The 57,671-nt window shown below is 64.7% G+C and carries 44 protein-coding genes, 2 other RNA genes and 1 pseudogene (1 of these 47 cut by a window edge); 27 read left to right on the forward strand and 20 right to left on the reverse strand.

Translation table 11 applies throughout. The annotated features are described in order from the left end of the window. Nucleotides 1–452, reverse strand: the beginning of a protein-coding gene (locus tag ACCQ12_RS00500; protein ID WP_166744761.1) for a metallopeptidase TldD-related protein. It extends 1,183 nt beyond the left edge of the window; the window shows 452 of its 1,635 coding nt (coding positions 1–452); its start codon is at nt 450–452; its stop codon lies beyond the left edge, outside the window. A gap of 328 nt (nt 453–780) precedes the next feature. Here ACCQ12_RS00500 and ACCQ12_RS00505 point away from each other — a divergent pair, with 328 nt between their 5' ends. After that, nucleotides 781–1,020 (forward strand): hypothetical protein, encoded by a 240-nt coding sequence (locus ACCQ12_RS00505; RefSeq protein WP_186005709.1) that lies wholly within the window; start codon nt 781–783, stop codon nt 1,018–1,020. Nucleotides 1,021–1,786: 766 nt separating this feature from the next. On the opposite strand, the gene ACCQ12_RS00510 is transcribed toward ACCQ12_RS00505, so the two are convergent. Further along, entirely contained in the window at nt 1,787–3,415 is a 1,629-nt protein-coding gene (locus ACCQ12_RS00510; protein WP_372382663.1) for a TldD/PmbA family protein, read from the reverse strand. A 330-nt stretch (nt 3,416–3,745) separates the two neighbouring features. On the opposite strand from ACCQ12_RS00510, the gene ACCQ12_RS00515 reads away from it, so the two are divergent. Then, nucleotides 3,746–5,020 carry a right-handed parallel beta-helix repeat-containing protein gene (locus tag ACCQ12_RS00515; protein ID WP_372382664.1) on the forward strand — a complete coding sequence of 425 codons (1,275 nt, stop codon included), beginning with the start codon at nt 3,746–3,748 and terminating at the stop codon, nt 5,018–5,020. 114 nt (nt 5,021–5,134) lie between these two features. Here the strand turns inward: ACCQ12_RS00515 and ACCQ12_RS00520 are convergent, their stop codons facing one another. Beyond that, on the reverse strand, nt 5,135–6,091 hold the full coding sequence (locus ACCQ12_RS00520; RefSeq protein WP_372382665.1) for an AraC family transcriptional regulator: 957 nt from the start codon (nt 6,089–6,091) through the stop codon (nt 5,135–5,137). 79 nt (nt 6,092–6,170) lie between these two features. Here ACCQ12_RS00520 and ACCQ12_RS00525 point away from each other — a divergent pair, with 79 nt between their 5' ends. From ACCQ12_RS00525 to ACCQ12_RS00535, 3 genes are all read left to right on the forward strand, one after another. Then, on the forward strand, nt 6,171–6,974 hold the full coding sequence (locus tag ACCQ12_RS00525; protein WP_372382666.1) for an alpha/beta fold hydrolase: 804 nt from the start codon (nt 6,171–6,173) through the stop codon (nt 6,972–6,974). Further along, entirely contained in the window at nt 6,971–7,366 is a 396-nt protein-coding gene (locus ACCQ12_RS00530; protein ID WP_372382667.1) for an MAPEG family protein, read from the forward strand. Before ACCQ12_RS00525 ends, ACCQ12_RS00530 begins: the two co-directional genes overlap by 4 nt. Before the next feature lie 71 nt (nt 7,367–7,437). Beyond that, nucleotides 7,438–8,991 carry a hypothetical protein gene (locus tag ACCQ12_RS00535; protein WP_372382668.1) on the forward strand — a complete coding sequence of 518 codons (1,554 nt, stop codon included), beginning with the start codon at nt 7,438–7,440 and terminating at the stop codon, nt 8,989–8,991. A 108-nt stretch (nt 8,992–9,099) separates the two neighbouring features. On the opposite strand, the gene ACCQ12_RS00540 is transcribed toward ACCQ12_RS00535, so the two are convergent. From ACCQ12_RS00540 to ACCQ12_RS00585, 10 genes and pseudogenes are all read right to left on the reverse strand, one after another. Then, nucleotides 9,100–9,354, reverse strand: a complete 255-nt coding sequence (locus tag ACCQ12_RS00540; protein WP_372382669.1) for a DUF2164 domain-containing protein — start codon at nt 9,352–9,354, stop codon at nt 9,100–9,102. Nucleotides 9,355–9,472: 118 nt separating this feature from the next. Beyond that, on the reverse strand, nt 9,473–9,859 hold the full coding sequence (locus tag ACCQ12_RS00545; RefSeq protein ID WP_372382670.1) for a hypothetical protein: 387 nt from the start codon (nt 9,857–9,859) through the stop codon (nt 9,473–9,475). A 79-nt stretch (nt 9,860–9,938) separates the two neighbouring features. Beyond that, nucleotides 9,939–10,405, reverse strand: a pseudogene (locus ACCQ12_RS00550) (LuxR family transcriptional regulator). Nucleotides 10,406–10,566: 161 nt separating this feature from the next. After that, the gene (locus ACCQ12_RS00555; protein WP_372382671.1) at nt 10,567–12,180 is read right to left on the reverse strand and encodes a hypothetical protein; all 1,614 of its coding nucleotides are present in this window, start codon (nt 12,178–12,180) and stop codon (nt 10,567–10,569) included. Nucleotides 12,181–12,182: 2 nt separating this feature from the next. Further along, complete coding sequence (locus ACCQ12_RS00560; RefSeq protein ID WP_372382672.1) at nt 12,183–13,232, reverse strand: RDD family protein; 1,050 nt, start codon at nt 13,230–13,232, stop codon at nt 12,183–12,185. Then, nucleotides 13,229–13,633 (reverse strand): hypothetical protein, encoded by a 405-nt coding sequence (locus ACCQ12_RS00565; protein WP_372382673.1) that lies wholly within the window; start codon nt 13,631–13,633, stop codon nt 13,229–13,231. The genes ACCQ12_RS00560 and ACCQ12_RS00565 overlap by 4 nt, the downstream gene beginning before the upstream one ends. Before the next feature lie 147 nt (nt 13,634–13,780). After that, on the reverse strand, nt 13,781–14,248 hold the full coding sequence (locus ACCQ12_RS00570; RefSeq protein WP_372382674.1) for a DUF4410 domain-containing protein: 468 nt from the start codon (nt 14,246–14,248) through the stop codon (nt 13,781–13,783). Nucleotides 14,249–14,501: 253 nt separating this feature from the next. Continuing rightward, on the reverse strand, nt 14,502–14,954 hold the full coding sequence (locus tag ACCQ12_RS00575) for a hypothetical protein (protein ID WP_372382675.1): 453 nt from the start codon (nt 14,952–14,954) through the stop codon (nt 14,502–14,504). A gap of 311 nt (nt 14,955–15,265) precedes the next feature. Further along, nucleotides 15,266–16,276 (reverse strand): class 1 fructose-bisphosphatase, encoded by a 1,011-nt coding sequence (locus tag ACCQ12_RS00580; RefSeq protein ID WP_047693269.1) that lies wholly within the window; start codon nt 16,274–16,276, stop codon nt 15,266–15,268. 654 nt (nt 16,277–16,930) lie between these two features. Then, entirely contained in the window at nt 16,931–18,133 is a 1,203-nt protein-coding gene (locus tag ACCQ12_RS00585) for an amino acid aminotransferase (RefSeq protein ID WP_372382676.1), read from the reverse strand. Between the two features lie 157 nt (nt 18,134–18,290). Here ACCQ12_RS00585 and ACCQ12_RS00590 point away from each other — a divergent pair, with 157 nt between their 5' ends. The 5 genes from ACCQ12_RS00590 (at nt 18,291) to ACCQ12_RS00610 (ending at nt 24,991) form a co-directional block, all read left to right on the forward strand. Beyond that, on the forward strand, nt 18,291–20,414 hold the full coding sequence (locus ACCQ12_RS00590; RefSeq protein ID WP_372382677.1) for a TonB-dependent receptor family protein: 2,124 nt from the start codon (nt 18,291–18,293) through the stop codon (nt 20,412–20,414). Nucleotides 20,415–21,087: 673 nt separating this feature from the next. After that, the gene (locus tag ACCQ12_RS00595; RefSeq protein WP_372383682.1) at nt 21,088–21,585 is read left to right on the forward strand and encodes a hypothetical protein; all 498 of its coding nucleotides are present in this window, start codon (nt 21,088–21,090) and stop codon (nt 21,583–21,585) included. 248 nt (nt 21,586–21,833) lie between these two features. After that, complete coding sequence (gene adh / locus ACCQ12_RS00600; protein WP_372382678.1) at nt 21,834–23,363, forward strand: aldehyde dehydrogenase; 1,530 nt, start codon at nt 21,834–21,836, stop codon at nt 23,361–23,363. 182 nt (nt 23,364–23,545) lie between these two features. Continuing rightward, on the forward strand, nt 23,546–24,574 hold the full coding sequence (gene adhP / locus ACCQ12_RS00605; RefSeq protein ID WP_047693275.1) for an alcohol dehydrogenase AdhP: 1,029 nt from the start codon (nt 23,546–23,548) through the stop codon (nt 24,572–24,574). A 21-nt stretch (nt 24,575–24,595) separates the two neighbouring features. Continuing rightward, nucleotides 24,596–24,991: a DUF779 domain-containing protein gene (locus tag ACCQ12_RS00610; RefSeq protein WP_039406926.1), complete on the forward strand. Its 396-nt coding sequence runs from the start codon at nt 24,596–24,598 to the stop codon at nt 24,989–24,991. A gap of 273 nt (nt 24,992–25,264) precedes the next feature. On the opposite strand, the gene ACCQ12_RS00615 is transcribed toward ACCQ12_RS00610, so the two are convergent. Then, nucleotides 25,265–25,426, reverse strand: coding sequence for a hypothetical protein (locus ACCQ12_RS00615; protein ID WP_068835635.1), 162 nt, complete (start codon nt 25,424–25,426; stop codon nt 25,265–25,267). Between the two features lie 149 nt (nt 25,427–25,575). On the opposite strand from ACCQ12_RS00615, the gene ACCQ12_RS00620 reads away from it, so the two are divergent. The 3 genes from ACCQ12_RS00620 to ligD are packed head-to-tail and all read left to right on the forward strand — an operon-like array spanning nt 25,576 to nt 29,660. Then, on the forward strand, nt 25,576–25,974 hold the full coding sequence (locus ACCQ12_RS00620) for a hypothetical protein (RefSeq protein ID WP_372383680.1): 399 nt from the start codon (nt 25,576–25,578) through the stop codon (nt 25,972–25,974). Then, a complete protein-coding gene (gene ku / locus ACCQ12_RS00625; protein ID WP_166743439.1) occupies nt 25,974–26,930 on the forward strand; it encodes a non-homologous end joining protein Ku in 957 nt (318 codons plus the stop codon). The genes ACCQ12_RS00620 and ku overlap by 1 nt, the downstream gene beginning before the upstream one ends. Before the next feature lie 3 nt (nt 26,931–26,933). Further along, nucleotides 26,934–29,660 carry a DNA ligase D gene (gene ligD, locus ACCQ12_RS00630; RefSeq protein ID WP_372382679.1) on the forward strand — a complete coding sequence of 909 codons (2,727 nt, stop codon included), beginning with the start codon at nt 26,934–26,936 and terminating at the stop codon, nt 29,658–29,660. 106 nt (nt 29,661–29,766) lie between these two features. Here the strand turns inward: ligD and lldD are convergent, their stop codons facing one another. Together lldD and ACCQ12_RS00640 are read right to left on the reverse strand one after the other, a co-directional pair. Next, nucleotides 29,767–30,927, reverse strand: coding sequence for an FMN-dependent L-lactate dehydrogenase LldD (lldD, locus tag ACCQ12_RS00635; RefSeq protein ID WP_039563665.1), 1,161 nt, complete (start codon nt 30,925–30,927; stop codon nt 29,767–29,769). Nucleotides 30,928–31,075: 148 nt separating this feature from the next. Beyond that, on the reverse strand, nt 31,076–31,642 hold the full coding sequence (locus ACCQ12_RS00640) for a methyltransferase family protein (RefSeq protein WP_047693282.1): 567 nt from the start codon (nt 31,640–31,642) through the stop codon (nt 31,076–31,078). Between the two features lie 33 nt (nt 31,643–31,675). Here ACCQ12_RS00640 and ACCQ12_RS00645 point away from each other — a divergent pair, with 33 nt between their 5' ends. Both ACCQ12_RS00645 and ACCQ12_RS00650 read left to right on the forward strand, forming a co-directional pair. Then, nucleotides 31,676–32,902, forward strand: coding sequence for a sensor histidine kinase (locus ACCQ12_RS00645; RefSeq protein ID WP_372383681.1), 1,227 nt, complete (start codon nt 31,676–31,678; stop codon nt 32,900–32,902). Continuing rightward, entirely contained in the window at nt 32,899–33,531 is a 633-nt protein-coding gene (locus ACCQ12_RS00650) for a response regulator transcription factor (RefSeq protein WP_047693283.1), read from the forward strand. The genes ACCQ12_RS00645 and ACCQ12_RS00650 overlap by 4 nt, the downstream gene beginning before the upstream one ends. A gap of 875 nt (nt 33,532–34,406) precedes the next feature. On the opposite strand, the gene ACCQ12_RS00655 is transcribed toward ACCQ12_RS00650, so the two are convergent. From ACCQ12_RS00655 to ACCQ12_RS00665, 3 genes are all read right to left on the reverse strand, one after another. Then, nucleotides 34,407–34,482: non-coding RNA, sX9 sRNA (locus ACCQ12_RS00655), on the reverse strand. Nucleotides 34,483–34,533: 51 nt separating this feature from the next. Then, a complete protein-coding gene (locus ACCQ12_RS00660; protein ID WP_184442605.1) occupies nt 34,534–34,956 on the reverse strand; it encodes a hypothetical protein in 423 nt (140 codons plus the stop codon). Next, nucleotides 34,953–38,291, reverse strand: a complete 3,339-nt coding sequence (locus ACCQ12_RS00665; protein ID WP_372382680.1) for an nSTAND1 domain-containing NTPase — start codon at nt 38,289–38,291, stop codon at nt 34,953–34,955. The genes ACCQ12_RS00660 and ACCQ12_RS00665 overlap by 4 nt, the downstream gene beginning before the upstream one ends. Nucleotides 38,292–38,603: 312 nt before the next feature. Here ACCQ12_RS00665 and fabV point away from each other — a divergent pair, with 312 nt between their 5' ends. Continuing rightward, a complete protein-coding gene (gene fabV, locus ACCQ12_RS00670) occupies nt 38,604–39,812 on the forward strand; it encodes an enoyl-ACP reductase FabV (protein ID WP_372382681.1) in 1,209 nt (402 codons plus the stop codon). A 444-nt stretch (nt 39,813–40,256) separates the two neighbouring features. Here fabV and ACCQ12_RS00675 read toward each other — a convergent pair whose 3' ends face one another. Continuing rightward, nucleotides 40,257–41,279: a PfkB family carbohydrate kinase gene (locus ACCQ12_RS00675; RefSeq protein WP_372382682.1), complete on the reverse strand. Its 1,023-nt coding sequence runs from the start codon at nt 41,277–41,279 to the stop codon at nt 40,257–40,259. A 285-nt stretch (nt 41,280–41,564) separates the two neighbouring features. Between ACCQ12_RS00675 and ACCQ12_RS00680 the strand changes: the two genes are divergently transcribed. The 11 genes from ACCQ12_RS00680 to ACCQ12_RS00730 all read left to right on the forward strand — a co-directional run bounded on the left by ACCQ12_RS00680 (nt 41,565) and on the right by ACCQ12_RS00730 (nt 57,493). Next, nucleotides 41,565–44,333: a TonB-dependent receptor gene (locus ACCQ12_RS00680; protein WP_372382683.1), complete on the forward strand. Its 2,769-nt coding sequence runs from the start codon at nt 41,565–41,567 to the stop codon at nt 44,331–44,333. A 248-nt stretch (nt 44,334–44,581) separates the two neighbouring features. Beyond that, nucleotides 44,582–47,776, forward strand: a complete 3,195-nt coding sequence (locus tag ACCQ12_RS00685) for a TonB-dependent receptor (RefSeq protein WP_372382684.1) — start codon at nt 44,582–44,584, stop codon at nt 47,774–47,776. Nucleotides 47,777–47,788: 12 nt separating this feature from the next. Continuing rightward, on the forward strand, nt 47,789–48,766 hold the full coding sequence (locus ACCQ12_RS00690; RefSeq protein WP_372382685.1) for a pectinesterase family protein: 978 nt from the start codon (nt 47,789–47,791) through the stop codon (nt 48,764–48,766). Next, complete coding sequence (gene pelA / locus ACCQ12_RS00695; protein ID WP_372382686.1) at nt 48,766–49,794, forward strand: pectate lyase; 1,029 nt, start codon at nt 48,766–48,768, stop codon at nt 49,792–49,794. Before ACCQ12_RS00690 ends, pelA begins: the two co-directional genes overlap by 1 nt. Nucleotides 49,795–49,861: 67 nt before the next feature. Further along, nucleotides 49,862–49,938: non-coding RNA, sX9 sRNA (locus ACCQ12_RS00700), on the forward strand. A 72-nt stretch (nt 49,939–50,010) separates the two neighbouring features. After that, nucleotides 50,011–53,874 carry a LamG-like jellyroll fold domain-containing protein gene (locus tag ACCQ12_RS00705; RefSeq protein ID WP_372383524.1) on the forward strand — a complete coding sequence of 1,288 codons (3,864 nt, stop codon included), beginning with the start codon at nt 50,011–50,013 and terminating at the stop codon, nt 53,872–53,874. A gap of 242 nt (nt 53,875–54,116) precedes the next feature. Then, nucleotides 54,117–54,326 (forward strand): hypothetical protein, encoded by a 210-nt coding sequence (locus ACCQ12_RS00710; protein WP_372382687.1) that lies wholly within the window; start codon nt 54,117–54,119, stop codon nt 54,324–54,326. A 148-nt stretch (nt 54,327–54,474) separates the two neighbouring features. Next, nucleotides 54,475–55,020 (forward strand): RipA family octameric membrane protein, encoded by a 546-nt coding sequence (locus ACCQ12_RS00715; protein WP_506191673.1) that lies wholly within the window; start codon nt 54,475–54,477, stop codon nt 55,018–55,020. 66 nt (nt 55,021–55,086) lie between these two features. Beyond that, complete coding sequence (locus ACCQ12_RS00720; protein ID WP_372382688.1) at nt 55,087–55,650, forward strand: hypothetical protein; 564 nt, start codon at nt 55,087–55,089, stop codon at nt 55,648–55,650. Between the two features lie 260 nt (nt 55,651–55,910). Next, on the forward strand, nt 55,911–56,285 hold the full coding sequence (locus ACCQ12_RS00725) for a hypothetical protein (RefSeq protein ID WP_372382689.1): 375 nt from the start codon (nt 55,911–55,913) through the stop codon (nt 56,283–56,285). Nucleotides 56,286–56,743: 458 nt separating this feature from the next. Further along, entirely contained in the window at nt 56,744–57,493 is a 750-nt protein-coding gene (locus ACCQ12_RS00730) for a hypothetical protein (protein WP_372382690.1), read from the forward strand. Nucleotides 57,494–57,671 lie beyond the last annotated feature (178 nt).

Consider the following 57,671-nt stretch of genomic DNA (forward strand, 5'->3'; position numbering starts at 1 on the left):
GGCGTCTTCCAGCTGACTTCGCCAACGCCCGGCGTCGGCGCCAGCTGCACCGGCGTGCCTTGCACCTTGGCGTTGGCCTTGGCAATCGCCGCCGCCTGCGCCGCGGCCTTGGCCACGCCCTGCTCGGTGAGCTCGTTGGTGGCGGCAAAGCCCCATGCACCGCCCACGATCACACGGACGCCGGCCCCGATGGACTCGGTGTTGACTACATTCTGCACCTTGTCTTCGCGGGTGATCACGAACTGGCGCAGATAGCGGCCAATGCGCACGTCGCAATAGCTCGCTCCGGCCTGACGCGCAGCGTTCAAGCCGGCGTCGGCCAGGCGCTTCTTGCGGCCCACATCGAAGGGTGTCAACAACTGCTCGGCGGCAATCGCCTTGCCGAAATAGGCCGGCACGATCAGCCCGCCCATGGTCAGCCCGGTGAGGGCCAGGAAATCACGTCGCTGCACGGGCAACTCCCCAATAGTCCCGCGCGGCGCGCAGGTGGTGTGGTGATGCGTGGAGCGCTCCACGCGGCATCGCCGATTCTTGCCGGGCGATGATTGCTGCGTCAAATGACTTTCGGCAGGGGTCCGTGAGCAGGTGGAATACCGGCATGCATCGCGTGGTGCGGCTTGGCTGCCTGCGAATGTGGCGAGCGCCGCTGGAGGAACGCAGACCGCGCGATCGTTTTGCCACGCAGGGCAGTCGATTCGTCGCAGGCCGGATCAACTGCAACGTTGCTGCAAGGGCCGCTCACGATGGTCTTGCGCAGAGCCTCAAAAAGAAACCAGCAACATGGCATTTTCGATTTTCAACAAAACCACCAGCCAACTGTCTGGCGTGGTGTGGCGAGAAAAGATCAGTGGAGATGGTCGGTGCGCACGGGTTTCAACAAGCAGCTGGCAAGCTGGCGACGCGGCGTCTTCGTTTTTCAACACACCACGGGCCAACTGTCTGGTGTGGTGTCCTCGCCTCGACAAGGCTTCAATAGAAAAAAATGATCGCGATACGCACGATGCAGTCGTCGCCATCTGATTGCTCGATACTGACAGATCAGGCGGAGAGCGGATCATCTGCGCCTTTGCTGCAGGGCCCTTGCCCGCCCACCGTTGCAGGACACGCCGTGAATCCGTCCCTGGAGGCTCTGGCGCGGCATCCATGCCGCTCAAGGTCCCGCGACGGTGAGCGGGCAAGGACCAGTGGAGTTGGTCGGTACGCAACGTTTTCAACAAGCACCCGGTAGCGGTCTGGCGCGGTGCCATCTGTTCTTCAATAAACCACCAGCCAACTGTCTGGTGCGGTGTCCTTACCGATTGCGGGACCGTGTGGCGGCATGGATGCCGCCACCGAGCCTCCATGGACGGATTCACGGCGTGTCCCGCGAGCGGTGAGGGCACCGCGCCCTCAATCAGGCTTGAAGCTTGAAGATCACCAAGCGCTCGCGATAAGCACGATGCAGGCGTTGCTATCTGATTGCTTGATCCGGGCAGCAACGGCGCAGAGCGTATGGTCTGCGGATTTGCTGCAGGGCCCTTGCCCGCCCACCATCGCAGGACACGCTGCAAGTACGTCCCTGTAAGCTCCGTGGCGGCATCCATGCCGCCAAGGGTCCCGCGACGGTGGGCGGGCAAGGACCAGTGGAGAGGTCGGCGCGCACAGGTTTCAACAAGCAGTCTGCAAGCTGTCGACGCGACATTTTTTTCAACAAAACCACAGCCAACACTCGTTGATGGTAGCGCTCTACCTACTTCCACGTAACACAGCTTTACCAAAGACACTGCCAACCGCTTGCTCGCAGCCCTCACCCCAACGAGCGCGCGGTGTTGATCACGTTGATGCCGTCAAAGCGTGCGGTGGATGACCCATGCGAGACTGCCGAGACCTGACTCGGTTGGCCCTTGCCGTCGAAGAACGAGCCGCCCAGGCGGAAATCGCGTTGGTCGCATACCGCGCTGCAGGCATTCCAGAACTCCGGCGTGCGAATCTGGTAGGCACCGTCTTCCACCAACCGCGTGACCTGGCCATTTTCGATTTCGTAGAACAGTTGCCCGCCGAACTGCGCGTTGTAGCGCTGCTGATCGATCGAGTACGAACCGCGCCCGTGAATGTACAAGCCGCGCTCGACGTTCTTGATCATCTCGGCAACGCCAAGCGGTTGCTTGCCTGCCGCCAGCGAGACATTGGGCATGCGCTGGAATTGCACGTGGGACCACGAGTCGGCGTAACTGCAGCCATCGGAGGCCGTCTTGCCGAGCAGGTGCGCCTGATCGCGCGTGCACTGGTAGTCGAGCAGGATACCGTCGCGCACCAGATCCCACTGTTTGGTCTTGACGCCTTCATCGTCGTACCCCACCGCGCCCAGGCTACCCGGCTGGGTGCGGTCGGCGACGAAGGTCACCGCGTCGCTGCCCCAACGGAACTTGGCATCGCGCTTGTCCAGCGTAGCGAAGCTGGTGCCGGCGTAATTGGCCTCGTAACCCAGCACGCGGTCGAGCTCCAATGGGTGGCCAACCGATTCGTGGATGGTGAGGAACAGATTGCTCGGGTCGATCACCAGATCGTACTTGCCGGCCTTCACCGACGGCGCGGTGAGTTTGGCGCGCGCCTGCTTTGCCGCGGCAATCGCATCTTCGCGCGCGTCGTAGCTGTGGCCGTAGCCGATCAGCCCGCCTGGAAGTTGATGCTTCTGGCTGGCATCGCCATCAAGGTATTCGTAGCCCATGCCCATCGGCGAAGACAGCCCGTCGCGGGTGCGGAACTTGCCGCTGGCCTTGTCCACTGCGGTAACGGTGAAAGGGAGCCACAAACGATGCACGTCCTGGTCGATGTAGGAGCCATCGCTGCTGGCGAAATATTTTTGCTCATTGATGGCGAACAGGCGCGAGGCCACGAAGGTGGCGCCAGCGTTGAGCGCAGCGGCATTGACGTCCATCAACAGCGCCACCTTGTCCTGCAGCGGAACTTCCATGGCGTTCTTCCGGATCGGCGTCTTCCAGCTGACCTGCCCGGCCGGCGTCACCGGCGCCAGTTGCACCGGCGTGCCGCCCAAGCGCGCATTCGCTTTGGCGATGGCCACCGCCTGCCGCGTGGCCGTGGCCACGCCATCGCTGGTCAACGTGTTGGTGGCCGCAAAGCCCCAGGCGCCATCGGCCAGCACGCGCACCCCCACGCCACTGGACTCGGCGTTGACCACGTTCTCCACCTGCGCCTCGCGGGTGATCACGAACTGGCGCAGATAGCGCCCCACGCGCACATCGCAGTAGCTGGCACCGGCGGCCTTGGCGGTGGTGAGCGCGGTGTCGGACAAGCGCCGGTTGCGGGCCGCATCGTTTGGCGCCAGCAGCTGCTCGGCAGCGATCAGGCGCGTATGCGGCAGCAGCAGCCCGGCAGCACCGATGCCGGACAGGGTGAGGAAGGTACGACGGTCCACGGGTGGTCTCTCCGATCGATGCCTGTGGGGGAAATTCCACACGCCACTGCCCGAGACTTACCGCGCACGCCGGATTGGTCAAGTGCCGACTACCGCACGTTTCGTGTCGCGTGCGCGCCTGCGCAAGAACATCGGTCGCCAAAACCGAACCCGAGTGCTGGTGGCAACAGCGCAGCATCGTTAGTCTGCGCGGCTGCAATCGATACGTCGATGCGGCCCTCGCCGCGGCGACCCACCGCGCCGCCGCCACTCACTCACCCAGCTCCAGGGACCCATCCGATGATCACCACCTCCCGCCTTGCCGTCGTGGCAATGGCACTTGCAGTGTGCATGCCTACTTCGCTGGCGCTCGCGGCCGATTGGTATGTCTCGCCTACCGGCTCGGACAGCAATGCCGGCACGCGGGCCGCGCCCTTTGCCAGCGTGATGGCGGCGCAGGCCGCCGCGTCCAGCGGCGACACGGTGTACCTGCGCGGCGGCACCTATCGCCCCACCAACGCGAATGTCAGCGTGAGCGAGCGCACCTACGCCATCGTCAATGACATCACCAAGGATGGCATCCGCTACGTCAATGCCGCCAACGAGCGCCCGGTGTTCGACTTTTCCGCAGTGACGCCGGCAGATCGCCGAGTGGCGGCATTCCGCGTCCGCGCCAGCAACTGCGTGTTTCGCGGCTTCGAGGTGATCGGCGTGCGCATCACCATCGCCGACCGCCTGACCCAGTCCGAAGCCTTTCGCGTGCAGGGCGGCAACGGCAATCGCTTCGAGCGGCTGGCCATCCACGATGGGCAGGCGATCGGCTGGTATCTGGTGGCGGGCAGCAACAACCAGGTGCGCAACGTCGATGCGTACAACAACAAGGGGCTCAACACGTTTTCCTACGGCAACATCGATGGCTTCGGTGTGCATCCCGGCGCCGCCGGCAGCGTGGGCAACCGCATCGAGGGCAGCCGTGCCTGGAACAACAGCGACGACGGGTTCGATCTGATCAATGCCTGGGAAGCGGTCACGCTGGAGCACAACTGGGCGTTCCGCAACGGCCTGGATACCGATGGCACGCCGCTGGGCGACGGCAACGGTTTCAAGGCCGGCGGTTTTGGACGCAACGGCAGTGTCTACCCGCAACCGGTGCCGCGCCACCGCATTGCGTTCAATCTGGCGGTCGGCAACCGCACCAATGGCTTTTATGCCAATCACCAGATCGGTGGGCAGGACTGGATCAGCAACACCGCCATCGGCAATGGGCGCGCCAACTTCGACATGCTGTCCACCCTGGCGGACAATCGCACCGACGTGGCTGGCTACGATCACACCCTGGCCAACAACCTGGGCTACGGCACGCGCACCGAGATCGCCAACCTGGGCGCCGCCACGGCCAACGAGATCGGGCGCAACTCCTTCAGCATTCCGCTGGTGGCGATTGCGCGTGACTTCGTCAGCCTGGATGAGCGCCAACTCACCCGTCCGCGGCAGGCCAACGGCGATCTTCCGGTGATCACCTTCGCCACGCTTGCGCCCGGCAGTGCGTTGATCGATGCCGGTGCCGACAGCGGTGCGGCATTCAACGGGCGTGCGCCGGACCTGGGAGCCTTCGAATCGCTCTAGCGATGGCGCAGGCGATTTCGCGGCGACGATTCGGTCTTCCGGCGCGTCGACGGAACGGAGGGACGGGCCAGCCCGGGCCCTGTCTGCCTGGCAGGCAGGGCCCGGGCGGCGGTGCTAGGGCTTTGCCTGCTTGGGTGCATGCCCGAAATACGCCTTGAATGCGCGGCTGAAACCGGCTTCGGACTGATAGCCCACCCGGCGCGCGGCATCGCCCACGCCGACATTGCCGGAGCGGATCAGATCGTCGGCCACGCTCAACCGCCACAGTGCGATGTAGCGCATCGGCGGCTCGCCGGTGACCTGCACGAACTGCTGCGCCAGCAGCGAACGCGACAGGCCGGCATGCCGGGCGAGCTGCTCCACGCTCCAGCGGCGATACGGATCGGCATGGATGGCGTGCAAGGCCAGACCGACGCGCTCGCCGGCCGCGCTGGTGAGCCAGCGCGATTGCTGTGGATGCAATTCGGCCCAGCTGCGCAGTGCGCGGATCACCAGCAAATCGATGATGCGCGAGACCATCAGCTGCGCACCGGGCCGCACCTCGTGCGCTTCGGCCATCAAGAAATGCGAGAGCAGGCGCAACCATTCGGGCACGCGTCCGGCATCGCCGGGGATATGGATCAGCGTCGGTAGCGCCCGCATGATCGGCGGCAACGGCAGGCGCTCGTAGCGAAAGATGCCGCCGATGACGCTGGCCATCGCCGCGCCCTCGCCGTGACGGATCTTCAGGCGCGCCGGGTCGAACCGGTCGGCTGCGAAAAAATCCTCGGCACTGCGTGCCGGGCGCTGCGCTTGCGACAGCGTGTGGCCACGGCCATGTGGCAGCACGACCAGATCGCCGGTCTGCAGCTGCAGTGATGCACCGTCATCTGCAGTGATCCACAGCGAGCCCGCCTCGACAAAATGCAGATGCGATGGCCCGGCCGGCACCCGTGCGTGCACGCCCGCCGCCAGCTCGGCGCTGTACACGCCATCACCCTGCAGGCGGATCAAGGTGAGCAGTTGCGACAGGATGTCGGCGCGCGCGGGCTGGGCATCGCCCGCCGCCTGCGGCGCTGGAGGATCGGTCATGGAAGGCGGTGTCCGGGTCATGGTGTCGCGCGGTGTGCAAGCGGAACCTTAGTTCATTCCGACAGAGCCGAGGTGCCCCATGAAACGTACGACCTGCATTCCCATCGCCGCGTTGCTGTTGTGCGCGCTGTGCTCCACCGCCGTGCAGGCGCTGCCGGCGCCGCGCCCCACCATCGTGCTGGTGCACGGCGCCTGGGAAACCGCTGCGATCTGGCGCCCGGTCGCCGGCCAGCTGCGTGCGCACGGCTACCGCGTCATCGCGGTGAATCTGCCCGGCCGCCCTGGCGCCTCGCAAGCAGCGGAGGCGATCAGCCTGGCGGCGTATCGCGATACGGTACTGGCCGCGATCAAGGACGAGACGGCACCGGTGGTGCTGGTCGGGCACAGCTTTGGCGGCGTGACCGTCACCAATGTGGCCGAAGCCGCGCCGGCCAGGATCAAGACGCTGGTGTACCTGGCCGCGTTCGTGCCGCAGGACGGCCGCACGCTGCTGGCGCTTGCACAGGCCGACACCGGCAGCCAGTTGCCGCCGCATCTCGCGTTGGACAAGAGCAGGGGCGTCATGTCGGTGGCAACGTCGGCACGCGCGGAGGTGTTCGCCAACGACGCCACGGCCGCGCAACGCGCCGCCGTGCCGGCCATGCTGGTGGACGAGCCCGTGCAGCCGATGATGACGCCGGTGCAGCTGACTTCGGCGCGCTCCGGCAGCGTGGATCGGGTGTACATCCGCACCCTGCAGGACAAGGCGCTCAGCCCTGGTTTTCAGTCGCAGATGATTGCCGCCGCACCGATGCGGATGACCATCGATCTGGACACCGGGCACTCGCCCTTTCTCACTGCACCGGCGGCGCTGGTGGCAGCGATTGAACAGGTGGCGCAATGAGCCCGCAGATCGAATTGAGTGTGGTGGCCGCCCTGGCAGTGCTGTGCCTGTGCCTTCCCTTGGTGTTTTCCTCACTGTATGCGCGTCAGGTCGGTGCCAAGGCGTTGATCGGCAATCGCGAGGGCATTGCCGAACCGGACGGGGCCGCGGGGCGTGCGCAGCGTGCGCATCGCAATCTGCTGGAAAACTTCCTGCCGTTTGCCGCAGTCGCGCTCGCTGCCATGCAGCTGCAGGTGTCCGGAACCATCACCGTCATCGCATCGTTGGTGTTTTTGGGCGCGCGCATCGTGCATGCGGTTTGCTATCTTTTCGGCATTCCCGGTTTGCGCACACTCGCCTATCACCTAGGCCTGTGGGCGACGCTGGCCTACGCATCGCAGTTGTTCTTGTGAGGTTCCTGATGCACGCCAGACACACCGCAGACACGTCGTCGGCAATGTCCCCGCCGGCACGCACCACGGTAGTGACATCCGCTGCAACCGAGCCTGCCGGTGCGCTGCGCAAGGCCGTTGCCGGGCGCGTGCTTGCGCTGTGGCTACTGGTCGGGGCGCTGGCGCATGTGCAGGCCGTCTCCGCTGCCGGGCGCGACAGCTTCAGCGTGACCATCAAGCCGTTGACCGCGCAGGACGGGACCGTCACCGGGCTGGCGGTCACCGAGCAGGTCACGCGTGCAGACGCGCGCAGGCCGCTGAGCTTGGTGCTGCCCTCGGCCTTGCCAGCCGTGCCGCATAACGCAGACGCCATCAGCGAGCTGCATGTCAGCGACGCCGGTGGCGAGGTCGCGCTGTCGATCGCCGAAGGCGCAGCGGTGGATGGCTTCGACATGCGCCGCTGGAGCACCGAGCGGCCGGTCGGTCCGCAGGTGACGGTGCGCTACCGCGCCGCCTTGGTGCCTGCAAATAGCGGTGGTCCGCCCTTTGGCATGAAGGCGGCCGGGCTGGGTGTGGCAGGCAGCTCCAAGAGTTTCGTGCTGCTGCCCGAACAACTGGACAGCGACGCCAGCACGCTGATGTGGGATCTGTCGGAACTGGCGCCCGGCTCCATCGGTGTCGCCAGCGGCGGCGTCGGCACGGTGCGGGTGCTGGGCCCGGCAACGGTCATGGGCGATCTGTGGCTGCTGGCCGGGCCGGCCGTGGTGGCCCAGGTGCAGGACGATGCCGTGTTCAACGCCTACACGATCGGCCAACCGCCCTTCGATGCCGCAGCCACCATGGCGTGGGCACGGCGCGCGTACGACGTGCTGGCAACCGGGTTTGGCTACATCGACGCGCCGCCGCGCTACGACCTGTTGATCCGCGCGTTGCCGGTGGCCTCGTACGAAACCGGCACCGCACGCCTGGCAGGCGGTAGCAGCCTGATCACGGTGGGCAACGTGTTTTCGCCAGGCCAGGATCTGCACAGCGTGCAGAGCACCATCTTTCACGAGATGGGGCACCAATGGGTGGGCCAGCTCACCAATGCCGTGGAGCCCTGGTACGCGGAAGGGGTCAACGTGTTCGTGCAGGCGACCTTGCCATGCGCGGCCGGCCTGCTTCCACACGCGGCCTGCGCCAACGCCATCAACACATGGGCGCAGCAGTACTACGCCAGCCCGGCGCGGCGCTGGTCGCTGCAACGCATCGATGCGGCCGGCTTTGCGCAGGAATCCATCCGGCGTATCCCGTATGCGCGCGGCATGTTGTACTTCGCCAGTGTCGATGCCGCCTTGCGTGCACGCTCGGCCGGCAAACGCGGCTTGCTGGACGCACTGCGACCGCTCTACGTCGCACGGCATGCCGGCAAATCGTTCGAACGCAGCGATATCGAAGCGCTGCTGCGCCGCGAACTGGGCGATGCCGAAGTCACCCGCTTCCGCCAGGTCGTTATCGACGGCACCCAACTGATCGTGCCGCCTTCCAATGCCTTTGGCCCCTGCCTGCAGCGCCAACCACGCCGCCAGATCAGTGAAGGCAAAGCAGTGGAAGGCTATGTGTGGGAGCCGGTATCCAGCGGCGCACGCACAGCCGCGTGCCAATGATGCAGATCGCAAGGGACGCATTCGACCGTTGATCACGCGTGCTGCCTCTGCGCCGAGCACATTCTCCTGCGTGCTCGGCGCGGTAAGGCAGCGACTTAGGGCACCCTATCACTTCTTGAAGTTGGTGGGACGCTCCAGCTGATAGACCGCCTCACCCAGATCTTCCAGCTTGCCGGCGATGATGGCTTGCGCATCATAGACACCGCGGTTGTAGAAGTACGCGCCGACTTCCCCGGCGAAGAAATCGAGCAGGAACTCGGCGTCGAACCGCCCGATCTCCTGCCTGAGTTCTTCGGTGAAATACAGCTGGATCTTGCGGGTGATCGCGGCACGTTCGGCGTCGGTGAATTTGATGTCGGTCATTGGTGCTCTGGTCTGCTCAACTACGTATCCGGGCGATTGACGTTACGACACAGCAAGCTCAGGCTGATCTGTGGCTGTTGAACCCGAACGCTTGCCTGGCAGGCATCGAGATTGAGCGTCAGTTGACAACGGGCCAACAGGAAGGCCTGCCTGCCCGAATGTAGTCAAGGTAGTCGGACTCGGCAGTTCCGACGTTGGTCCAGCGATCGGGATCCGCCGCCAGGTGTGTACGGGCATACGCGACGGCGGCGGCTGCGTCCGGAACAACGGCAGCAGGGGCATGCTGCTCATCCGGCTCGAAATGCGGGAAATCATACAGATCCGAGTAGCCTTCGCTGCCAACGTCCTCAACGTCATGAATCCACAGCTCGATTGAATCGTTTGCTGGTCGTAACTCGATATGGCGAATGTACGTCGGGTCGACTGGACTTCTCCCGAGGAACTGCTCCACTGGCTTGTTGCGCCGTAATGTGGCTTGAATATCAATCGGTAAAAGATGTCGCATACAGGCTCCTTGCCTTCAAGCCGCCGCTGCTCCACAGACACGTCGAGCTACGCCGTAATGTGGCGCGGCTCGAGGTCGCTTACTTGATTTGACTTTGCGCGCGCTTGAAATACGCCGTGCGCATCATCGGGTTACCGTCCTTGAAGTAGGCTTCAATCTCGGTCATGACCTTGCCATCGGCGCTGACCGTATAGGTGCGTGTGGATGCCGGGACGCCTTGATACATCAACTGCATCACCAGCACGCCTGGCTCGGGCATTTTGACAGCGGCACGATCGACCAGGTAAGTGCCCGATGCCTCACCCGGCGTACCGTCCAGCAACAGCGTGGAGTGTGCCTGCAGCGTCTTGTTGTCGTGTTCGGTGATCTCGGCGCTGGTTGCCCACTTGTTGCCTGGAACCTGTTTGAACTCCAAGACGACACGTTTGGGGCGTACCGCCGCCGGCATCGGTAGGCTGGTGGTATCCAGCAGCCAGGTTCCGACCAGTGGCGATGGCGCGGTTGATGCGGAGAAAGCGGGGGGGCCTGCAACAGAACGGCAGTCACCAATGCAGCGCATGCGGTCTTCATGAGAACTCCCTGGTCGATACGTAATCCTTGCGGGCAGTCTGCTGACTGGTGCAAGGCAGTGCGATTGGAAATCAACTCCGCGTAGACCGTCCCACTTCGGCCCGAGGGCGATACAAACGCAGCTTACGATGCGTGCTTCAATTGAAGTGGATGTTCCGCAACGCGCGTAACGAGGCCGCTGCCTGCTCAGGCGGTAACGCAAGCGCTTCTTGATAAAGTTGCGCGGACACCTTGCAGCGCTGTGGTTGCGACCATGTGGCCCACTCGACCGGGCCTGGCTGTGATGCGAGCGCTTTCCAGAACAGGGTGTTGTAGCGCAAGCGCGCGGCCTGCTCTTCTGCGTCGGATACCGTATGTTGCGGTGCCTGCACTGCGGTACGGGCGATCAAATCCGCTAGCAGGTCGCGCACGCGTGCGCGGGTCCCCTCATCCTGCGGGCGCTCACCGTTATCCAACAAGGTGTTGCATTGCGCCTTGTCCTGGGTGCGCACGGCGTCATCCCAGAGCGCCGCGATGCCTCGACCCCAGCGGACCATGTCGGCATCGCTCGAGCTTCCAAAGGCGAATGCCGTCATTTCAGCGTAGAGCCTGCGCAACCAGGCAGTTGCAATGTCGTTGTCCTTGGCAAGCAACGCCTGGCGAATCGACGGTGCGCGCTGTAGGACCTGGTCCGGTTGCTTGGCCGCATACGCCAAGTAGGCGCGCCAGGAGGCGTCGCTGGCGCCCATCTGGTGCAAGGCGCCTGCCATGGCCATGGCGGCACGCGTCGCCGGCTTGCCGTGTGCATCGAGGATGCGCACGCTGACGCCGCTTTCGATCAACTCGGTGGCATCGATCCAGGCCATCGCGCTGGGCGGCGTATGGCTGCGTTTGGACAACAAGCCAGGCCCGAACCCAGCACGCAGCAGGATGGCGCGTGATTGTGAATCCCCTTGCGCCAGCGCTGATTCGCGCCATTCCTTGGGCGCGTTACCCAGCATCCTGTTCCGGTGCAACCCGATGGAGCCTCGTAGGCCGAGCTCACGCTCGGGCGATGCCGCCCAAAGCAAACTGCAGGCGCTGGCGCAATAGTCATCCACACGCACCACCACGTCGCGGGCACGGATGATCTTGGCGACTTCAAGTGCGTCGCCGACCAACCCGCCGCCACTGCGGATATCGATCCGCTGCAGATGCGGCGCACGCGCCATGGCAGCCTTGAAGTCATCGATGAAATTCGCCGCGATATTACCGTCGATGCTTAGCACCCGCTTGTCGGCACTCAGTACCATTTGCGCGTCTGGATCCTCGTGACGTGCACGATCGTTACTCACCACCTGATAGAGCAATGCAGCAATCAATGGCAGTGCCAAAATCAGCAACCACACCGACGTCCACGCGCGCGACGGACCGTAGCCGGGGTCGCGTTTGATCGCGATACCCAGCACCGTTGCAGTCAATAGCAGCGACACAGCAAACAGACTCAGATGCCAGGCCAGCGGCAATGGCAGCCGCCCGGGAATGTGAAAACCCCATAACGGCAGCGCGACGCCAAGGACCAGGCAGCCGAACAGTGCGAGTACCCCCAAGACGGGCAGCCACGGTGTCATGCGCGGGCTCCAGCGGCGTCCGAGCGAGGTCCACGCTGTTTCGCCAGGGCGCCACGACATGGTGTCGGCACGATAGCGGCCACGTCCGAACTCGGCGTGCACCTGTGCCATCTCCCACACACCGAGATAGCCCCGCCTGTCGCGTAAATGCAGGTTTTGCATGCTCATTGCATCCAGCGCATCAGCGCCACCAATGCCATCGCCGAGATGCCGGCTACCACATACAACGTGATCTGCCAGCGGCCTGTCGGCCGGTGCGTGACTACCCAGCCCGCCTTCAAGTCCCAGGAGGTCTTGCCTGCGTTGATCAGTTTCACGAGGGCAAACAACTGCGTCATCATGCTGATCAACGGCACGCATAGGCCCATGCCGAATACGAACACCCGTCCCTCGCGGCGGACTGCGTCTGCAAAGCCCAGCGCATATCCATCCGCACGCAGAACGCGGATGCCGAACAACCACTTGCCGGGCGTCGTGCCGCATAAGCCTATCCAGATGGCAAGCACCGGCATCAGCAACAGGCTTGTCAGGACGCCGGAGAGCAATGCCTTGCTAGAGACCGGTGCCACCAGCGCCGAATACAGCGGCGGGCTGATCGTACCCACGACAATACCGATGGAAAACCACAGCAGCAGGCCGAGTGCGAAGGTGTCGAAGCTGCGCGCAAAACAGCGGCGCCATGGATGCGGACGGATGTCTTGCCAGCCATCGGCATACACGTGCAGCACCGGGGCGTCGGCCGGAAGCGCAAGCTGTGGCCGGCTGATCGTCGCCAGGAAGTCGGTGGAGTCGAAGTTGCGTGCTGCCGGTGTGCTGCCATCGGCTTGCCCGGCTTGCAGCGCCACTAAGCTCACTGCACTATCAGGGATCGGTGGCGGAGTGGCTTGCGACAGCGAGCAGCGCGCGTAGGGCTCCCAGCCCGACATGCCTGCCGTCCACATCAGCGTGTCCGCGTGGATACGCCCTTCGGCAAACCACGCCTGTGCCTGCATCCGGGTCGCCCCGCTGGATGCTCCATTTTCCTGGGCATACCAATACTGCTCCATGTGCAGGGCACTCATTGCGTCGACGCGGTTGGTGCAAGCGATAGCGGCAGGACAGCAGGTAACTTGAGGCACCCAGTGCGCGTCTGCGGCGATCGAAAGCCGGATCGCAGCGGGTAGGCAGCTGTGATCTGCCCGCAATGCTCCACACTCATCTGCATCTTCTATCAAGCATTCGCGCTGCGTAATGGTCCGATGGGCGTAAATAGGTATCCCGCCGCGCGGATCTTCGTCAATGCCTGTACTGCCAGTACCGCGAAACACACATATTTAAGCAGCGGGATGATTGCGCACAGCACCATCGCGCCGGTAACGAATGACGACCACCCCAGCGCGGTCGCAGTGAGGTAACCGCCATACGCGCCACAGCCAACTGCCAGCACGCTCAGTGCGATGCAAACGATGGTGGTAACGGTCCCCACGCCTGCCGTGGCGGTCACCGCGACCGCAGTACCAAAGCTCAACCCGGCCGCCAGGCATGCCAACAGGATCCAGCGCAGCCCACTGACGGCATCCCTGGCATTGGCCTGCTGCTTGTGGGATTTATTGAAAGACAGATTACTGACGTCCATGGTCCTTTCTCTTGAAGGAATGCCTTGCTGCCCCGAGCGGTGACGGCAGCCGGTACGGCGTGCAGATGAGGCAAATGCTGCGCGAAACACGTGGTGCTAAGTGTGCGAGCACCACTGTGCATGAGTGACGTGCGGCTCCCGCAGGCTTTATCGCATCTGCGTCAGGCGTTCGACGATTTCTTCAGCATGCGTTTCGATCAGGCCCTCGGAGGTACCCCACGCCGAAGTATTGGTCGATTCCACGTCGAATGCGGCCACCGTCTTGCCGGCATCTTTGACCTCGATGGATGTCTTAACCTTGTCGCGTCCGGCCATGATGCCGGCCCAGAATCGGGCGCCATTGCTGCGCATGTAGTAATGGGTGACGCTGATGTCCAGTTCACGCGCTCCCGGCGCACCCTGCACCCCGCGCAGTTTGGCCTCACCGAGCTTGGCATCGAGCTGACGTCGAAACATCGCCAGACTCGCAGCATCGGTATCCTCACTGCCCTTGATCTCATACCAATACGTCGCGGCAGCATCGGCCTTGTAGCTCTGGCGCACCACGCTGTTGGTGGAGCAGGCGCACAGCAATGCAGCGCTCGTCATCGCGAGCGCCCAACCCATCTTCTTCATCTATGTCCCCGGTGGAATCCATTCGAGCCAGCCGCTTGCCGGCTGGTAACCCAAGCGTAGCAAAGCAGACGGCCGTCGCATGTCGGGAGAATTCTGACGGCTATCCGCGGACGTTTGAATCCTGACGATGGCGTCGCGCCCGGGAATTGAACGTCGTATCGGTGCCTGTGTTATCCCTGGCGCCGCAGTGCGTCCCGTGGTTGATGCGTCTTATATCGCGCTTGCGCCTCGAATCGCCCTCCGCGTGTTGCAATCACGCGGTAGCCGTCAGTTCTTTGGTGCGCTGATAAATGCAGCTAGCGATTCCTGCCCAAAGCGATGGGCAAGCGACAAATGAGGCCAAGGAAGCCAATGAGTCGAATGGCCTTGAAGAATCGTGCATCAGGCGCAGGAGTAGACAGAGGCTTGCCACAATTGCTGCTCCAGCGACTGCCGCAACATAGGGATGTGCATGCTTCAGGCCAGGAACAAAATTCAGCGTTGGGACGCCCAAAATAAGAAAGAAAGGTGAGCCAATGCCGAATGCGAAAAAACAGTAGTAAAGAAAAAATGTAGGCGCCGCTTCACCGCTGCCCGACATTGCCACACTAAGCGCGATGAGGACACCGCTCAGAATCGTCGCGGCGACGCATGAAAATAGCACCGAACCCAAAATGACCACGCTCACTTTTATCAAGCGTGCGGTTGCGAGCAGGGCGTCTCTCACGCGGGTTTCCTCGAAGAAGAAATGATGTGCGCGCTCAGCAAGCGGGTTCTCCGATGAGGAGGCGATCGGCAGGAGACAGGCGGAAGGTCAGCACTTGCTTGATGCACAGCTGTTCGCCGGCCCTGCGAACCGGGAGATCGCCATGCGTCGCTCCACATCGTGCGCGTGCACCAGGTCCCTGGGGTCTTCGGTTACTTCAGCCGGCATCCCCGCCGATGCAGTCTTGGCGTGCCCGGTAAAAAGACACCCGCAATACGCGGGCGTCTTTGGGTAATACATGACTGCTGGTTTTTCAGGGCAGGCTCGTCGTCTTACGCCTTATCCGCCTCCAGGTGATATCGCGTGGCCTCATTCACCTCGTTCTTCGAGCCCAAAAATACCGGCACGCGCTGATGCAACTGTGTCGGTTGAATATCGAGAATGCGCTCGCGGCCGGTGGTCGCGGCGCCGCCGGCCTGTTCCACCAGCATGCTCATCGGGTTGGCTTCGTACATCAGGCGCAGCTTGCCGGGCTTGGACGCGTCCTTCTTGTCCCACGGGTAGATGAAGATGCCGCCGCGGGTGAGGATGCGGTGCACGTCGGCCACCATGCTGGCGATCCAGCGCATGTTGAAGTCCTTGCCGCGGGCGCCGTCCTTGCCGGCCAGCAGGTCGCCCACATAGGCCTGCATCGCCGGTTCCCAGTGGCGCTGGTTGGACATGTTGATGGCGTATTCGGCGGTGTCGTCGGGCACGCGCATGTTGGCCTGGGTCAGCAGGAAGCTGCCTTCCTCGCGCTCCAGGGTGAAGGCGTGGGTGCCGTGGCCGAGCGTGAGCACCAGCATGGTGCTGGGGCCATAGATGCAATAGCCGGCGGCGACCTGTTGGGTGCCGGGCTGCAGGAAGTGTTCGTCGCCGGGCTTTTCGGTGCCCTTGGGCGCGCGCAGTACCGAGAAGATGGTGCCGACCGAGACGTTGACGTCGATGTTGGAGCTGCCATCGAGCGGGTCGAACAGCAGCAGGAAATCGCCGCTGGGGTACTGGTCGGGCACCGGCTGGCTGTGGTCCATTTCTTCCGACGCGCACGCGGCCAGATGGCCGCCCCAGGCATTGGCTTCGAGCAGGATGTCGTTGCTCAGCACATCGAGCTTTTTCTGTGCCTCGCCCTGCACGTTGCCGGTACCGGCATCGCCGAGCACGCCGCCCAGGGCGCCCTTGCTCACGGCAATGGAGATGCGCTTGCAGGCGCGCGAGACGATGGTGATCAGCTGGCGCAGTTCCGCATCGATACGGCCGGCGTGTTGTTCTTCGATCAGGAAGCGGGTCAGCGAGGGACGCGACATGGAGCGGGCAGCCTGTTGTAGGAAGTGGGCCGCCATTGTCGCCATTGCGCCGTTAGATTTCGATCACTTGCTGCGCGGTTTGTAGCGTGGCTGATCGAATTTGTGCGAATGGGCGGTGGGAGCGGAACGCTTCATGGCGCTGAGGTGCCCCCATCCGCCCTGCGGGCACCTTCCCCCGCAAGCGGGGGAAGGAAGAAGTCGGCGAAGGGGGCGGGTAAGGGAGTCGGGTGGGGATGCGAATCGGGGAAGGGAAAAGGCCGGGAATGAGGTGTGGCGCGAAAGGCGATGTGTGTGGTGGCCGCGCCGGCGGCTTGGAGGCAGGGCTAGAAAACCCCCGCCGAAACGGGGTTTTCAGTATCCAGGCCGGTCGTGACGATCAGAAGCTGTCGCAGAGCGCGCCTGTCTATGGCAGGCGGCGCGCTGGGCGCGACGTGTGGCCGTCGCCTGCCTTCGGGCACCCGGCAGGCGACGTGGACCAAGACCAAGGCGATCGCCAAGTGGGAAAGCGACATCGACCGAAAAGCGTGTCGTCATTGTCGGCGCGTCGCGGCCGATCCGCCAGTTGCTCGGTGGGGTGGGCAAAAAAAGACCGGGAGGCTGGCGCGCTCCCGGTCTGCAGTACGTCGATGCGGCTGCGCGCCGCGTCGGGGCCGCTTACACCCGGCTGACGGTCGCCACGGCCTGGGCCACGTAGTCCAGGTTGCGCTGGCTCAGGGCGGCCACGCAGATGCGGCCAGTGCCCACGGCGTAGATCGCAAACTCGTCGCGCAGGCGGTCCACCTGGGTCTTGGTCAGGCCCGAGTACGAGAACATGCCGGCCTGGCGCTGGATGAAGTCGAACTCCGGCGCGCCCAGCGTGGCGAGTTTGTCCACCAGCCCTGCGCGCAGGGCGTGGATGCGTTCACGCATTTCGGTGAGTTCCTGCTCCCACAGATCGCGCAGCTCCGGGCTGGTCAGCACGCCGGCGACGAGTGCGGCGCCGTGCGTGGACGGGCTGGAGTAGATCGTGCGGATGATGCGCTTGACCTGCGACTGCACGGCCTTGGCTTCGGCGGCGGTAGCCGAGACCACCGACAGCGCGCCCACGCGCTCGCCATACAGCGAGAACGACTTGGAATACGAGCTGGCGACCACATAGCTGTCGATCCCTTCGGCGGCCAGCAGACGTACCGCATACGCATCGGCCTCAATGCCCTTGTCGAAGCCCTGGTAGGCAATGTCGACGAACGGGAACAGGTTGCGTTCCTTCAACAGACCGGCCACCTGCTTCCACTGCTCGCGGGTCAGGTCGGCACCGGTAGGGTTGTGGCAGCACGCGTGCAGCAGCACCACCGTGCCCGGCTCCAGCTTGGCCAGGTCGGCGAGCATGCCGTCGAAGTTCAGGCCATGGCTGGCGGCGTCGAAATAGGTGTAGTCGACAACCTCGAAGCCGGCCGCGCCGAACACTGCACGGTGGTTTTCCCAGCTGGGGTTGCTGATGGCGATGGTGGCCGTGGGCAGCAGCTTCTTGAGCAGGTCTGCGCCAACGCGCAATGCGCCGCTGCCGCCGACGGTCTGCGAGGTCGCCACGCGCCCGGACGCCACCAGCGCCGACTCGGCGCCGAACAGCAGCGCCTGGGTGGCCTTGTCATACGCGGCCAGGCCGTCGATGGGCAGGTAGCCGCGCGGTTTGGCCTCCTGCGCAAGCTGCTGCTCGATCTTGTGCACGGCGCGCAACAGCGGGATGCGCCCGTTTTCGTCGTAATAGATGCCCACGCCCAGGTTGACCTTGTTGGGGCGGCTGTCGGCGTTGTAGGCCTCGGTCAGGCCCAGGATGGGGTCGCCTGGAACCTGTTCTACGTTTGCAAAGAAGGACACGGCATAACTCGCTGAAGGACGAAAGAGTGGGGTACTTCCGGGGTGCTCGGCCGCGGCTGGGCCAAACCACTTCATCCTAGCAGCCCATGGCCGGCGTAGCATGCTTCGTTCCGTACGCAACGATGCGGCCACAGTACGGATAAGGGACACTATCCCCATGCCCAGACTCGCCTTGTTGGCCGCCGCGTGCGGCCTGTTCGCCACGAGCGCCGCGCCGCTCGTCCTGGCCGCCGATCCGGCGCCTTTGCAGGTCCTTCCCGCCGTGCAGGTGGACGCCGCCCGTGTGCACGGGGTGGACGACTTCGACCTGCCGGCCTCGTTCACCGTGGTGTCGGCCGACGACGACAACCGCCGCGGCGTGCAGGTATCCGAGCTGCTGGACGGCATCCCCGGGCTGGTGGCGCGCGACCGCCAGAACTACGCGCAGGACACCCAGCTGTCGATCCGCGGCTTCGGCGCGCGCTCCACCTTCGGCGTGCGCGGCGTGCGGCTGCTGGTGGATGGCATCCCGGCCAGCATGCCCGACGGCCAGGGCCAGCTCTCGCACTTCAACGTGCTGGGCGCGCAGCGGGTGGAAGTGCTGCGCGGGCCGTTTTCGGCGTTGTACGGCAATTCCTCCGGCGGCGTGCTGCAGCTGTGGAGCGCCGATGGCGCCCCCAACGACCCGTGGCGGCTGCGCGCCACCTATGGCAGCAATGCCACCGTCAATGTGGGCGCGCAATTGCTCGGCCAGCAGGGCGCGGTGCACTACAACCTGGCGGCCAATCATTTCGACACCGATGGCTTCCGCGACCATAGCCGCGCCAGGCGCGAATCGGTCAATGCCAAGCTCGGGTTCGATCTGGCCGAGGGCAGCCGGCTGGACCTGGTGCTCAATTATCTGGACGCACCGGATGCGCAGGACCCGCTCGGCCTGACCCGCGCCCAGTTCAACGCCGACCCGGCGCAGGCCACGTCGGTGGCCACCCAGTTCAACACCCGCAAATCGGTGCGTCAGTCGCAGGCCGGGACGATCTTCACCCAGCAATTCGACAACCAGACGCTGCGCCTGATGGCCTATGGCGGGCAGCGCAGCGTGGAGCAGTTCCTGGCGATCCCGGTGACGGTGCAGCGCAACCCGCTGCATTCGGGCGGCGTGATCGATCTGGACAGCAATTACGAAGGCGCCGATGCGCGCTGGGCCTGGCAGGGCGAAGCGCTCGGCCGGCCATTGCAGCTGACTGTCGGCGCCAATGTCGATCGCCAGCGGCAGCACCGCACCGGTTACGAAAACTTCGTCGGCGACACGCTGGGCGTCAAGGGCGCATTGCGCCGCAACCAGCGCGATCAGGTGGAAAACGTCGACCAGTTCGCGCAGCTGTGGTGGCAGTGGAGCGAGCGCTGGTCCGCGCTGCTGGGCGTGCGCCATAGCCAGGTGCGCTTCGATTCGGACGACCACTACATCGTCGGGCGCAATCCCGACGACAGCGGCCAACGCGATTACTCGGCCACCACGCCAGTGGCCGGCATCGTGTTCCGTGCCACCGACGACCTACGGGTTTACGCCTCGGCCGGGCGCGGCTTCGAAACGCCCACCTTCAACGAGCTGGGCTACCGCAACGACGGCGGCGCCGGTCTCGCGCTGGACCTGGGCGCGGCGACCAGCCGCAACTACGAGGTGGGCAGCAAGTGGCGCGCGCAAAGCGGCGCGGCGGTGGAGTTCGCGTTGTTCCGCGCCGACACCGATGACGAACTGGCGGTGGCCAGCAACACCAACGGCCGCAGCACCTTCCGCAACATCGGCGCCACCCGCCGCCAGGGCGCGGAGCTGAGCTGGCAGCAACCGGTGGGCGCCACCCAGCAGCTGCAGCTGGCCTACACCTTTGTCGACGCCACCGTGCGCGATGGTTACCTCACCTGCGCCAGCAGCGGCTGCGCGGTGCCCACCGCGCCGGTGGCCAGCGGGTCGCGCCTGCCCGGCGTGCCGCGTCAGCAGCTGTTTGCGCGCTGGCAATGGCAGCCCATGCAATGGCAGTTCGCCGCCGAAACGGTGGCCTCCGGCGCCACCGTAGTCAACGATCTGGCCACCGAGCGCGCGCCCGGCTATGCCTTGGTCAACCTGGAAGCTTCGCGGCGCTGGACTACCACGTATGGCGCACTGCGAACCTTCGCGCGCATCGACAACGCGCTGGACCGCCAATACGTCGGCTCGGTGATCGTCAACGACGGTAATGGGCGCTACTACGAACCCGGCCCGGACCGCACCTACACGGTGGGGCTGCAGTGGGATTTTGATGGCTGAGCAAGTCACCGACGCCCCCCACGACAACACGCACCCCCTGCCGTTGTAGGAGCGCCCTCGGGCGCGAAGACGCTTTCCCGATAGAGCCACCCCGCTAACGCCCACAGCCTCACCACATCACGCACCGCCGCCGCTGCGCACGTGCCCGCGTAGAAGCGCCCCCGGGCGCGACGAGGCTTGCCCGCTCACGCCCCGCGCCACGCCATACCGCACCACGATGGTCGCCACGCCCGCTGGTGCCTTCTCTGCGAAGGCGACCGCGATCGATTGGATATCACCTGTTCGCGCTCGGCTACCGGCGTTTTCGATCCTGCTGGTGTTGAACGCAATCGAGCCGGCCGCCGTGCAGGCAGAGCGACAGGCTGCCTGCACGGCGGCCGGCGGCCCATGTCCAGGCCCGGCCCCACGACGCCGCCGCACGCGACGGCAGCGCGGCAGCCGGCAAGCATGCTCGCGGCAGTACGCACGGCGGCCGGCGACTGCACTGCGGCGCCGCGCAACGGGTAATCGCCGGAGGCGGGGCTGCCGGCGCGGTCGCCGCGCGCGCGCGCGCATCACTCTGCGCGCTGCTGGCGATCATCCTGTTCCAGTCCAAGTAGATCCGCAGCGAGTCCAGGCACTGCCAGAGCGGCGTGCTAGCCTCTGCCACTCATTCTCGGCATGGAGTGCAATGATGATGAAGACCTGGAAGCGAATGGTGAGCGTGTCGGCAATGGTGGCCGGCCTTCTGCTCTGCAGCGCAGCGTGGGCAGACCACGTGGATATGCGCATCGTGCGCGACTATCCAGCCGGCTCCCCCGCCATCGCAAAAATACACACCTGGCTGCAGCAGCAATCCGGGCTGAGCACGCAGCCCAGGCAGACACCGCCACCGGCCGATGCCGCCGCGTTGGGGCCTGTACGCATCGGCACCGCCCTGTTCGATCGTCCGCTGAACACGCGCGCCGACACCGCAAGTAACGTAGCCCCGCTGCCGGCACGCGGCCAGCTGCGCGACGAGATCACCATCGACGCCTGCAATGGCGATCAGCAGTACCACTGGGTCTATGTGTGGGCAGAGACCGCTGCCACGGCTGCGTGGCAGTTGCGCTCCTATCAGCAAAAAACCGTGGCCGATTGCAAGGCATCGCCGAATGCAGCGCCGGCCACAGCACATGCCGCTGCACCGTGATCGCGCCCCGTCACCGCCGCGTACCGGCGGTGACGTGCTCGGATCGATCGCGTCATAGCCATCGCATCGTTGCGGCGTCGTCGCGTTGCCCACCCATCGGCGCAATGACGCGCTGCAGCGCATTCGGGTGACCGCACCCCGTCCTGCGCCGGCTGCGTGGTGACGCAGCGCAACAGCCCGCGCGCGGAGATTGCACTGGCACCTGGCTGGGTATACACGTGGCTTCGCCTTTCCTGCCGGAGACCATGATGAACGCGCAACCTGCCACCAAGCCGCTCAACACCGACCCGCAATCGATCTTCAAGCCGCGTTACGACAACTTCATCGGTGGCAAGTGGGTGGCGCCGGACAACGGCCAGTACTTCGACAACACCACGCCGATCAACGGCAAGGTGTTCACGTCGATCGCGCGCTCCACCGCGCCGGATATCGAAGCCGCACTCGACGCCGCGCACGCGGCCAAGGACGCCTGGGGCAAGACCTCCACCACCGAGCGTTCCAACGTATTGCTCAAGATCGCCGACCGCATCGAGCAGAATCTGGAACTGCTCGCCTATGCCGAGACCTGGGACAACGGCAAGCCGGTGCGCGAAACGCTCAATGCCGACGTGCCGCTGTGCGTGGACCACTTCCGTTATTTCGCAGGCGCCATTCGTGCGCAGGAAGGCGGCATTTCCGAGATCGACAGCGACACCATCGCCTATCACTTCCACGAGCCGCTGGGCGTGGTGGGGCAGATCATTCCGTGGAACTTCCCGCTGTTGATGGCCTGCTGGAAACTCGCACCGGCGCTGGCCGCCGGCAACTGCGTGGTGATGAAACCGGCCGAGCAGACACCCGCCTCGATCCTGGTGTGGATGGAAGTCATCGGCGACCTGCTGCCGCCCGGCGTGCTCAACGTGGTCAACGGTTTTGGACTGGAAGCCGGCAAGCCGCTGGCCAGCAACCCGCGCATCGCCAAGATCGCCTTCACCGGCGAAACCACCACCGGCCGGCTGATCATGCAATACGCCAGCCAGAACCTGATTCCGGTGACGCTGGAGCTGGGCGGCAAGTCGCCCAACATCTTCTTTGCCGATGTCATGGCCGAAGACGACGATTTTCTCGACAAGGCGGTGGAAGGCTTTGTCATGTTCGCCTTCAACCAGGGCGAAGTGTGCACCTGCCCGTCGCGCGCGCTGATCCAGGAATCCATCTACGACAAGTTCATGGACAAGGCGCTCAAGCGAGTGGCGGCGATCAAGCAGGGCAACCCGCTCGACCCCAACACCATGGTGGGTGCGCAGGCCTCCAGCGAGCAGCTGGAAAAGATCCTGTCCTACATCGACATCGGCAAGCAGGAAGGTGCCGACGTGTTGATCGGTGGCGAACGCAATACGCTCGATGGCGAGCTGGCCGAGGGCTTCTACGTGAAGCCGACCGTGTTCAAAGGCCACAACGCGATGCGCGTTTTCCAGGAAGAGATCTTCGGCCCGGTGGTGTCGGTGACCACCTTCAAGGATGAAGCCGAAGCGCTGGCGATCGCCAACGACACGCTGTACGGCCTGGGCGCCGGCGTGTGGAGCCGCGACGCCTCGCGGCTGTACCGCATGGGCCGCGCAATCCAGGCCGGCCGCGTGTGGACCAACTGCTATCACGCCTATCCGGCGCACGCTGCGTTCGGCGGCTACAAGCAGTCGGGCATCGGGCGCGAGAATCACAAGATGATGCTCGACCATTACCAGCAGACCAAGAACCTGCTGGTGAGTTATTCGCCAAAGGCGCTGGGGTTCTTCTGATCGCATCCCGCCGCGTCGTCCGGCAAGGGCCGGTGCGGTAGCGGCGGTCCGTGCACATTGCCTGCGTGGGGGGCGCTTACGCCCTCGATGGAGGGCGTGCGGGTCGGGCCATTTGACTTCGATCAAGGCCACGCCTGGGCAAGGCGCCTAAGGTGGCTGCAATCTCGGTGCGGAGCGTGGCGATGGACATGACAATGCAGGCGGCAGTGGTGCGGCAGTTCGGGGCGCCGTTGGTGATCGAGGAGGTGGCGGTGCCGCGGCCGCAGGCCGGCGATCTGCTGGTGAAGATCCAGGCCTGCGGGGTCTGCCATACCGATCTGCATGCCGCGCAGGGCGACTGGCCGGTGAAGCCGAACCCGCCGTTCATCCCCGGACACGAGGGGGTGGGGTACGTGGCTGCGGTGGGCGCGGGCGTGCGCCACATCAAGGAGGGCGACCGGGTCGGCATTCCGTGGCTGTATTCGGCGTGCGGGCATTGCACGCATTGCCTGGGCGGCTGGGAGACGCTGTGCGAGGCGCAGCAGAACAGCGGCTATTCGGTCAACGGCGGCTTTGCCGGCTACGCCCTGGCCAATGCCCAGTATGTCGGGCACCTGCCCGCCGAGCTGGGCTTTGTCGAGGTTGCGCCGATCCTGTGTGCGGGAGTCACCGTGTACAAGGGACTGAAGATGACCGATACCAAGCCGGGGCAGTGGGTGGTGATTTCCGGCATTGGCGGGCTGGGCCACCTGGCGGTGCAGTACGCCTGTGCAATGGGCCTGCAGGTGGCCGCGGTGGATGTGGACGATGCCAAGCTGGCGCTGGCACGGCGTCTTGGCGCGACGGTGACGGTCAATGCACGCACCACCGACCCGGTGGCGTTCGTGAAACAGCACATCGGCGGCGCCCATGGCGCGCTGGTCACCGCAGTCTCGCCGAAGGCGTTCGAGCAGGCCATCGGCATGGTGCGGCGCGGCGGTACGGTCGCGCTCAACGGCTTGCCGCCGGGCGACTTTCCGCTGGATATCTTCGGCATGGTGCTCAATGGCATCACCGTGCGCGGCTCCATCGTCGGCACGCGCCTGGACCTGCAGGAATCGCTGGAGTTTGCGGCGCACGGCAAGGTGGCGGCCACGGTGTCGACCGACCGGCTGGAGAACATCAACGCTGTCTTCGCGCGCATGCACGCCGGGACGATCGAGGGGCGTATCGTGCTCGACATGGCGGCCTGAGGTGGCCGCAGGAGACAGCCGATGCACCACACCACTCCGCGCGTCGAGGTGCCGCCACAGGTGATGGCCACCCTGGCGGCGTCGCAGTTGATCGACACGCTGCGCGCACGGCACGGCGATGTGCTGTTCCATCAGTCCGGCGGCTGCTGCGATGGGTCTTCGCCGATGTGCTTTGCGGTGGGCGAGTTCATCGTGGGCGACCGCGATGTCCTGCTGGGCGAAATTGCCGGCGCACCGTTCTATATCAGCGCGCCGCAATTCGCCTACTGGAAGCACACCCAGCTGATCATCGATGTGGTGCCAGGGCGCGGCGGCATGTTTTCGTTGGAGAACGGCGAGGGAGTGCGTTTCCTGGTGCGGTCGCGTCTGTTCAGCGATGAGGAGATGGCGCAGCTGCAGGCGGCCGGGCGCGTATGAGGATGGGCGTGTGGATCGTCACCACGGTCTTGATGTGACGATTAGGCGGTCGTTTCCGCCGATGTTTCGACGAGCGCCTGTTACCGCGCCCTGCAGATGAGAGAAAGCCGGCAGCACTGGGCTCGTTGCGCTGCCACGGACAGGTGTCACGTCACCTCCGGGTACGCCAGCTTCAGGTTGCGCCACGTCACGCGCGCCCTGCGCCTTGATGCCCTGCGCCACGGCCGTTGCTGCGCGTGCCGGGCGCACACACCCGGCCATGACGGCGAGCCGTTACGGCGCAGTGCCAGGCTTCTTGGCCGGGGTGGTGTCGTCGGCCGGAATCAGCGTCTCGGGTGCGTCGCCGGCACCGCGGTCTTCATGATGCTCGGCATCGCGCTTGCCGTGCTGTTCGCCCGGGTGAGCGGGTTGGTCGCGCAAGGGGTCACGGGACATGCGGGGCTCCTGGTGTCGATGAGGGGCGCCAGTTCACCGCGCGCGCAGTGAAGGTCACGCAAATCGCAGACCATGCGGATTTCTCACGCATGGATCACGTCAGCGGCGTTACTGATGTGACCCCCCAATGCCGCACCGTGGAGCAGACCATGCGCCCCCTGGACCGTCGTCCCGATCGTCGCCTGTTCAGTGCGCCTGCCGACCCCACGTTGCCCAAGCGAACGCATCGCACGTGGGCTGCGGTGGACGCCGATGGCGTGGCGCAGGACTTCCGGTGTTACAGCCGTGCCGACTATCACCGTCGTCGCCGACGCGGCGGGCCGACCTGGGGCGATCTCGCGCCGGCCTATGCGTTTGCGCGCGTCACCCACGCTGCAGACTGGCCGCGTGGCGCCGATGCGCAGTGCGAGCAGGCATTGGCTGCGCACTGGGACAGCATGCGCGGCGGCTCGCGTCTGGACTGGCCGCACGTGCGCGCCATCGTCGAAGACGCGTGGCTGGCGCTGGACCACATTCCCGATGCTGCCGTCCATGGAGTGGCGCACTGATGGCTCGACCGATCTGGACCGGAACATTATCGTTTGGCCTGCTCAATGTGCCGGTGTCGCTGATGTCGGGCGAGCGCAAGGTGGACCTGCACTTTCGCATGCTGGATTCGCGCGACAAGAAGCCGATCCGCTTCGAGCGCGTCAATGCCGACACCGGCGATGAAGTGCCGTGGAAGGAAATCGTCAAGGCATTCGAATACGACAAGGGCAGCTACGTCATTGTCGAAGAGCAGGACATCCGTTCGGCCGCACCGGAAAGCCACGAGACCGTGGAGGTGGAAACCTTCGTCGACGCGTCAGATATCGACCCGCGCTATTTCGAAAAGCCCTACATCCTGGTGCCGGGCAAGAAGGCGGAAAAGGGCTATGTGCTGCTGCGGGAAACCTTGCGCGACACCGGCAAGGTCGGCATCGCCAAGGTGGTCATCCGCACCCGTGAATATCTGGCCGCCGTCATGCCGCAGGGCGATGCATTGATCCTGTTGCTGCTGCGCTACCAGCAGGAGGTGGTGGACCCGCAGGACTTCAAGCTGCCGGCCGGCGCGGTGGGCGAGTACCGCATCACGCCCAAGGAGCAGGAGATGGCCAGGCAGCTGATCGAGTCGATGTCCGGCACCTGGCAGCCGGAGGACTATCACGACGAGTTCCGCGGCAAGCTCGAGCAGATCCTGCGCAAACGCATCAAGGAAAAGGCCGGCACCACGCAGGTGGACATCGAGCCCACCCAGCACGAAGACGCCACCACCAACGTGGTGGATTTCATGTCCTTGCTGCAGAAGAGCCTGCAGGCCAACACGCGCACGCCGGCAAAGAAGACCGGCGCGGCAGCGGCAGAGCAGGCGCCGGCCAAGAAGGCCGCCACCAAGAAAGTGGCCAAGAAGGCCGCCAAGAAAACCGCGACCAAGGCCACCAAGAAGACCGCTGCCAAGGCTGCGCCGCGGCGCAAGGCCGGCTAAGCGATGGGCCTGCGCGATTACACGGCCAAGCGCCGCTTCGACCAGACCCCGGAGCCGGCGGCAGATGCGCCGGTGCCTGCCAGTGCCCAGCCGATCTTTGTGGTGCAGCTCCACTACGCCAGTGCGCGCCACTACGATTTCCGTCTGGAAGCCGATGGCGTGCTCAAGAGCTGGGCGGTGCCCAAGGGGCCGTCGCTGCGGGCCGGAGAAAAGCGCCTGGCCGTGCAGGTGGAAGATCACCCGCTGTCCTACGCCGGCTTCGAAGGCGACATCCCGCAAGGCCAGTACGGCGGCGGGCATGTGCAGATCTTCGACCATGGCCACTGGCACTGCGATGGCGACGTGCTCGCCGCGCTGGACGCGGGCAAGCTGGAATTCACCTTGCAGGGCGAGCACCTGCAGGGCGGGTTTGCGCTGGTGCGCACGCGCATGCGCGGCGGCAAGCCGCAGTGGCTGCTGTTCAAGCGCACCGATGCGTTTGCGGCGGATCTGGATGCCGATACCATCGTGGAACGGGCCGGCGACAGCGCTGCCGTCGCACCTGGCAGGCGCGCCAAGGCCAGCCGTGCACAGCGGCAGCCGGCCAGGGCGGTGGCACAGCAAGCGCCCCGGCCCGCACGCAAGCAGGCACCCTCGCCGCGCGCTGGCGCGGCGGCCGATGCCGCATGGCGCCGCCGCGCGCTGGCGCTGGATGGCGCACGCGACGGCGCATGCCCCACCGGCCTGGTCGCGCAGCTGACCTTGCTGCGCGACCAGGCGCCGGATGGCGAGGCCTGGCTGCACGAGATCAAATGGGACGGCTATCGATTGCTTGCCGATCTGGTCGACGGCAACGTGCAGCTGCGCTCGCGCAATGACCAGGCGTGGACGGAGCGCTTTCCCGACGTGGTCACCGCGTTGCAGGCGCTGCCGGTGCGCGACGCGCGGCTGGATGGCGAGCTGGTGGTGCTGGACGCGCACGGGCGCAGCGATTTCACTGCACTGCAGCGGGCCATCGATGGCAGTGCCCGCCAACCGCTGCGCTATCTCGCGTTCGACCTGCTCGGCGTGGCCGGGGTGGACCTGCGCGACACGCCGCTGCTGCAACGCAAGCAGCTGCTGCGCGCGCTGCTCGGTGAGAAGCCGGGCACCTTGGCCTACAGCGAGCATGTCATCGGGCGCGGCCCCGAAGTGTTTGCGGCAAGCGCGGGCAAGGGCTGGGAAGGCATCGTGAGCAAGCGTGCCGACGCTGTGTACCGCGGCGGGCGCAGTGCCGACTGGGTCAAGACCAAGCACGAAGACAGCGACGACTTTGTGGTGGTGGGGTACACCGACCCCAAGGGCGCACGCAGCGGCTTTGGCGCCTTGCTGCTGGCGCAGCCGGACGGCGACACGTTGCGCTACGTCGGCCGGGTGGGCACTGGTTTCGACGGCGCGCTGCTCGGGCAGATCGCCGCGCAGCTGCAGGCCTTGCAGAGCGACACCGCCACGCTGGAGCTGCCTGCGCACATCCCCGGCCGCCCGCGCGATGTGCATTGGGTGCGCCCGCAGCTGATCGCCGAGATCGCATTCCGCGGCTGGGCCAAGCAGGGCTTGCTGCGGCAGGCCGCCTTCAAGCGTCTACGCGAGGACAAACCGATGACCGATCTGGGCGGCGACCGCGCAGCGCCGGGCACGCCTGCGGCCGGCAAGCGCGCGACCCCGGCAAAAACATGCACCGCCACCCGCAAGACCGTGACCAAGACGGTTGCAAAGACGGTGAGCAAGGTGGCCACCAGGACCGCAGAAAAACGCGCGGGCAAGCGCGCCTCGGCAGCTGGCGCGAAGTCTTCCAGGGTGGTTGCGTCGGCGGTGTCCACCTCATCGGCCACCCTGTCCGTGGACGCGGTGAGCATCACCCATCCCGAGCGCGTGGTCTTTCCCGCATCGGGCATCAGCAAGGGCGATGTGGCGGCGTACTACCGTGCGGTGGCGTCGCTGGTGGTGCCGGAGGTGGCGCGTCGGCCGCTGTCGTTGTTGCGCTGCCCGGACGGCGTGGGCGGCGACTGCTTCTTCCAGAAGCACCAGGGCCGCCAGTTGGGCGCGCACATCAAGGCGATTCCGCTCGAACAGAAGAGCGGCACCGAGGACTATCTGTATATCGAAGACGCCGCCGGACTGCTCGAGCTGGTGCAGATGAATACCCTCGAGCTACACCCCTGGGGCGCACGGGTCGACGACCCGGAGCGCCCGGACCGCCTGGTGTTCGATCTGGATCCGGGCGATGCCGTCGCCTGGCCGGAGGTGGTGGCCGCCGCTCGCGAGATCCGCACCAAGCTACGCGCGGTCGGGCTGGAAAGCGCGGTGCGCCTGTCCGGCGGCAAGGGGCTGCATGTGGTGGTGCCCATCGTGCCCGACGCGAGCTGGGACCGGGCGCGCGACTTCTGCGAGGCCTTCGCGCAGGCCCTGGCCACGCAGGCACCGGAACGCTACGTGGCCACCATGAGCAAGGCCAAGCGCCACGGCGTGATCTTTGTGGATTGGTTGCGCAACGGGCGCGGCAATACCAGCGTGTGTTCGTGGTCGCTGCGTGCGCGCGAAAAGGCCACCGTCGCCGTACCGCTGCGCTGGGAAGAACTCGGCAAGATCAGCGGGCCGGACGCCTTCCCGATGGACAAGGCCATACAGCGCGCCAAGCGTCAACGCGCAGATCCTTGGGAATCGGTGCTGGCATTGCAGCAACACCTGCCCACCGCCGACGACAACCACTAAGAGCCGTCGGCTGGACGACTGTGCAGCCACCAGGCGGGCAAGGGTCCTGCAGCATGGCCGCAGATCGTCCGCTCTGCCACCAACGACTCCCGAATCCCGAACCCCGTCAAGGCGAGACCACGTTCTCCCGCGTCACCCGGCTCAACGCATCGCCGCTGATCTCGGCAATCGAATGGGTGCCGGTCAGGGTCATCGCCACGCGCATTTCCTTTTCGATCAAGCTCAGCAGGTTCTCCACGCCAGCCTGACCACCGGCCGCCAGCGCATAGACGAACGCGCGCCCCAGCAACACCGCATCGGCACCGAGCGCGAGCATGCGCACCACGTCCAGCCCGCTGCGGATGCCCGAGTCGGCCAGGATCTTGAGCTGCCCCTTCACTGCATCGGCAATGGCCGGCAACGCGCGTGCGCTGGACAGCACACCGTCCAGCTGGCGCCCGCCATGGTTGGAGACCACGATGCCGTCGGCGCCGAAGCGCACCGCATCGCGCGCATCGTCCGGGTCCAGGATGCCCTTGATCACCATCGGCCCGGTCCAGAACTCGCGGATCCATTCCAGGTCCTTCCACGAGATGGAGGGGTCGAAATTGGCCGCCAGCCAGCCGATGTAGTCCTGCAGGCCGGTCGGGCTGCCGCGGTAGGCGGAAATATTGCCTAGATCATGCGGTTTGCCGAGCAGGCCCACGTCCCACGCCCAGCGCGGGTGCGTCACCGCCTGCAGCATGCGCCGCAGCGACGCATTGGGCCCGCTCATGCCCGAGTGCGCATCGCGGTAGCGCGCGCCGGGCGTGGGCATGTCCACGGTGAACACCAGCGTGGTCACCCCGGCGGCCTTGGCGCGCTCCAGCGCGTTGCGCATGAAGCCGCGGTCCTTGAGCACGTACAGCTGGAACCACATCGGCCGGCTGATGGCCGGCGCCACTTCTTCGATCGGGCACACCGACACCGTGGACAAGGTGAACGGAATCCCGCGCGCCGCCGCCGCGCGCGCGGCCTGCACTTCGCCGCGCCGCGCGTACATGCCGGTCAGCCCCACCGGAGCCAGCGCCACCGGCATGGCCAGGGTTTCGCCGAACAGCTCGGTGCTCAGGCTCAGGTCCGACATATTGCGCAGCACCCGCTGGCGCAGCGCGATATCGGCCAGGTCGGAAACATTGCGTCGCAGCGTGTGCTCGGCGTACGCCCCACCATCGATGTAATGGAACAGGAAGGGCGGCAAACGCGCCTGCGCGGCGGCACGGTAGTCGGAAGCGGCGGAAATGATCATCGAAGACGGACAGCGGCGGCGGGGGAGCCCCGGAGTGTAAGGCGATCGGTGCGGCGCAGGGACGGGGCTGCAGTAGTGGCCGGCGCAAGTGCGAGGGTTGCGAGCCGTCTGGCAAGCAGCATGTGATCGCTGCACGCCAGCGTTCCGCTCACCACACCAGCGGCAGCAACCGCCGGCTCTGCGCCGCATACGCCGGGTAGGCCACCGGAAACGCGCGCTGCAACGCGGCTTCTTCGACGCGGATGCGGTGCAGGAACACCAGGGTCACCGGCACCACGATCGCCGCCACCGACAACGCGTTGCCCATGCCCAGGGCCAGCCCGTAAAAGGCCAGCAGTGCGCCGGTGTAGGACGGATGCCGCAGCCAGCGATACGGGCCGCGGCGCACCAGCTGGTGATCCGGCTGGATGGTCACATCCACCGTGAACCAGCGTGCCAGCACCTGGATGGCCCACACGCGCAACGCCAGCCCGCTGCCGATCAAGGCGCAGCCGGCCCACTGCAGCGATGCGTCCCAGCCCTGCGGCCAATGCGCCAGGCCGCTGTAGGCCAGCACCACTGCAACCGCCACCGCCGCAGACAGCACCCGCCATAGGTGCTTCAAGGTGCCCTGGTCGTGCGCGCCACCATCGCTGGCGCGGCGGCGACGGCTGAGCAGCAGCTCATAGCCGCCCCAGGCCAGGTTGAGGACGAGAAACAGACTGGAAGCAGACATGGCGTAACTCCGTGGCGATGGGGTGGCTTGGTGATGCCAGTGTGCGCACGCGCCGCATCGACCACAGGGGCCGCAGGTCATCGATCCCACCTGCCGGAAGTCACTTTCTGCAGGCACAGCATTGCCGAGCGGCCGCAGGGCGGTCAGCATCGCCGCATGCATTCGTCCTTCTCCCATCTATTGCACCCCCTGCGTCTGGCCGGTGGGTTCACCATTGCCGCAGTGGCGCTGTCGTTCATGCCCGACGCCTCGCCCCACAGCGCCTGGCGTTGGGGCCTGCTGGCCGGCTTCACTGCGTTGTTTGTATTGCATACCGTGCTGCCGCAGGCGCTTGCGTTACGGACTGTGGCAACGCTGTTGCAGGCGGTCCTGGCATTGTTGCTGGTCTGGATGGAGCCGCGTGCCGGCACGGCTCCGGTATTGCTGGTGATGCTGGTGGCGCAGGCAGGGATGACCTGGCCGCCGTCGCGCGTGCTGCTGCTGGCACTGATGTTGAACGCGGGCATGTACGCGTTGTTGGTGCAGGCCGGGTTCGAGCGGGCGTTGTTGATCGTCAGCACCTACGCCGGCTTCCAGGCCTTTGCCGCGCTCACTGCGCACTATGCGCGCAGTGCCGAGCGCGCACGCGACGCGCTGGCCTACGTCAATGCCGACCTGCTGGCCACCCGCGCACTGCTGGCCGACAGCGCCCGCGATGCCGAGCGCCTGCGCCTGGCGCGCGAGCTGCACGACGTGGCCGGGCACAAGCTCACCGCCATGCGCATCAACCTGCGCCTGCTCGGTGCCGACCCGGCGTTGGGGCAGCGCGACGACATCCGGGTGCTGGAACAGCTCTCGGCGGAACTGCTGTCGGACATCCGCAACGTGGTGCAGTCCATGCGCGACGACCAGGGCCTGGACCTGCAGACCGCGCTGCGCGCGCTGGCCGCCCCGTTCCCGCGCCCGGCGCTGCGGCTGCAGATCGATGCCGACGTGCGCATCACCGACGCGCGCGTGGCCGAGCTGCTGCTACGGCTGGTGCAGGAGGCGCTGACCAATGCCGTACGGCATGCCGATGCCGACGAGGTGGCCGTGCATCTGCACTATCACGATGCCCAGTTGCACGTGGACATCTGCGACGACGGCCGCCGCGCCGAGCGCATCCGCGAAGGCAATGGCATCACCGGCATGCGCGAGCGGCTGGCCGCCCTGCACGGCCATCTCGACCTTGGCCGCACCCCCAATGGCGGCATGCACCTGACTGCGAGACTTCCGCAATGAGTTCACTTCGAATCGCCCTGGCCGACGACCAGATCCTGGTGCGCGCCGGCCTGCGCGCGCTGCTGCAACAGCAGGGCGTGGCCGTGGTCTGCGAAGCCGACGACGGGCAGGGCCTGCTGGATGCGCTGGCCACCACCACCGTGGACGTGGTGCTCAGCGACATCCGCATGCCCGGCATCGATGGCATCCAGGCGCTGGAGCAGCTGCGCGCCCGCGGCGACCGCACCCCCGTGCTGCTGCTCACCACCTTCGACGACAGCGACCTGCTGCTGCGCGCCAGCGACGCCGGCGCACAAGGTTTCCTGCTCAAGGACGCCGCCCCGGAAGACCTGCGCGACGCCATCGCCCGTGTCGCCGCCGGCGACACCTTGCTGCAGCCGGTCAGCACCGACCCGGTACGCGCCCGCTACCAGTTCCGCGACCAGCAGGCCCCGCGCGAGACCTTCAGCGAACGCGAGGTGGCCATCCTGCGCCTGCTGGCCGGCGGCTACTCCAACAAGGAGATCGCCCGCACCCTGTTCCTGGCCGAAGGCACGGTGAAGAACTACGTCTCCACCATCCTGGAAAAACTCGGCACCCGCGACCGCACGCGCGCAGTGTTGAAGGCGATTACGTTGCGGGTGATCTGATTGCCGGGATTCGGGAATCGGGAATCGGGAATCGAGACGAGCCAAAGCCCCTCTCCTGCGGGAGAGGGGTTGGGGTGAGGGTACGGGGCGAAGCCATACGTCGACTCAGATGACACGAATGCTTCGCCCGTACCCTCATCCGCCCCTACGGGGCACCTTCTCCCGAAGGGAGAAGGAACAGCTGTGGTCGTCTGGATCGGTCAGGGCGCGCCAGAAAGCCCCTCTCCCGGCAGGGCGAGAAGGCACCGCTTGCGCGCCACTGGCGCGCGTGCCTTGGTGCGCCCGCGCCGCTAGCGCGGGCTGGGGCGCGGAGCGGGGGTTGGGTTGAGGGTACGGGGCGAAGCCACTCGGGGTTTAGCCAGCAAACGAAGCTCGCCCGGTGCACCAAGTCTATGCAACTGTTCTGTAAAGGATTTCGCGCATCCGTCAGACATGGACAGCAACCGTAAGGTTGCCGTCAGGTCAGCCGCGACGCCGTGCACGAAGGTCGCCCGGCGGCTCGAAAAGCCGCCCGGAAACGCGCCGCGCTCCGGTCTGCTGCGGAGTCCGTCATGCGCCAATTCCTCCACATTGCCCTGCGCGCCGTTCTGCTCGCCCTGGTGGCCTGGGCGGGCCCCACCCAGGCCGAACTGCCTGCACCCTGGGTCCAGGCCGCTTTGCTGGCCGAGCCGTCGGCCGTTGACCCTGTGCTGAGGATGGTTGTCGGGCCAGGCGCGCCGCAGCTGCAACGCGCCTCTGCCCGTACATGCGATAGGCATCCATGCGTTTGGCCCGGCCCCGGCGCGCCTGCGGACTGGCTGTGACCGTCCCGCTCGGGCTAGCACTTATCCGCACACAAGCAGTGGCGCCAGCACTGCCGGGGACGCCTTGAGCGATGCTCCAAAAACCTGGCGAGCAGTCGTCAGGTGGGTGCGGCCGGCGCACAGGCATCGCAATGGACGCGTGGTGCATGCTGCGCCGAGCGCCGGCCGCGCCCGCCTGATGCTGAGCGCAGTCGTCTTGTTATTTGCCCTTATTGATTGGCGGTACTTCCTGCGGGTTGATCTTCGGGTCGTTGCCGACCTGGGGATCGCAACTGAACCAGACTTTGTTGCCCTTCTTGTCCGTGCGGGTTGGGTCTTCGACGATGATGGTCAGAAAGATCAACGTGGGGACGCTGTTGGCGTTGACGACTTCGACGCTGCGGCCGTCAGGGGCGATGACGGGGTCACCGATTTGTTTGAATGCATCGGTCGTCAGCAGGCTCTTGATGATGAAATGCTTCGGAACAACGTCTTCGTCGAAGTGATACGTCAACGTCGAGACACCGTCGTCCTTGTCGACAATCAGCAGGTCCGGAGCAAAGCTGTAGAAATATTCGCCAGCGCCTGTATTTCCTCCAAATCCCACCCGCGCCACCGTGAGCTTGATACTGAAATCCGTCATGACTTGTCCTGTTCCTTGAGAGGCGGGGCATAGAAGGAGACAAACCCCGGGTGGCGGTAGCCCGCCTGGTACAGCCATCCGAGCTGTTGCGTAACGGCAGAGCGCTGGCCCAGATGCACGTGGGCGCGAATCCAGGGGTCGAGCAGGTTCTTGTCGCGGCTGTTGCCGGCATCCTTGCCGAGCAGTGTCACCACGCGCTGCCATGCTGCACGGGCGCCCTCGTGATCGCCGGTTGCCGCGCGGTGTTCGCCCTGCCAGACCAGTGCCAGGGCCAACGTCGAGATGGCCGACAGATCGTCGGGCTTGGCGTGATGCAATGCATCCACGCGCGCAACGATTCGATCGAGATCGCCTGCGTTGGCAGCGTGAATGCGGTGCAGGCGCATCTCGATGATGGCATCCAGCAACTGCCAGTCCGGCAGCGGCTGCGACTGTTGCAGCAGCCGGGTCATGGTGTGATGCGCCTGGCCAAGTTGCTGCCTGGCTTGATCGGAATGCCCGTCCAGTGCCGCGATCCAGCCGGCCTGCGCGTAGGCATGCCCCAGATCGCTGCGCCAGGTCTGGTTGTCCGGCTGCAGTGCGACCAACGGCTGCAGCATGCGCACGCTGTCCTGTGCGTCGCGTTGCGCCTGTAGCAGGTGGCCTTGCACCAACGCCAGATTGGAGACGCGGATCAGCGACACCGCCAGACGCCGTTGCCAGGCATTGGCATCCGGATCTGTCTCCACCAGCACGCGTAGCATCGCGATCTGGTCGCGGTAGCCCTGCTCGGCAGGCGCCAACAAGCCCTGGTTCTCCTGCGCCAGGCTCAGCCCCGACAAGCTGTCGATCAACTCGTAGCGCAGCGATGCGTTGTCCGGACTCCGTGCGATCAGCACACGCTTGAGCGCAATGTCGCGCGCAAAAAAACCGATTGCCGTCCGGGCATCGCCCTGTGCCATGGCCAGCATGCCGAGATTGTTGAGCGCGTACGACAGCTCCAGCTGCCAGCGAGGGTTATCCGGGGCGGTGCGCACCAGCCACTCACTGGCGGCCAGGTAGTGCGACCAATGCGTCCTGGCCAACGGAAACTGCTTGCCGCGATAGGCCATGCTCCCCAGCCAGAACGCCGCCTGCCCCATTTCGGCACGTGCCTCCAGCACGTCGGGCGCATGCAGACGCGCCTGTTCGGCGGTGGCGGCGGCACGCGTGAAAGCGGCCTGCGCCTCTTTCAGCTTGCCCTGATTCATCAACACCTCGCCGATGGTGCGCAGTGCGCGGGCGTGGTTGATCAGGTCGCCGGTGTGCATGCTCGCGCTAGGCAAATCTTCCAGATACCGCAGCGCGCGGCTGCCCACGCTATCGAGCAATGTCAGGTTGCCCACGGTGCGCAACTGCTCGGCCAGGTCGCCCAGCATGTAGCCCACCAGTTGCTGCGCCTGGTCGCGGCGTTGTTCGGCCACCTGCTGGGCCTGGCGTGCCTGCCAGCCGAGCAGCAGCGAGGCGCTGGCCAGCATCACCAGCAATGCGGCGGCGGCGGCGTACAGGCCGCGGCGCTGGCGTTGCGAGCGTTCGCAGGCGCGCAGGAACGCCAGCTCCGACGCATCCAGGTCCTGCGGCATGCGCCGCGCCGCTTCGCGCGCTTCGCTCAGCGGGCGGCCGCTGTTGAGCAGGTGGTCGGTGCGCCGGCCCTCGGCGGCCCAGCGTTGCGCGGCCAGGTGCAGGCGTTTGCGTGCCTGCAGCAGGCGGCGGTTTTCATGGATCCACTCGGCCGCGCGCGGCCATTGCCGCAACACCGCTTCGTGCGCGACCGCAAAGCCCGGCTCGCCGGCCACCAGTTCGCTGACGAACAGCCGCGCATGCACGAACGCATCGACCAACACGCGTGCGCCGCTGCCGTGAGGCAATGCGGCCCACAGCGCACGCCGCGCGGTCACCGCATCGCTGTCGGGGTGGATCACGCTCAGCAACGTCAGCACCTCGCCGAGCGCGGCCTGTACATCTGCCGGCAGTGCGCCGAAGGTGTGCTCGGCATGATGCGCCAGTGCGCCTTCCAGCCCGCCCAGGGCGCGGTACGCCGCAAAGGTCAGCAGGCCATCGGCGCTGCGTTGCGCGTGCAAGGCCTGCAGCAGGTGTTGCAGCAACGGCAAGGCATCGGGCTGGCGCGCGGTGGCATCGCGCAGCACATCGTCCAGGTGGCTGGCACTGTCGTGGTCTTCCTCGAAGCGCAGCCCCGCCATTGCAGCCGGCACGCGGATGATCTGGCCGATCTCGCCATCGCGCGGCGGCAACAGGTCCACATGCCCGTCGCCGCGTTTGAGCTCGACGATATCCGGCAATACATCGATCAGGCGCGGATAAAAATCGCTGCGGGTGCCCATCAGCACTGCCACGTGCGCGCTGGCGCACAGTGCCTGCAAGGCCGTGGCCAGCGCCGCGCGATCGGCGTCGGTGATGCCGGGTGTGGCCACCATCGCTTCGGCGTGGTCGATCACCAGCAGCAGATGCCGCTGGCTCGGCACGCTGTCGCGCGCCGGGGCGCAGTGGCGCATGGCTTCCTCGATGGCCGCATGCAGCGGAGCGGGCTGCTGCAGCCACCCGGGCAGGTGTGCCGCCTGTGCCGGCGAAAACACCGCACGGTCGCCCGGCGCCCATTCGCCCAGTGCGCGCGCGAGCGTGTCCAGCACGTCGCCGCCGCGGCACTGCGCCAGGTTGCAATACGCCACCGCCACCGCTTCCAGCCCATCCAGCCCGCCGGGCTGGCACAGCAACGGCACCACGCCTGCCCGCAGCAACGAGGTCTTGCCGCAGCCGCTGGCGCCGCTCACCAGCACCAGCCCGCGCCGGCTGTGCAACTGCGCACGCACTGCGGCCGCCACCTGCGCAATGGCATGGCTACGCCCGAAAAACACCTGCGCATGTGCCGGGTCGAAGGCCTGCAGCCCCACGTACGGGCTGCCGTGCGCCCAGTGCTGGCTGCCCAGCACTGCGCCGCGATAATCCTGCGGAAACACCACCGTGGGCAGCAGGCGATAGCCGCGTTTGCGGATGGTTTCGATAAAACGCGGCTGGCGGCTGTCGTCGCCCAACTTGCGGCGCAGCTGGGCGATGGTCTTGTGCACCGGGTTGTCGCCGTAGAAGCTGCCGTGCCACACCTCGATCAGCAACTGCTCGGCACTGACCACCTCGCCGGCGCGCTCGGCCAGGGCGATCAGCACTTCCATCATGCGCGGTTCCAGCGTGATGGTCCGGCCGTCGTCGATCAGCGCCAGGCGCTCGGGTTCGACCAGCAACGGGCCCAGGCGGAACCGCGGAACGGAGCCCAGCTGCGTGACGCGCTCGCTACGAAGGGACATGCACTCGGACACCGGTCGCACAACTGGAAGGGGCCTTGACGATCGCCAACAGGCGCGGCCAGGCACGGCACGGCACGGCAGGGCCGAAAATACCACAGCCGTGACGGCCGCAATTGCCCAACGTCGCGCTTTATGCACTCTGCGTGCACGCAGCGCGCCGCCGGTGTGGCGCGATCGGTGAAAGCGGCCAGAAGCCCCTGGCACCGCCGCCACGTGCGTCTCCATACAGCAGCGTGTGTTGTGCATCAGGCTGTTTCGCGCGCGTCACACGCACTAAGATGCCGCCAGCATCTTGCTGACCAGGAGTCCACGTTGATCATCCATCCCAAAGTGCGCGGTTTCATCTGCACCACCACGCATCCGCTTGGCTGCGAGCGCAATGTGCTCGAGCAGATCGCCGCCACGCGCGCGCGGGGCGTGCGTCACGACGGCCCAAAGAAGGTGCTGGTGATCGGCGCGTCCAGCGGTTACGGCCTGGCCTCGCGCATCACCGCCGCATTCGGCTTCGGCGCCGACACGCTGGGCGTGTTCTTCGAAAAGCCCGGCACCGCCACCAAGGCCGGTACCGCCGGCTGGTACAACTCGGCCGCGTTCGACAAGCATGCCAAGGCCGCCGGGCTGTATAGCAAGTCGATCAATGGCGATGCGTTCTCGGATGCGGCGCGCGAGAAGGTGATCGAGCTGATCAAGACCGAAATGGGCGGGCAGGTCGATCTGGTGGTGTATTCGCTGGCCTCGCCGGTGCGCAAGCTGCCGGGCAGCGGTGAAGTCAAGCGCTCGGCGCTCAAGCCGATCGGCCAGACCTACACCGCCACCGCCATCGACACCAACAAGGACAGCATCATCCAGGCCTCGATCGAGCCGGCCAGCGCGCAGGAGATCGAAGACACCATCACCGTGATGGGCGGGCAGGATTGGGAACTGTGGATCGACGCGCTGGACGGCGCCGGCGTGCTCGCCGACGGCGCGCGCAGCGTGGCCTTCAGCTATATCGGCACCGAGATCACCTGGCCGATCTACTGGCATGGCGCACTCGGCAAGGCCAAGGTGGATCTGGACCACACCGCGCAGCGCTTGAATGCGCGCCTGGCCCAGCGTGGCGGCGGCGCCAATGTGGCGGTGCTCAAGTCGGTGGTCACCCAGGCCAGCGCGGCCATCCCGGTGATGCCGCTGTACATCTCCATGGTCTACAAGATCATGAAGGAAAAGGGCCTGCACGAAGGCACCATCGAACAGCTCGACCGCCTGTTCCGCGAGCGCCTGTACCGCGAAGACGGCCAGCCGGCCGAGGTGGACGACGAAAACCGCCTGCGCCTGGACGACTGGGAACTGCGCGACGACGTGCAGGACGCCTGCAAGGCGCTATGGCCGCAGGTCACCACCGAGAACCTGTTCCAGCTCACCGACTACGCCGGTTACAAGCACGAATTCCTCAAGCTGTTCGGCTTCGAGCGCGACGATGTGGACTACGACGCCGATGTGGCGACGGATGTCACCTTCGATTGCATCGAGTTGGGGTGAGAAATCGGGAATCGGAAATCGGAAATCGGGAATCGGGAATCGCAAGAGCGTGGTTCCCTGATTCTTTGAGTTTCCCGGCGCATAGCGAGATGAAAAACGGCCGGCAGTGATGTCGGCTGTTTTTTTTATAGGGCGGGGCAGTGGTGGTTTGGCTCCGCGGCGCGATGTGGTATCGGCGCGCGCTGATATGAGGCGCTTGTGCGGTGCTTGCGTCGCGGCGTCCGGTGAGTTGGTCGACGAACCTGTAACGCCGTCATTGGGTCAACGCGGGCAGATGGCGCAACGTCGAGCGGCCATACCCTCATCCGCCCTTCGGGCAGCTTCTCCCCCATAAAGGGGGACAATGTCCCGAGGGGAGAAGGGAGAAATACGCGCAGCACGCGCCGCTTTCCGATTCCCCATTCCCCATTCCCGATTCTCCACTCCCGATTCTCCACTCCCGATTCAGCGCCGCACATCAAACCGCGCATCCCCCACGCACGCCTGCACCTCGGCCACCGACAGCGGATTGAAGTCGCCCGGAATCGAATGCTTCAAACAACCCGCCGCCAGGCCGAAGCGCACCGTGTCCTCCAGCGGCCAGCCCTCGATCAACCCGTGCAGCACGCCGGCCGCAAACGCGTCGCCACCGCCAATGCGGTCGATGATGGGGGTCAGTTCCTCGCTGGGCGCGCGTGCCACCGCGCCTTCGCGCGGCACCAGCATCGCGCCCAGGCTGTGGTGGTCCACGTTGTGCGCCACGCGCTGGGTGCAGGCCATCAACTGCAGCTGCGGGAATGCGGCAAATGCCTGTTGCGCGGCCGCTTCCACGCGCGCCTCCAGGGTGTCCTGCGGGAACTCGCCGCCCAGCACCACGCCGATGTCGCGGTAGTCGGCAAACACCACATCCGCACATGCGAAGAGCTGGTGCAGGATGCCGCGCGCATCGCCCTGCCAGCGCTGCCACAGCTTGGGCCGGTAATTGCCGTCGAACGACACCTTGACCCCGGCCGCACGTGCGGCGCGTGCCGCCGCCAGCGTGGCCTGTGCCACGTCCGCGCCCAGCGCCGGGCTCACCCCGGACAGATGCAGCCACTGCACGCCCTCCAGCAGCGCAGGCCAGTCGTAGGCATCGGCCGGTGCCAGCGCAAACGCCGAGTCGGCGCGGTCGTAGACCACCTCGCTGGGGCGGTGGATCGCACCGGTGGTCAGGAAGTACAGGCCCATGCGGCCGTCCACCCGCCGCACGTGGCGCGTGTCCACGTCGTGGCGGCGCAGCTCGCCCAGCACCGCCGCGCCCAGCGGGTTGTCCGCCACCGTGCTGACCATGGCCACCTCATGGCCGAAATGCGCCAGCGAGACGCCGACATTGGCCTCCGCACCACCGCAGTGCACGTCCAGCCGAGGCTGCTGCAACAGCAGCGCGTGGCCAGGCGCCCCCAGGCGCAGCAACAACTCTCCAAAACACAGGATGCGGGTTCGACTCATGCGGCACTACCTCGGCTGTGTGGTGCGTCACGGGGTGGGGGACCCGCAGCGCGTTACGATGACCATCGGTGTCATTCTAGCCCTCCCGGAACACGGCGGGTGAGACCGACTATGCGACACGGCGTGACGGCTTGCGCCCCATTTAGGCGAAATCCGGACGCATTTCTGCTGCGCTGCAAGATGTTGAACGACGATTCAGCTGGTAACGTCGTTTTGACCAGCGGTGTCATTGCCGCTCACACCCCCGCATTTCACATTGTTCATGGACCCTTGGGAGGGGAGGACATGCAATTTCGGACCACCAGCCGGAAGACACCGGTTACCTTGCTGGCACTGTCGATCGGCCTGGCGCTGAGCGGCCACGCCGCCGCGCAGGACGCCGCCGCCCCACCTGCCGAGCCCGCCGTGGACCTGGACACCGTCACGGTGACCGGCTACCGCGCCAGCGTGGAAAAGGCCCTGGACATCAAGCGTGGCGAAGCCGGCGTGGTCGATGCCATCGTCGCCGAGGACATCGGCAAGTTTCCCGACCTCAACCTGGCCGAATCGCTGCAGCGCATCCCCGGCGTGGTGATCACCCGTGAAGCCGGCGAAGGCCGCGCCATTTCGGTGCGTGGCCTGGGCCCGGAGTTCACCCGCGTGCGCATCAACGGCATGGAAGCGCTCACCACCGTGGGCGCCGGCGACCAGAGCGGCGGCACCAACCGCGGCCGCGGCTTCGACTTCAACGTGTTCGCCTCGGACCTGTTCTCGCAGCTGATCGCGCGCAAGACCGCCTCGGCGGACGTGGAAGAAGGCTCGCTGGGCGCCACCGTCGACCTGCGCACCGCGCGCCCGTTCGACTACAACGGCTTCACATTCGCCGCCAGCGGCCAGGCTGCCTATAACGCGATGGCCGAAAAGGCCAACCCGCGCGTGGCCGGGTTGATCGCCAACACCTGGGCCGACAACACCTTCGGTGCGCTGCTCTCGGTGGCCTACACCGAGCGCGAGGTGCTGGAAGAAGGCGCCAACACCGGCCGTTGGGCCAACGGCCCCAGCAACGGTGGCTTCAGTGCCGCCTCCCCGTTTGCCGCCGCGCGTTCGGCCGATGTCTACCACCCGCGCTTCCCGCGCTACACCCAGCAGATCCACGACCAGCAGCGTCTGGGCGTCACCGGCTCGCTGCAGTGGAAGCCGTCCGACCGCACCACACTGTCGCTGGATGCGCTGTATTCCAAGATCGACGCCAAGCGCGACGAGCACTACATCGAGGCGATCTCCTTCAGCCGCGGCGGCAATGCGCGCCCCGTGCTCGTCGGCAAGCCGGCCACCGTCGTGCGCAACGGCGAGATCCGCAACAACGCGCTGGTCTATGGCGAATTCGACAACGTCGACATCCGCTCGGAAAACCGCCACGACGAGTGGAACACCGAGTTCAAGCAGATCAGCTTCGATGTCGAGCACCGCTTCAACGATGCCTTCAGCGTCAATGCCCGCGTTGGTACCTCGCGCTCTGCGCACGAGAACCCGGTGCAGACCACCATCATCATGGACAAGTACGACGTCGACGGGTACAGCTACGACTACCGTGGCAACAGCCGCGCGCCGGTGCTGAACTACGGCATCGACCCGACCAATCCCAATGGCTGGGAGCTGGCCGAAATCCGCCTGCGTCCGCAGTCGGTGGACAACGACTTCGACACCGGCCAGATCGACTTCAACTGGAACATCAGCCCCGGTTTCCGCCTCAAGGGCGGCGTACTGGCCAAGAACTACAGCTTCAGCACCGTCGAACTGCGTCGCGCCAACGAGCTGGCCGTGCCCACCTTCGCCAATGGCACGCGCATCGTGCCGGCCGACCTCAACGAACAGGCCGGGCTCAAGGGCATCAACGGCAGCCCGGCGGCGTGGGTGGTGCCCAACCTGGATGCGGTGGCCAACCAGTTCGGCATCTACAGCAACAGCGGCACCTTCGCCGTGGCCCCGCGCGTCAACAACAGCCGCAGCGTGGAAGAAAAAGACCGCGGCGTGTGGTTGATGGGCGAGTTCTCCACCGACCTGGGCTCCATCCCGCTGTCGGGTAATTTCGGTGTGCGCTACGTGGAGACCGAGCAGGAATCCACCGGCTTTGCGCTGATCAACAACGCACCGGCGCTGACCACGGTGGGCCGCAAGTACAGCAACACGCTGCCCTCGTTCAACCTGGTGGCCGAGCTGGCCCCTGACCTGTTGCTGCGTCTTGGCGCGGCCAAGGTGATGTCGCGTCCCGGCCTGGGCAGCCTCACCCCCGGCGTGACGGTGGCGGTGGCCGGCGGTGCGCGCACCGTGGCCGGCGGCAACCCGGACCTGGACCCGATCGAAGCCACCAACGTCGACCTCGGCCTGGAGTGGTACTTCAACGAAGGCGCCATGCTCGGCGTCGGCGTGTTCTACAAGGACATCGAGAGCTTCATCCAGACCGCGCGCGAAGTGCGTCCGTATTCCAGCAGCGGCCTGCCGGCCGAATTGCTGGAAGGCACCGGCGCCACCGTCAACGACGACTTCGCCTTCAGCATCCCGCTCAACACCCCGGGCGGCGAACTGAAGGGCGTGGAAGCCAACTACACCCAGCCCTTCACCTTCCTGCCGGGCAAGTGGGCCAACCTGGGCGTGCAGCTCAACTACACCTGGGTCGATTCGCAGATCCAGTACCTGGCCAGCAGCGGCGCGCCGGTGATGAAGAACGACCTGCTCGGCCTGTCGCGCTCGTCGTGGAACGCCACGCTGTTCTACGAAGGCGACATGTTCGCCGGCCGCGTCTCGGCCACCAACCGCGACGATTACCTCACCCAGGCACCGGGTGCGGAAGCCGGCTTCAACGTCGACGGCGTGCATGGCATGACCGGCACCACCATGCTCGACGCCTCGCTGCGCTACAAGATCAGCAAGCAGCTGGAGCTGAGCCTGGAAGGCATCAACCTCACCAACGAAGCCTCCGACGAGTGGGTGTCGTCGCCGCGCACCGGCCAGTTGCCGCTGCAATACGCCGAAACCGGCCGGCAGTACCTGCTGGGCCTGCGCTACAAGTTCTGAGTGTCGCCCGCCCGCTGCGCACATGCGCAGCGGGCCTCTTTCAACGCCTGATCGCGCTTGCGTCTGCGCCCACCCGAGGTGGGCGTCTGCAACGCGGTGGGCGTGCTGTTTCTAGCCGCTGCCGCACCACCGCGCACGCCATCGCATGAGGCTTGCCGTGTCGCCGGCGGCGCATATCGATTCGACGCCGCGGGCCTGTGGGGGGGCTGCATGCGTCTTTGCAGCAGTGCCACCGGAGTGAGTGCATCATGCAAGTCCGTTCGCGTCGTCCCGCCGCATTGGCGGCCGCCCGCCTGCCCACCGCGCGTCTGTCGGTGGCCATTGTCCTGGCACTGCACGCAGCCGCAGCCGTGGCGCAGACCGCCCCCGCGCCGACCACCGACGCGGTGGATCTGGACCGCGTGCAGGTCAAGGCCACTTATCGCGAAAGCCTGCAGCAATCACTCGATGCCAAGCGCTACAGCGTGGAGCAGGTGGATGCCATCTACGCCGAAGACATCGGCAAGTTTCCCGACCTGAATCTGGCCGAATCGATGCAGCGCATCGCCGGCGTCTCCATCGACCGCGAAGGCGGCGAGGGCAAGCAGATCTCCGTGCGCGGCCTGGGCTCGGACTTCACCCGCGTGCGCATCAACGGCCTGGAAGCCCTGGCCACCGCCGGCAGCGGCAGCGATGGCGTCAACCGCAGCCGCGGCTTCGACTTCAATACCTTCGCTTCCGAACTCTTCAGCCGCGTCACCATCAGCAAGACCCAGTCGGCACAGATGGACGAAGGCTCACTGGGCGCCACGGTCGACCTGCGCGGCTCGCGCCCGTTCGACTTCGACGGCTTCGAAGCGGCTGCGTCCACGCAGTACGGCTACAACGATCTCTCGCGCGAAAAAGATCCGCGTTTCTCCGGTCTGATCAGCAACATCTGGGCCGATGGCCGCGTCGGCGCGTTGATGTCGGTCTCGTATAGCGAGCGCCACCTGCGCGAAGAAGGCTACAACCCGGTGCGTTGGGAGCACGGCAACTACCGCAACTCCAACCAGAGCACCGCCACCAACAACGGCACCTATGGTTTCTGTTCGCCGGTGGGCTACAACCCGCAGACCCCGCGCAACCCGCTGGCCAATGAAACCCCTGCCGGGGTCGGTTCGCAGGCCAACCAGGACCGCAACAACGGCTGGGGCAGCTACGGCATCAGCGCCACCAATTGCGGCACCGGCATCCCGCGCCCGGCCAATACGCCGGAGAACATCCAGGCCTACGAAACCGCCACCAACGCCTGGATTCCGCGCTACCCGCGCTACATCCGTACCGATCATGAAATCAAACGGCTGGGCGTCACCGGCGCACTGCAATTCAAGGTCAGCGACGACACCCTGCTGAACTTCGACATGCTGTATTCCAAGCTGGACAAGGACCAGCGCGAAGACTCGGTTGGTGCCAACCTGCACCGCACCGCCAACTTCGGCGGCAAGACCCAGATTGCCGTGCGGCAGGCGCAGGTGGACGACCAGAACCGCCTCACCTATGGCGTGTTCGACAACGTCGACTTCCGCACCGAATCCAGCAACATCGAAGAATCCACCGAGTTCAAGCAATTCAGCCTGGACCTGCAGCACCGCTTCAACGACCAGGTGCGCGTCAATGCCTTGGTCGGCCATTCGACCTCGGACTACGAACGCCCCGAGTTTTCGATGGTGAGTTTCGACAACACCAATCTGGACGGCTTCGTGCTGGACCGGCGCGGCGGTGGCGATTACCCCAGCATGAGTTTCCCGTTCGACGCGGGTAACCCCAACAACTGGCAGTGGCTGGGCTACGGCGCAGTGCCGGTCAACAGCAACGGCACCGCGCGCGGCACCAACATCAGCGAGGTGCGGCTCAACCCGCAGACGGTGGGCAACACCTTCGACACCGCCAAGGTGGATCTGGAATTCAACATCAGCCCCACCTTCACCTTCCGCACCGGGCTGGCCTACAAGAACTACGACATGGACACGTCGGAGTCGCGCAACATCTCTTACGGCCGCCTGGCGCAAGCGTTGCCGGCCGGTGTGGGCGTCAATGACCTGAGCACCAATCTGGACGGCTTCGGCCGCAGCTTGAACGGCAGCTTCCCCACCACCTGGGTGATTCCGGATTTCCAGAAAGTCGCCGACCTGCTCAACATCAATTGCAACTGCGACACCGGCGTGCCCGGTGGCGACTACCGCCTGGCCGATGTCGGCCACTTCGGCTCGTCCAACAACAATTTCGCGGTCAACGAAAAGAGCCTGGGCACCTACCTGCAGCTGGATTTCAACACCGACCTGTGGGGCCGCGCGCTGCGCGGAAACCTGGGCGTGCGCTATGTGCAGACGCAGATCGCCGCCAGCGGCTATGCGCCGTGCACCGCCACCGCGGCCGGCGCCATCTCGCCCAACTGCGAATCGTTCTTCGGCGTGGCCAGCGCCACCGCCGCAGCCGGCGAGCGCCTGCTGGTGCCCACCACCGTCAACCACAACTACCGCGATGTGCTGCCGTCGTTGAACCTGTCGTGGGATTTCAGCGATGAGGTGGTGCTGCGCTTCGGTGCGGCCAAGACCATGGCACGCCCCACGCTGGCGTACCTGTCGCCCAGCGTCAGCGGTGGGCCCACCCAGTATTTCGACGACGGGCGCTTCTTCTCGATCAACCTGGGCAACCCCAAGCTCGACCCGTTCCGCTCCACCAACTACGACCTCAGCGCCGAGTGGTATTTCCGCGAAGGCTCGCTGCTGTCGGCGGCGGTGTTCTACAAGGACATCGACAGCTACGTGCAGCGCACCCGCGTGCTCAGCACCTGGGAGGCGATGGGCTACTCGCTGGACCTGCTGCCGGCAGGCTTTACGCCGGACACCATCTTCAATGTGCAGAGCTACTTCAACACCCCCGGCGGCCCGCTCAAGGGCTTCGAGCTGACCTACCAGCAGGCCTTCGACTTCTTGCCCGGCTTCTGGCGCAACTTCGGCATCCAGCTCAACTACACCCAGGTCGATTCCAAGATCAATTACCTGTTCAGTACCGCCGGCAACAGCAACACCAGCATCACCACCACCGCCACCGAGCGCGACCTGCTCAACCTCTCGCCGCAGTCCTACAACGCCACCGTCTATTACGACGACGGCCGCTTCAGTGCGCGCGTGTCCACCAGCTACCGCGATGGCTACATCAACAACATCCTCGCCCAGGAAGACGTCTACGACCTGGATGGGCGTCGCCTGGTCACTGCCGATGTCACCGGCAAATACAGCGTTGAAAACGTCGACTTCAACATGTCCTACAAGCTCAACGACCACATCTCGCTGACCTTCGAGGCGATCAACCTGCTCGACACCCCCGACCGCCGCTACGTCGATTCCACGCTGGAACTGCCCGACAAGTACACCGTCACCGGGCGTCAGTACTACATCGGCGCGCGCTACAAGTTCTGACAGGAGCAACGCATGCAACCGCATCGCAGGAACGTGTTACGCACCTTCGTCGCCACCGCCGTGCTGGCCGGGCTGTCGCTGGGCAGCAGCGTCGCCTTTGCCGCCGACCCGGTCTACACCGTGGCCAAGCAGGGCAGCGCCGGCTACCGCACCGTACAGGCCGCCATCGACGCCGCCGTGCAGGGCGGCAAGCGCGCGCAGATCAACATCGGCGCCGGTACCTACCAGGAACTGATCGTGGTGCCGTCCAACGCACCGGCGCTCAAGCTCACCGGCGCCGGCGCCACCCAGACCGTCATCACCTACGACAATTACGCTTCGCGCATCAATCCGGCCACCGGTGCCGAATACGGTACCTCCGGATCGTCCAGCGTCATCATCGCCGGCAACGACTTCACTGCAGAAAAACTGAGCTTCGGCAATCACGCCGGCCCGGTCGGGCAGGCGGTGGCGGTGCGCGTGGATGGCGACCGCGCCGCGTTCCGCAACGTGCGCTTTCTCGGCTACCAGGACACGCTCTATCTGCGTGGCGCCAAGCTGTCGTATTTCCTCGATTGCTACGTCGAAGGCACCGTGGATTTTGTCTTTGGCGCCGGCACCGCCTTGTTCGAGAACGTGCAGCTGCACTCGCTGGGCGATGGCTATCTCACCGCCGCCTCCACCCCGCAGGAGGCCGCACGCGGCTTCGTGTTCCGCAATGCCCGCGTCACCGCCGCCAGCGGCGTCAGCCGCGTGCACCTGGGCCGCCCGTGGCGCCCCTATGCCAGCGTCAGCTTCATCAGCAGCCAGCTCGGCGCGCACATCCTGCCCGAAGGCTGGAACAACTGGGGCAACGCCGCCAACGAGGCCACCGCCCGCTACAGCGAATACCAGAGCAGCGGCGCCGGCGCCAACCCCTCGCGCCGCGTGAAATGGTCGCGCCAGCTCACCGCTGCCCAGGCCGCCGCGCAAGACCGCACCGCCATCCTCGGCACCTGGAGGCCGTTCTGATGATCAAGTTCTCAACCTTCGCGTTGACCGGCGCGCTGCTGCTGGCCCCGCTCTCGGCCATGGCCGACACCATCGCCGACAACATGCTGCTGCTGCAGACCGCCTCCGGTGGCTGGTCCAAGCAGTACAAGGGCGTGGCGGTGGATTACACGCGCACCTTCACCGCTGCAGAAATCGCCGAACTGCAGCAGCCCGGCCGCAAGGACGATGCCACCATCGACAACAAGGCCACCACCTACGAAATCGGCTATCTGGCCACCGCGTTCAAGAACGAAAAGAACGCCAAGTACATCGCCGCCGCAAGGCGTGGCGTGGACTACCTGCTCAAGGCGCAATACGCCAATGGCGGCTGGCCGCAGTTTTACCCGGACCTGTCGTCCTACCACCACCAGATCACCTACAACGACGACGCCATGGTGCGCGTGCTCAACCTGTTGCAGGACATCGGCGAGGGCAAGGGCGACACCGGCGCGCAGTTGCGTGGCAGCCACGGCGCCAAGTCCACCCAGGCCGTGGCCAAGGGCCTGGAATGCGTGCTCGCCACCCAGGTCAAGATCGGCGGCACGCTCACCATCTGGGGCGCGCAATACGATGAGGTCACCCTCAAGCCGGCCAAGGCGCGCGCGTATGAGCTGGCTTCGTTGTCGTCCGGCGAGTCGGTGAGCATCGTGCGCTTTCTGATGCGCCAGCCCAACCCCTCGGCCAAGATCAAGACCGCTGTGCAAGCGGCGGCTGTCTGGTTCGATACCCACCGCATGCGCGACCTGGCCACCAAGAAGATCGACGACCCCACCCAAGAAACCGGCAAGGACGTGATCCTCATCGCGCAACCGGGCGCCTCCTTGTGGACACGCTTCTACGACCTGCAGAATCAACGCCCGCTCTATGCCAACCGGGAAGGCGTTGCATTGACCGACTACATGAAGGTGCCCAACGAACGCCGCGTCGGTTATGCCTGGCATGGCACCTGGCCAGACAAGCTGTTGAAGGAAGACATCCCGAAGTGGCGTACTGCCAACGGTCTGTAACAGTGAGAGCGGCCAACAGAACACCTGCGCAGCCGCCAAGCGGGTGCGGCCGGTGCTCGGAATCGGCATGTACCACTCGTACACTCCGGTTCTGAGCGCGCCGTCCGCACCCACCTGACGACTGCTCGCTACGTTCTGTTAGCCGCTCTCCCCCGCCGCGCGGCGCCCCCGCGCGGCGACGTCTTTTGAAGTGAGGTAAGCGTGCTGAAGCTTTTGATGGGTGTGGTGTGTCTGACCGCGTTGCCGGCAAGCGCGGCTTCCGTTGCGGCACCGGAACTGCTGTTCCGCGTGTCTGCCGATCGCAGCCTGGACGCGGATGTCGCCCGCGGCGATGGCGTGCCCAACTTCCGCGACAAGATCGCCCTGGTGCCCACCGGCAAACGCGGCAACGCCATCGAATGGGCCGACGACGGCGTGCTGTCGTGGAATGCGCCCGGCAACCTCTACACCCAGCGCGGCACGCTCGGCTTCTTCTGGCGTTCGCGCTACCCGGTGGGCGAAGCGCCGTTCGTGATCTTCCGCGTCGGCTATGCCGACCACACCAGCTGGGACATGGCCTGGCTGCGCATCGACTGGAACGGCCACGGCTTCGATGCTTTCGTCACCGACGCCAACCTCGCGCGCACCCGTGTCTCCTTCAAGCTCGACAAGGCCCCGGCCCCCAGCGACTGGACCCACATTGCGTTTGCGTGGGACGAAACCCAGGGCGTGCGCCTGTATGTCGATGGCAAGGAAGCCGCACGCGTGGACTGCGGTGCGCCTTGCGCCAACGGCGGCGCGCTCGATTACGACGCCGCGCTGGATCAGTTCGGCCTGGCTGGCCGCGTGATGTCGCCGCACCAGGTGCAGAGCCGCTACAACTTCCTGCGCGGCAGCGACTTCGACGAGATTCGCATCTACGACCGCATGCTCGACGGCGCAGGCGCCAGCGCGCTCGCACGTCTGCAGGAACCCACCACCGCCGTCCCCGCCACCAGCGACGCGCAGCACACCGCCTTCCTGCACCGCTACGGCTGGGACAACGGCCACACACCGCCCCCACTCACCGCACCGGTCACCCGCATCCGCAAGGTGGAATTCACCGATGCGCGCGACCTCAAGCAATGGATGTGGAAAGCCACCGACGGCATTGCCGAAACCACCTGGCCCGGCGTCTACAACCGCTCGCGCTTGCCCGGCCGCAACGACTACTTCCAGCTGCCGGACTGGAACACCTACGTCGAAGGCGGCAAGGCGCTGGACCTCACCCTGCCGGACGAGCCGGTCAACCGCATCGAGCTGCGCGGCGCCGCCTACGGCCAGGCCAGCTACACCGCGCCCACTGCTGCCGGTGCAAGCGCCGCGCAGGCGCAACCGCTGTTCGCACGCGCACAAGGCGTGGTGCGCAGCGTGGACCAGTTCCCCGAGCGCCGCGGCGGCACGCTGCGGTTTGCCAACACCGCGCAGGAAACGCCCATCCAGGAAATCTGGGCCTATAACGTGCAACCGGGGCAGGTACCCAAGGGCAGCGCGCAACTCAGCTACACCGTGCGCAGCGACATCCAGCCCGACTACGACAACCTCGCCGAACTGCGCGGTGTCATCGCCGGCCGCTACCCGCCGGGCGAGCGCCAGACCGTCATCGCGCTGCCCACCAAGGCACCGGCCCGCAAGCGCCCCAGCGACAAGGCCGCAGCAAGCGCGCAGCAGCCCATCGTGCACATCTTGGTGCCGTCCAGCCTTGGCGATCCGCCGCCGGACCAGGCGCTGATGCGCAGCTGGTCCTACGGCTGGGAAAATATGCACGACGGCCTGGACGGCATCGCCATCACCTTGCCCGCGCTCAACCTGCCGGCCACCCACAACGGCAGCATCCCGCTCAACATCCGCATCAAGGACCCCATCTGGCCTGCACGCGACATGATCGATGTCTCGGTCGCCGTCGCCCCCGGCCAGGCCCGCACGCTGTGGCTGGACCTGCGCGACAGAATCCTCAGCAACGACAGCCTGATGCTCAGCATCGCCGCCGCCGCGCCCGGCTTCGATGCCAACGCGCTCGACGGCACCCAGCTGCAACTGGTGTTCAAGCCGCGCAACGAGGCCATCAAAGAGCACGTTGCCGACCGCTTCAACCAGGTCAAGGACAACTGGGGCTTTCTTGTCGAGGAGCACACCACCTCCAAGCGCCAGCTGCTCTACAAGCGCCTGGACGCCGACATCACCGACCTGCTGCGCGTCGACCCGGACCACGCCCTCGGCCGCCAGTACTGGAACGACATCAGCTACGCCAACCAGGGCACGCTGCCCGTGGACATGCCGGCCGTGCCCAAGGGCGTGCCCGCCTGGGCGTTCTGGCAGCTGCAGGACCTCAGTGCCACCCGCCGCTACATCCGCTGGTGGATCGAGCAGCGCCAGGTGGCCTACGGCGATTTCGGCGGCGGCATCTCGGATGATTCGGACCTGGTGCAGCAGTGGCCCGGTGTCGCGCTGATGGGCGTGGACCCGGACATGCTCAACGCCTCCATGCTGGCGCTGTCCGATGCCAACTACCGCAACGGCATGTTCACCAACGGCCTGTCCACCATCGAAACCGACGAGCTGCATTCCTACGAGGAGGGCATCAACCTCAACAGCGCCCTGCTGTACCTCAACTGGGGCGACCCGCGCACCGTCGAGCGCCTGATGGAAACCGTCAAGGCCTTCGACACCATCATCCAGGTCAACCCGCAAGGCCACCTGCTGTTTGCCAGCAACTGGTTCGGCGGCCGCACCGTCTACCGCGAGCCCAACTGGCAATGGCAAAAACCGTACTCCTTCCCCATCGTGCACCCGGCCATCCTGCTGGGCGGCTATAACGCCGACCCCAACAGCCGCCGCATCGTCACCGGCTTAGCGGATGGCTACCTCGCCCACGCCTACACCAACGCCAAGGGCAACTGGGCCCTGCCTAACGAGATCAACTGGCAAACCGGCAAAACCCGCGGCGGCGAACTGTTCGAAGGCAGCGGCGGCGCCGACACCTTGCACACCTTCTGGGCCGCCTACCGCTTCACCGGCGAAGATCGCTATCTCAAGCCGATCGACTACCGCGTCGCAAACAGCGGCCCCAACGGCCTGTCGCTGCTCAACGAAAACTTTCTCGATGTCATGGGCAAGCGCAATGACTGGAGCGCCAAGCTCATCGATGCCGCAAATAAAGACGATGGCAGCGCCCCGGACTTCCCGCACCACGTGGCCTGGGAGCAGACCGGCAATCTGGATTATCTCGCCGCCATTTACCGCAGCGAGGCGCGGGAGAAACTGCAGAACTTCTACATGAACACCGAAGGCCACTGGTGGAGCGACCGCGTAGAATCCCCCACCGTCAACCTGCAACGCGCACGCTTAGGCGGCGTGGCGCTCAAGCGCAACCAGACCTACCCCGGCCACACCGTGAGCTGGCGCTTCGCCGATCCAGAGGCCGCCACGCAAGTGGCCATCGCCATCCCCGCACCCCGGCAAGACCGCTTCACCGTCATCGCCTACAACACATCGAATAAAAACCAGCGCGCCAGCATGACCGGCTGGAACGTTGCCCCGGGCCAATGGCGCATCACCCAGGGCGTGAGCAAAGCCAATGACGGCAAGCTCGACAGCAATGCCAAGACGCAAGAGCGCGCTTTCGAAAAAAGCGCAACCATCGACATCGACTTCCCCGCAGGCCGCACCACCGTCCTGCAGCTCGAACGCATTGCAGAAGCCACCCCGGTCGAACTACGCCCGGACCTGGGCATCGGCCACGGCGACGTGCGTGTGACCGCAGACGCTATCGAAGTGACCGTGCATAGCCTGGGTCATGCCGATGCGCCGGCGGGCTTTGTGGTGTTGGAGGATGCGCGTGGCAAGGAGTTGGCGCGGGCCGCGTTTCCGGCACTTGCCGCACCACGCGATCTGCATCCGATCACCACCCAGGTACGCCTGCCGCTAACCAATGCCGCAAATCTAAAAACCGCGCAGTTGCGTGTGGTGACCGAAAGCAACGCCCCAGAGATTACCGACCTCAACAACAAACTCGCTCTACCCACCCCAGCCAAGCCGGCAACCGAACAAAACAGCCAATAACCCAACACACCAAGCCCTTCTCCCACACGCGGGAGAAGGGGCCCGAAGGGCGGATGAGGGGAAGACCGTCCCTTCTCCCGCACGCGGGAGAAGGTGCCCGAAGGGCGGATGAGGGCAAGCCCGATAAAGCCAACTACCACTCTCGCAAGCGCATTGACGCAACCCAAAAACTCGGCGAGGATCAAAACACGCGGTATGTAATGCAGCCGCAAAGCCACACATTTCTTCAGGGGGAAGAATCAATGTTGAGCAAGGCATGGAGCATCGTGGCACTTAGCGTGGCCGCACTCGGTTTGTTTACCGCATCCGCGCAAGCGCGCGTCAGGGCCGCTGGCGCGCACCACACCACCAGTCACGGCGGTCACTACAGCGCAGGCCACGGCGCCTCGCACAAGGGTGGCAGCTACCGCAGCACAAGTACCAACAACCACTATCGGCGTCACAAGTCCTAGCAGGCCTTAAGCCAATGCCACTCGGAAGTGCAGCTTTAGATGCTCTATGAATATTGATCAATTCGGCTATGAGAGCAAATTTCCTAGTGGGCCCTTACGCGAGAAGGCGCTCGCTCAGGCTCTTGACATCCGCAAGTTCGAAATCGAGATGTACTGGAAGCGAGCGAGTTACTTTTGGACCCTCATCGCAGTGTGTTTTGCTGGATACGGCCTTACTTTTGGCAAGACAAATATTGGCTTCGTCCCAACTGCTCTTTGCTGCATTGGACTTGTCTTGTCTGTTGGCTGGTCACTCGTTATCAAAGGAAGCAAGCAGTGGCAAGAAAACTGGGAGAATCATGTCGAGATGCTTGAGGACTCTACGCAAGGACCTCTATATAAGACCGTCCTACGTAGACCTGAACCGATTGGCCTCCGTGCCCGCAGTAAGCAACTTCTAACCGGGCCCGCTTCGTTTTCCGTATCTAGCATCAATCAGCTTATTAGCTACTTCATCTCAATCGTGTGGTTGATGCTTCTAACCACCACATTAGATTTTGGGGCGTCTCAGATATCAGTGCCAAAAATAGCACTTGTTTCTCTGTCAGTTGTTACTTGCACTCTTTTCTTCTTGGTCGGTCGCACCCATTTGGAGAGCCATACTAATGATGCAAGTACAAGAGCTGTCACGGTCAGAAGTAAGGTTCGCATCTAACAATTAATTCAAGCCGAACCGCGCCTCGCGGGCCAGCTTAATTAAATCGCTATACGTGGAGGAGAGATGCCAGCAACCGTGACAGTACCGCTTGTATGGACTTGCGTTGACTGGCTGCCAAGCGAGACTTGGGGAAAAATACTCTTGCCGAGGCTCATAGATGCTGGGGCAAATTCTAGGCGCCTCGACCGCAGCGTTTATGTCATTCGTCTTGCCGGAAATTTTGCCATCAGCTACCCGGATGGGGAATCACCAGCTGTGTATGTAGGGGAAGGCAGCTTCGGCAGCAGGATTGCATCTCACAAGAAGTGGGCTCGCAAACTCGAAGAACTAGTAGGTGATTTTAGATTCCAAGTTTGTGTAGCAACGCCAAGGGTAAAGAATCAGCCTAGTACATACCTCGACTGTGAAGCGGCAGTTCTGCGCAGATTCGGCGACCGTTTTGGCTCCGCACCTCTGTGGAATAAACAGTTTGAGCGTCGCCGCTTTCAGCATCATAAATACAGCGAAGACAAGCTCGACTATGTGATCGGCAAACGGAGCGGTGCGAAGTATCACTGGGCCCTTAAGCCTATGAGGGCGTCGCCGTTCTACGCGAGCTATCTCAAAACCCATGTATATAAAAATTAGCTAAAGCAGATGCCGCTTCGCGGCACGGCGTGCCTAGGTGTTAAGTAAGTCAGCCACCATCTTTATAAATCCAACAGTAGCGAGTTCGACATACACTCAGAGTTCGACGCGATCACCATCAATGATATGGTAGAGCGCTAGACGACCTAGCCAAGAACGGGGTCAGGTTCACTTAATAAGTCAACCTGATCCCGCTCCCAGATTTTCCAGTCGGCTTAATTCAGGCGTTAGACCCCTTGTTCAAAATTATGGAGAGCATTGTGAGTAAAAAGACGCAATTTGACTGGGATCGCTACTTCTTCTCTGCATCATTTCGCCAGTTCAGAGAACTTTCTCCAGAGCTGTCCAATCGGCGCGTTCCTTCTATCTATAGCCCCGACCGCCAGCTTTTTTACCTGACTTCCATAGATATTGACGTTAAAACCAGTAATGAGACAGAGTTGCCTGTAGCCCTCAATGAGGTCCGAAAATCATATTCTTCAGCAAAGTCAACGGTTTCTGTTGATGGTAAAGACTTTATAGCGCGTACCGACTTCATAGAGCTCTGCAACTTACTTGCAAAGGTCAGTGATGAGCCAGATACGTACATGGATCCAGACGCACTTCTAGAGCAAGCATCCGCATCAGGTGGCTAACAATTAATCTAAGCTAATGCCGCTTCGGGGCTCGGCTTAAGTCAGGCATTAGGCCCTCACAAGAGAAAATTATCGTGTCAGATCTAAAATGGACTAAAAACTTACGATCTTAAAGTCGATTCTCGTAATTTTCGCATCTCAGTCTCCGAACACGATAATGGCTTCTATGGGAGCTGTCTTTGGTACGAGAAGGAGCGTGCGCTCAAAGCTCCGGGTAAATTCGGATTATTACAGTTCCAACTTGAGCAACGTCACGCAATATCCGAGACTGAGGCGCTGTCACTGATCCAGCTGTGGGCAAACGATAAGTTTGGAGCTGGTGGCTCACTCAAGCCAAGTGAGGCCTGACAATTCGTTCAAGTTGACCCGATGTCGTGGCGTCAGCCACGTGCTTTGCGCTACGCTTGCACGTGTCCGCAGCCCCTCCACGGGGCGGTTTAACTCAGGCGTTAGCGCACGTGACATTTCCAAAACTCAATAAATGCGAACTCTGCGGGCGTCCTTCACGCTTGGCTAGGAGCCATATTTTGCCGGCATTCGCGTATCGCAGCATCATGTCTGCGCCGGGGGGCTTCTATGAGGCACTTCGACCTAGGCTAAAAAAGCAAGGCGGAACATGGGCTCACCTTCTTTGCCAAGACTGCGAGGCGAAACTTTCTCTCCACGAAAGAGAGTTCCAAAAAGTGCTTTTTCCAAAGGGTGAGAGACCTTCCTTGCCGATCACCTATAACTCAAGTCTTTACAGATGTTGTTGTTCTATTTCTTGGCGAGTTCTGACGTACCTCAAGCTGTCAGAACCTGATAAATATACTGAGGAATCCCCAATCTCAGTGATGCTGTCGGGCCAGATTCCAGAAGAGTACCATTCAATCACAGAAAGCGTCCGTTTGAAATGGGCAGAAACAGCACTCACTGGAAAATCTCAAGATAAAGACCATCATTTAATATTCTTAAATGGCAAAAATGTTCCATTTGAACGATCTGACATCATCGGATTCAGCCTCTTTAAAGACGAAAAGAATCTTGCTATCGCGAGCATACTTGGCCCCATGATCGTTCTAGGCTTCATTAAAAATGGCTCTGGCTGGCAAAACACCACTATTGAACCTAATGGCTCTACCTTCACTATCAGCACGCAATCTCTTCCAGTTGGGTTCTTTCGTTGGCTTCATGATCTCTACTTCAACATCGAGCGAGTTGCGCACTAACCATTCCAGCCGGGACCTCTTCGCGGTTCGGCTTGAATGGTGACGTGGGCGCTCACGCAGCGCCGCGCTGTAGTCCGGTTTCAAGGAGGAAGAACGGGCTCAGGTTCACTTAAGTATTCAACCTGTCCTGTTTCCTCGGGCAAGGGTACGGCGTAACGCCAAGCGGGGTGCTGACAGA

This window comes from Xanthomonas sp. NCPPB 1068, from assembly GCF_041479385.2.
Lineage (GTDB): Bacteria > Pseudomonadota > Gammaproteobacteria > Xanthomonadales > Xanthomonadaceae > Xanthomonas > Xanthomonas cannabis.

Bases quoted from the DNA above. Each gene is read 5' to 3' on its own strand.
- ACCQ12_RS00675 (WP_372382682.1), bottom strand. From the start codon at position 41,279: ATGAGTCGAACCCGCATCCTGTGTTTTGGAGAGTTGTTGCTGCGCCTG.
- ACCQ12_RS00665 (WP_372382680.1), bottom strand. From the start codon at position 38,291: ATGTCCCTTCGTAGCGAGCGCGTCACGCAGCTGGGCTCCGTTCCGCGG.
- ACCQ12_RS00545 (WP_372382670.1), bottom strand. From the start codon at position 9,859: ATGCGACATCTTTTACCGATTGATATTCAAGCCACATTACGGCGCAAC.
- pelA (WP_372382686.1), top strand. From the start codon at position 48,766: ATGATCAAGTTCTCAACCTTCGCGTTGACCGGCGCGCTGCTGCTGGCC.
- ACCQ12_RS00640 (WP_047693282.1), bottom strand. From the start codon at position 31,642: ATGTCTGCTTCCAGTCTGTTTCTCGTCCTCAACCTGGCCTGGGGCGGC.
- ACCQ12_RS00565 (WP_372382673.1), bottom strand. From the start codon at position 13,633: ATGGACGTCAGTAATCTGTCTTTCAATAAATCCCACAAGCAGCAGGCC.
- ACCQ12_RS00650 (WP_047693283.1), top strand. From the start codon at position 32,899: ATGAGTTCACTTCGAATCGCCCTGGCCGACGACCAGATCCTGGTGCGC.
- adh (WP_372382678.1), top strand. From the start codon at position 21,834: ATGAACGCGCAACCTGCCACCAAGCCGCTCAACACCGACCCGCAATCG.
- ACCQ12_RS00645 (WP_372383681.1), top strand. From the start codon at position 31,676: ATGCCAGTGTGCGCACGCGCCGCATCGACCACAGGGGCCGCAGGTCAT.
- ACCQ12_RS00540 (WP_372382669.1), bottom strand. From the start codon at position 9,354: ATGACCGACATCAAATTCACCGACGCCGAACGTGCCGCGATCACCCGC.
- ACCQ12_RS00505 (WP_186005709.1), top strand. From the start codon at position 781: ATGGCATTTTCGATTTTCAACAAAACCACCAGCCAACTGTCTGGCGTG.
- ACCQ12_RS00615 (WP_068835635.1), bottom strand. From the start codon at position 25,426: ATGTCCCGTGACCCCTTGCGCGACCAACCCGCTCACCCGGGCGAACAG.
- ACCQ12_RS00680 (WP_372382683.1), top strand. From the start codon at position 41,565: ATGCAATTTCGGACCACCAGCCGGAAGACACCGGTTACCTTGCTGGCA.
- lldD (WP_039563665.1), bottom strand. From the start codon at position 30,927: ATGATCATTTCCGCCGCTTCCGACTACCGTGCCGCCGCGCAGGCGCGT.
- ACCQ12_RS00720 (WP_372382688.1), top strand. From the start codon at position 55,087: ATGCCAGCAACCGTGACAGTACCGCTTGTATGGACTTGCGTTGACTGG.
- ACCQ12_RS00595 (WP_372383682.1), top strand. From the start codon at position 21,088: ATGATGAAGACCTGGAAGCGAATGGTGAGCGTGTCGGCAATGGTGGCC.
- ACCQ12_RS00690 (WP_372382685.1), top strand. From the start codon at position 47,789: ATGCAACCGCATCGCAGGAACGTGTTACGCACCTTCGTCGCCACCGCC.
- ACCQ12_RS00520 (WP_372382665.1), bottom strand. From the start codon at position 6,091: ATGACCGATCCTCCAGCGCCGCAGGCGGCGGGCGATGCCCAGCCCGCG.
- ACCQ12_RS00515 (WP_372382664.1), top strand. From the start codon at position 3,746: ATGCCTACTTCGCTGGCGCTCGCGGCCGATTGGTATGTCTCGCCTACC.
- ACCQ12_RS00715 (WP_506191673.1), top strand. From the start codon at position 54,475: ATGTACTGGAAGCGAGCGAGTTACTTTTGGACCCTCATCGCAGTGTGT.
- ACCQ12_RS00710 (WP_372382687.1), top strand. From the start codon at position 54,117: ATGTTGAGCAAGGCATGGAGCATCGTGGCACTTAGCGTGGCCGCACTC.
- ACCQ12_RS00620 (WP_372383680.1), top strand. From the start codon at position 25,576: ATGCGCCCCCTGGACCGTCGTCCCGATCGTCGCCTGTTCAGTGCGCCT.
- ku (WP_166743439.1), top strand. From the start codon at position 25,974: ATGGCTCGACCGATCTGGACCGGAACATTATCGTTTGGCCTGCTCAAT.
- ACCQ12_RS00570 (WP_372382674.1), bottom strand. From the start codon at position 14,248: ATGAAGAAGATGGGTTGGGCGCTCGCGATGACGAGCGCTGCATTGCTG.
- ACCQ12_RS00685 (WP_372382684.1), top strand. From the start codon at position 44,582: ATGCAAGTCCGTTCGCGTCGTCCCGCCGCATTGGCGGCCGCCCGCCTG.
- ACCQ12_RS00590 (WP_372382677.1), top strand. From the start codon at position 18,291: ATGCCCAGACTCGCCTTGTTGGCCGCCGCGTGCGGCCTGTTCGCCACG.
- ACCQ12_RS00610 (WP_039406926.1), top strand. From the start codon at position 24,596: ATGCACCACACCACTCCGCGCGTCGAGGTGCCGCCACAGGTGATGGCC.
- ACCQ12_RS00705 (WP_372383524.1), top strand. From the start codon at position 50,011: ATGGGTGTGGTGTGTCTGACCGCGTTGCCGGCAAGCGCGGCTTCCGTT.
- ACCQ12_RS00525 (WP_372382666.1), top strand. From the start codon at position 6,171: ATGAAACGTACGACCTGCATTCCCATCGCCGCGTTGCTGTTGTGCGCG.
- ACCQ12_RS00580 (WP_047693269.1), bottom strand. From the start codon at position 16,276: ATGTCGCGTCCCTCGCTGACCCGCTTCCTGATCGAAGAACAACACGCC.
- ACCQ12_RS00660 (WP_184442605.1), bottom strand. From the start codon at position 34,956: ATGACGGATTTCAGTATCAAGCTCACGGTGGCGCGGGTGGGATTTGGA.
- adhP (WP_047693275.1), top strand. From the start codon at position 23,546: ATGGACATGACAATGCAGGCGGCAGTGGTGCGGCAGTTCGGGGCGCCG.
- ACCQ12_RS00530 (WP_372382667.1), top strand. From the start codon at position 6,971: ATGAGCCCGCAGATCGAATTGAGTGTGGTGGCCGCCCTGGCAGTGCTG.
- ligD (WP_372382679.1), top strand. From the start codon at position 26,934: ATGGGCCTGCGCGATTACACGGCCAAGCGCCGCTTCGACCAGACCCCG.
- ACCQ12_RS00555 (WP_372382671.1), bottom strand. From the start codon at position 12,180: ATGCAAAACCTGCATTTACGCGACAGGCGGGGCTATCTCGGTGTGTGG.